The following is a 57,671-nucleotide window of genomic DNA, read 5'->3' as shown; positions in this document are numbered from 1 at the left end:
TGTGCCGAACGATCAATTGAAATAGGGCTCTTATCAATCGCCGTTTGTAACTGCTCAAGCACTGTTTTCAAGCAGCCAACAACCGGGATGTGCGCTTTAATTGTTTTAGAAATAGAGGTTGGGTCAACATCAACATGAACAATCGTGGCATTAGGGCAGAATTTTTTAACGTTATTCGTTACCCGATCATCGAATCGAGCGCCTAAAGCCAAAATAACATCTGCATTTGCCATGGCTTTATTTGCCTCAAGGCTGCCATGCATACCTAACATACCAATAAAGTTAGGGTGAGTACCGCTGATACCACCTAGGCCCATTAAGGTGTTAGTGATTGGCGCATTTAATGATTCAACCAAGTGAGTTAGTTGCTCAGAGGTATTTGATAGAATAATGCCGCCACCTGAGTAAATAACCAGTTTTTTAGCTTCTAAAATTGCGCTAACTGCTTTGCGAATTTGTTTTGAGTGGCCTTTAGTGTTCGGGTTATAAGTTCGAAGCTCAGTTGTTTTTGGAAATTCGAATGGAAACTTTAGCTCAGGGTTAAGCATATCTTTAGGTAATTCAACCACAACCGGGCCAGGGCGGCCTGTGCTGGCTAAGTAGAATGCTTTAGCTAAGATTGTTGGAATATCTTTTGCGCTACGACAGTTATAGCTGTGTTTTACGATAGGGCGAGAACAACCAACAATATCAGTTTCTTGGAATGCATCATCACCAATTAAACCAGTAGGAACTTGGCCAGATAACACCACCATTGGGATAGAATCCATGTATGCTGTTGCGATACCTGTTACACAGTTTGTAGCGCCAGGGCCAGAAGTTGCTAGCACCACACCGACTTCCCCGGTAGCACGGGCATAACCATCAGCCATATGAGTAGCGGCTTGTTCGTGACGTACTAAGATATGTTCAATATCTTCTTGTTGAAATAACGCGTCATATAAATCAAGAACAGACCCGCCAGGGTAGCCAAAAATATATTTAACATTCAATTCTTTAAGTGCCCGAACAACTAGTTCGGATCCATTATATTCAGTTGTACTCATCCTCATTCCTCTGTGTGTGCAAGCATAAATGCATAAAAAAACCCCCGCATATGGCGGGGGTTTTTTAAAAAGCGTGCTTTCACCTTTTAATAGCCTCCCGCTGGGCTTGTAACTAAGACCAGTACGAGAACGTTGACGACTAAAAGGTGACGGCGAATATTCATTATTTTTTAATTTTCTTCTAAAAAATGCACAGCCGACTAGATGGCTGCTGTTTAAAAAATGTTAGGAGTATTTTTAAGCGTTTTGGAAACTGATGTCAACCGCAAATGTAGCTTTTTGCATTAATTTTTCTGTATTTAAGTTTTTTGATATTTTTGTTGCACCTACATGCTTAATTGTTATTGTTTTGGGTGTAACTATGCATTGAATTGTTCGTGTGGCAAATTGCTAACTATACCAATAGATAATGCATTTACGTTACTGCCTTGCATAACTTAGCTACTATCAGAATAGGTTTCTTTTTATAATTAGACACCCATCTTAACACCTCGCTACAATAAGGTTTGGTTAATTTTTAAAAAGACAGCCAACTTAAATATTTAACCAGACACCCAACTTATTTTTAATAAGAATCAGCTAAAGATAGATGTGAATTATTCAGAACAAGTTGAATTGCTATAAAAATAGTGATTTTTCATTGTCATTAATTAAATTTCAGTCTTATGTGCTGAGTTATTTTTTTAGTTTTACACACTGGTCAGTGCTAGTTGCAATAGTTGTTATGCTTCTAGAATTAAAAGGATTGGATTTGTAAAATTGATTTCTAGTGTCGAATGTGTAACTAAGTAAATAAGGCTAAGCTATTAGCTATAGAGCTTCTTCGTTTTCGCTTCATGTGATTTGTATAAGCTGTGATTGCTTGTTCTTTACCTGCAGTATTTTTAAATGAGCGAGTAAAGGAAGTAGTAAGTGTGAGCCAGTTTTCTGCACAAATGTTTAATCTTTCAAGTATTGGTAACGTATTATCTGGGATTTTCCCAGGCTTATTTTCTCGTATTGAGCGGCCTGTCCAATCAACAAGTTGCAGGTATGTTTTGAGCTCAAATGGTAGTCCCTTAGGCATATGTTTACGAGGTCTACCTGCAAAGCGCATAAGCGGTTTTGGTTGCTTATTATTTTGAGCTGCATTAATTCTAGATTTAATACTGGTGTAGTCAGATTGCTTAGGTAAATCAGCCGCTTTTGCTCTAACAGGATTTAAATCTACATAAGCAAGGCATGCAGCAAGTGCAGCTTCATCAAGTAAAGCTTGTGATTTAAAGCGACCTTCCCAAAACCGTCCTTTGCACTCATCTTCTTGATTCGCTTTTCGTGCAATACCCTCGTTAAGGACTCGCATAAACCAACTAATACTGCTGAGCCTCTCACGATATAAATTTACCCTGGTATTAACCGCAGAAAGCTCTGCTTGTGTTAGTAATTCGCTATTTAAGAACCGTTGGCAAAGGAATGTACTTTTGAATAATTTGTGCCATCTAATAAGAATCGCTTTATTATTTAGACGCTTAGCTTTTGCTATATCAATGTGAAGAACCAGATGAGTGTGATTACTCATTACAGCATAGGCGCAAATATCAATACAAAATATCCTGCCAAGTTGAAGTAGTTTCTTTTCAACCCAACCCCGCCTATGTTCATATGAACGACCCGTAAGTGGGTCTTGTCCACACAAATAAGCGCGACGAACGCAGCGTGAAATGCAGTGATAGTAAGGTGTGTTTGAAATGTTAATTAAGTTTCTACGCGGGGTTGCCATGCTCTTCTCCTCCTTGAGTTGAACAATACAAGTTTAGCCATAATTTTGAGAAGTGAGAAATTTTAAGTTGGATGTCTAGTTAGTCTTGTGGAAGTGTAGTGGTTAAAGTGGGTGTCTAGTTTTATGTTGAGGTTTTACTAAAAAGATAAAAGTGGATGTCCAAATAAGCTCTTAGCTTTTGCTATATCAATGTGAAGAACCAGATGAGTGTGATTACTCATTACAGCATAGGCGCAAATATCAATACAAAATATCCTGCCAAGTTGAAGTAGTTTCTTTTCAACCCAACCCCGCCTATGTTCATATGAACGACCCGTAAGTGGGTCTTGTCCACACAAATAAGCGCGACGAACGCAGCGTGAAATGCAGTGATAGTAAGGTGTGTTTGAAACGCTAATTAAGTTTCTACGCGGGGTTGCCATGCTCTTCTCCTCCTTGAGTTGAACAATACAAGTTTAGCCATAATTTTGAGAAGTGAGAAATTTTAAGTTGGATGTCTAGTTAGTCTTGTGGAAGTGTAGTGGTTAAAGTGGGTGTCTAGTTTTATGTTGAGGTTTTACTAAAAAGATAAAAGTGGATGTCCAAATAAGCTAAAAAATAAAAGTGGATGTCCATTTAAGTATTCAATTAAGTAGAGAGAATAAAAAAGCCAGTCGTAGACTGGCTTTTGGTAAGGAGGTGTTTAAGGGTTATTAGCTTGTCATAAGCCTTAAACAAATGTTTTTTATAGACGCTCAATTACAGCTTGAGTGAAGTCTGTAGTACCGTGGCTGCCGCCTAGGTCGCGAGTTGTACGGTCGCCTGATTTGATAACATCAGCAACTGCGCTGCGGATGCGCTCTGCAGTGTCGCCCATACCTAGGTGCTCTAGCATTTGGATAGATGCTAAGATCACTGACGTTGGGTTTGCAAGGTTTTTACCAGCGATGTCTGGTGCGCTACCGTGTACAGCTTCGAAGATTGCTGCATCTTCACTGATGTTTGCGCCAGGAGCCATACCTAAACCACCAACAAGACCAGCACATAGGTCAGATAGGATGTCACCGAATAAGTTTGTAGTAACGATTACATCAAACTCATCAGGAGTCATAACTAGTTTCATACAAGTTGCATCAACAATCATTTCTGTTGATTCGATTTGTGGGTAACGCTCAGCTACTTCACGTGCAACTTTTAAGAATAAACCAGATGTTGATTTAAGGATGTTAGCTTTGTGTACAGCAGTTACTTTTTTACGGCCTTCACGTACCGCTAGTTCGTATGCAAAAGTAACGATTTTTTCTGCACCTTCACGGGTGATTTTTGACATTGCTTCTGCTTCGTTACCATCTTCAGAAACCACTTGGCCAAGACCTGAGTACATACCTTGAGTGTTTTCACGAATAGTGATGATATCGATGTCGTCGTAACGAGCTTGTGTACCTGCGAATGATTTAACAGGACGAACGTTAGCGTAAAGGCCAAACTTTTTACGTAAAGTTACGTTGATTGAAGTGAAACCTTCACCAACCGGAGTCGTTAATGGACCTTTTAAAGTGATCTTGTTACGCGCGATTGTGTCGATTGTTTCTTGCGGAAGTAACTCACCAGTTTTTTCTAGGGCAGCAAGGCCAGCATCAACGAATTCATAATCAAAATCGCAACCTGCAGCTTTAAGGATCTCAAGTGCTGAATCAATAATGCTAGGACCAATGCCGTCGCCTTTGATCACTGTGATGGTTTGTTTAGCCATTTACTTTTCCTATTTATGAGTAGATAAACACGTAAACTTATCGCGAAATAGCATGCGATTTACTTGTTAGAGGGTTTACGTGGATGTGTTTGAAAATTTAAGCGGCTTTTATAGCAATTTATTCAGCTTTTTGCCAGTTTATCCTGTGAATACTGACTATAAACAGACTAAAGTTCATATTTATTTAACGTTTTCGCACTTTTTAACATCACATTCTAAAAATTGTCTGCAAATTCACAGTTTTTCAGATATGCATAAAAATCTGCTTTTGATTGCCAACCAGCAGCCGATAAGCTGTCGAAAATAATCTGTTCTTGCCAACTACTAAATAACGCTTTGGGTTGAAAAACATAATAAGTAAATAGCTTAATTGCGACCCAATGTTTTTCATTGATATCGAGAGTTTGTTTTTTATGTTGCTCACTACCAAGTAAATACTGTGTCCAACTGTTATCGCCAATCAGTTGATTTAAATACGCCGTTAGTGGCTCTTGGTTTAAGTGACTAACGCCAAACAAACAGGCAAGTGGTGGGCTTATTACCTGTTCTTCGGCCTGCTCAAATACAGTTTTACGAGAAATACTGGTTGCTTGATGTTCGCAAAGGTATAAAACATAGGCATATAAGGGCAAAGTAACTTGCTCAAATTGAATAGAATCGGTGTGCTTAAATAGCGCCTGAATAATGCGTACCATATTCTCAAGGCGCTTAGAGATATGCTGAAAAAGCGGGTGAGAGGTGGTTGCAACCAAGCGTTGAAATAATACTTTTTGGATAATCGCAGGGGCGTTATCGTACCCGACCATAGATAAACAATGGCGCAAGTCTTTAGCTCTTTGCTGCTCTTTATTATAGGGTTTAGAGGCAACAGTAAGCTGGGTTATCAATTCAGGGTAGGGACTTAAAAGTTTATTTAAGCCACGGTAGCTATATTCTTGCGATACTTTTAAAGAACTAATTAGCTCTAAATAGTGCTGCCTTCGCTGCTGATTTATTGGCTGTGACTCAGCAAAGTTAATGTTTTCACTAAACCAAACTGTGTACAGCAAACGAGTGTCTTTACAATGTCTTTGTTTGTCAAAAATAGTTAAGCTCGCTTTAAAGCGATGCCAACGAATTTTTTCAGGGCGGCTGGCATCAACCAATATATGGCGGCCGTGTTCATCTGTGGCTAAATAAATAAGTATTTGTTCGGCATACTTTACTTCACTGGCCGGAATGTAAGGGCCAATATGCGCAATCAGTGCTTTTATAGCATTTTGGGCAAATTCATTAGGGGTGCGTAAATATATATCAGCTAAGGCTTTGTGCACACTAATGTGACCACCCGACTCGCGGTAAGTCGTATTCATGGCAATAATATTAGCCAAAGCAACTAAGGTTGTTGCGCCATCGTAAATCATTATTTTCGGCGCGCTTAATAGGGCTTGTTTATATTTATTTAAACGCGCTAATAAATGCTGAATAGAAAGCGTATGTGGGCCTGAGTCTTTTAGTAACTTTGCTGCTAATTGGTGGCGACACTGCCAAAGCTTCTTATCTTGAGCCGTCAGGGTCTGTCCTGCCGCTAACTTATTACTTTGTGATTGCACGCAGAGGTAATTGGCTAAACAGCAGCTAATAATTTGTTCGCTAATGGCTTGGTTGTAGTTTAGGCTGCGGCACAAAATGCAGGCTACAACACATTGGTTTACAACTAAGTTTGTGGTGTAACCATGGTTCGGTACATACAAGCTTAGTTGTGCTTGCATACCTTTTGGGCAGGCTTGATACAGCAGGTAATAACGCTCAGCTAGGTTACTTAATAAAGGGAAAATTTGTGACCATTTTTGCTTTTGATGATAAAGCTTAAGTAGCTGGTGTGTACTATCAAATAAGCGTGCCAATTCCCGTGGCGTCACGTTTTCCATCATAAGCGGTTAGGTTTCTTGTTGATAGCTTTCATAGGCACTTGGCCCCCATAATACCAGCTGACCATTTTTAAATAGTAGGCCTGTGCATTCATCGATGGTGGTTATGCCATCAGATTTAACATGCTGAGTGCGGTAAAAAATAATCTGCCAAACATTGTCTTCGACTCGTTTTGCATAGGTTAGATCGGGGCTACCTAAATAATCAAGCACCGCATTCAGGTTTTCAGGCTTATCAATCGATAGTTTTGCGATATAGCGTTTATTAAAAGCTTCACGGTCTTGCCAGATCATGGCTTGCGGATCATCTTTATAAAAAGTGATCACTAGGGTTGCTATCAGTGCATAAACACCTAACCCAAGTACCAGATATTGGAAAACCTTTTTAAACATGTGTAACTCTATAAAACTAACGCGAATTTTCAGTATACGCTCAGTTGGCAAACTGTGCTACGAGATTGCGACTAATTGAGCCTTAACTGCTTTAAACTAAAGCCTAAGTTAATATCGGTACGCAGCATAACAAGGTTTTTTGATATTACGAACATGTCCATTTCTGAACTCAGCTTACGTTTAAGAGTCGGGTTTAGCTCATCATCGTTCATGGCCGCTTCTATCGACTCATAATTGTTTATTAATTGCTGCGCCGACTTATTACCTATCCCTTTAACGCCCGGAATATCATTGGTTTTATCACCAGCTAAAGCCCAAAAATCAGCAAGCCGATGCTTTGGTACATCAAAGCGCTGTTTGATATCTTCAAGCTCAATATACTGTTTTTTGAAGTAATCAAATATTGCAATTTGCTCAGATAAAAACGGCAAAAACCCTTTATCTGTCGAAACGATGGTAGAAGGCACATTATTAGTTGCGGCCTTGTAAGCAAGAGTAGCAATTATATCGTCGGCTTCATCATTATCAGGTGAAAACACCACAATGCCAGTGTCTTCAATTGCTTGTTTAAAGCGTGATAAGTTTTGCTTGAGGGTGTCAGGCATTGGTGAACGAGTGCTTTTGTAGGCCTCAAAGTAGTGATAACGCCAACTTCTTTCACCATCAAACACGGCAATCGCGTGAGTTGCATTCGTTTGCTGGCGTAACTTTTTGCAAGCATGTGCCACTCGGGCACAGCTTGCTTTTATCATATGCTCTTCACTGTGATGACTCTGATTACTATCAACAGCATAGATGCGCCTAATAAGATTTAGCGCATCTATTAAAAGTAATTGGGTTGTCACATAGGCTCCTGTTAGGCTTTTATCTCATAGCAAGGAATGTACTTACTGCCAGGCAATTTCATTCGGCCTTGCTCAACAAATGCAGCCAGTAGTTTGTCCATATCAGCCATAAGCGCAGGTTCACCACTTAGCACAAATCGGCCATGTTGTTTGATGGCTTGTAAGCCTTCGTCTTTAACATTACCAGCCACAATGCCTGAAAACGCTCGGCGTAAATTAGCTGCGAGTTGCTGAGTTGGTTGATCTAAATGTAAATCTAAGCTCGACATATTAGCATGAGTTGGTGCAAACGGCTGTTGGAAATCATGATCGATTTTTAGCGTCCAATTAAAGTAGTAAGCATCGCCTTGGCTTTTACGGTATTCGCGTACTTCAGCCATCTTTGCTTTAAGCGTTTTACCAACTCGCTCTGGATCATCGATGATCACTTCAAACTTATCTAGCGCAGCTTTACCGAGAGTTTTCTCAACGAATTTACACAGCTCAATAAAGTAGTTTTCACTTTCTTTAGGGCCAGTAAGGATCACTGGTAAACATTGTTTTTCGTTATCTGGGTGTAGCAAAATACCTAAAAGGTATAACAGCTCTTCTGCGGTACCCGCCCCACCTGGGAAGATAATAATGCCATGGGCTGTGCGAATAAAAGCCTCTAAACGCTTTTCGATATCAGGCAAAATCACCAACTCATTTACAATTGGGTTAGGTGGCTCAGCGGCTATAATGCTTGGTTCGGTTAAACCTAAGTAACGATTATTAGTAATACGTTGCTTGGCATGGCCAATGGTTGCGCCTTTCATCGGACCTTTCATTGCACCAGGGCCACAGCCGGTACAAATGTTTAAGCCACGAAGGCCAAGCTCATAGCCAACTTGTTTGGTGTATTTGTATTCCACTTCGTTAATAGAGTGGCCGCCCCAACAAACTATCATGCTCGGGTCACTATTCACTCTCAGTGCGCCTGCGTTTCGCAGCATATCGAATACCATATGAGTAATGGCTTTTTGCTCTGTTAAGTCTTTTTCGTACTTTTGACAAATAAACAGAATATCGCGAATAACCGAAAAGATATGTTCATGAATACCGGTAATAATTTCGCCATCAACAAAGGCAGATTCGGGTGGATTTTCAAGTTCGATCTTAATCCCGCGTTCGCGGCTTAATAAGCGAATATCAAAGTCTTCGTATTTATTATAAATTTCTAAGCTTGAATCGGTGTGGCTGCCCACATTGAGAACAGCGAGCACACAGTTCCTAAATAATTTATAGCGCTCGCTGGTGGATGATTGTTCGAGTAGATCAACTTCTAGTTGCGATAGTAAATCCAGTACACCTGTAGGATTCAGTTGTTTTAACATAAGCACTCTCCCGGCTCGTCTATGAGCCTTTATCATTGTGTGTCAAAGACCTCACATACTAGATGAGGCCTTTATTTGCTAATGCAAACTCTATTTCGTCCCTCGTTCTTGGCTTTGTATAGTGCTTCATCTGCACGGTCAAAGGCAATCAGCGGGGTATCACCTTTTTTCAACTGGGTTGCACCAAGAGAAATGGTGATTTCTACTTGCTTATTTTTAAATTTAAACGGAATGCCTTGAATTGTTTTGCGCAATTTTTCAAGTGGCACAGCGGCATTTTCAATCGACATTCCACTCATTAGTAACACAAACTCTTCGCCGCCGTAACGGGCTATAAAGTCTGATTTACGAATTGATTTTTGTAATGCTTTAGCAATTACTTGCAGTGTTTTATCACCGGCACTGTGGCCATATTGGTCATTGATTGATTTAAAGTGGTCTACATCAATCACTACAAAGGTAATGTCTGATTCTTGGACATTAAATAAGTTAAATTCATGATTAAAGCGTTCATCAAACGCTGCACGGTTTGGCAACTTAGTTAGGCCATCGAGTAAGCTTTTAAAGCGCTGCTCATTTAGGCGCTGCTTATAGGTCGAAAGCTTGGTTTCTAAATGACTAATGCGGCTATTAATATCGTTAAAGCTAGCGAGTAAGCTTTCGCGTTCTGTTTGTTCTAGCTTTTCTTTTGCGATTAAATCATCACTTAATGATTTTAATTCTTCTTCTACAAGCTCTTTAAGCGAAGAAATAGATGTCGCTTGCTGTGTTTGCGTATGCAGGTTTTTAATTTTGCTTTCGATTTGCTTGTTAAGCGTGTCGTATTCAGCGCTCAGAGATTCTGAATGCTTGCTGGTAGAAACAATGGAATGATGTAAATCTTCGATTGTTTGATTTAATGAGATCAAAAAGCTTTGCGCTGATTGGCGCTCTTTGCTCATATTGCGCGTAACGATGCTGATAATATTCAGTGCAGAATCAAGCAGATCGTCAACACTATCATTATGGGTTATTTTACTTTTGATAGTCTTAATTTGCTCGGCACTTTCATCTTCGAGCACTAAGTCATTGGCAAGAGAAAGCAGCTGTGTGGCAAGCTCTGGTCTTATTGGCGCCTCAGCTGTATTTGTTGTTGCAAGCTTGGCTTGTAAGGCTTGATGATAAATTAAAATCAGCTTTGAAAGTAGTGGCACAAAGTCATGATTAGACTGAATATTATTTAATTCGTGGTCAAGTAAGTAACGTAGCGAGCGACGAGCATCTTCAGGCAAGCCTCGTACTTTTTGCAGCTGCTTGCCAGCGTCAGTGACGCTTTCATTTAGCTCACGTTGCAGTGCCATTTGCTTAGTTTCTTGTTGTTTTAACAGGCCAAGCACATCATCGATAAAGGGGGTGAGTAATTCGAATTTAACCCCTTTTTTAAGGGCATTTCTAAATTTCGCTAAACGATTGTCTAGTTCAATGTCTAGTCCTTTACAGCTTAGCGATAATTTCGCTGCAAACTGAGAAAGAACTTCAACTTGATGTTTGCGCGCATCTTCGACCACAGTTCGAGCGTCGATCGCTTGCTTTAACTTTTTATTAAGAACATCATGCTGTTGCTGCACCTAGTAATACCGCCATCAAAAATTCAAATTTCTATTAGCTAAGTTTACAACAAATTAATACGAAATGTAGGTTCCAAGTCAAAAACTTAGCTATTTTGTCTATCAAACTTGTTGCAATGGCTGTTTATCGGTTTTTAATTCACATTTTTTCTCGCAATTGTTAGGCTATTTCGCAATTTTGATAGTAATAAAAAGAGTTGTTATGAAAAAGTTTTTGGCAATGTCTATTCTGGCGGCCTGTTCTAGTGGTGCGTTCGCAGATGTGAACTACTCACTGTCTATCACTCAGCCTGAGCACCATTTAGGTAATGTTAGTGTTGAGTTTCCGCAAACTGCACAAGCACATTTAGATATTAAACTTCCAGCTTGGCGTACTGGCCGTTACGAAATTTTAAATCTTGCCAATGGCGTGCGCTTTTTCGAAGCAAAAGATGATGATGGTAAGGCTTTAAAGTGGGAAAAAATTGACCACAGCACCTGGCGTGTTCACCTAAACGAACCTACTCAAGTCAATGTAGATTACCAAGTTTACGCTAACGAGCTAGGTAAACGTGCTCGTCATATAGATGACAGTCATGCCTTCATTGATGCTTCTGGCTTTTTCATGTTCAGCGAATCATTCCGCCAAGACCCAGTTAAAGTTGAGCTAAATGTACCAAAAGAATGGCGCTCAGTATCGGGTATGGAAAATGCGGGTTCTAAACACAGCTTTAAGGCCGCTGATTACGATATTTTAGTTGATTCACCAATCGAAACGGGTATCAATGAGCTACACAAGTTCACTGTTGATGGCCGTGAATATGAGCTCGTTATTTGGGGTGAAGGCAACTACGATGTAGATCAAATGCTAACTGACCTTAAAAAGCTAGTGACAACGGGCAACGTAATTTGGGATAACTACCCGTATGAGCGTTATGTGTTTATGGTACATGCTACGTCAGGTGCAGGCGGTGCAACAGAGCATTTAAACTCAACAATTATCCAGCGCCCACGTGACCGTTTTGGTTCTCGTAAAGATTACCTTGCGTTTATCAGCACCGCAGCTCACGAATTTATTCATACTTGGAACGTAAAAGCATACCGCCCTAAAGGTATTGCGCCGTATGACTACACCAATATTAACTACGCGAAAACATTATGGATTGCAGAGGGCTCAACCAGCTACTTTGAAGATCACTTAATGGTGCGCGCTGGCATTGAAACAACCGATGAGTTCTTCGGTACGCTAACTAAAACTGTTAATCGTCACTTACAAACACCGGGTCGCGAAGTACAAAGCGCAACTGAAACAAGCTTTGATAAGTGGATCAACCAAGGCGGCGATCATGCACGCAACTACAGCACCAATATCTATTTAGAAGGTGCATTGATTTCAATGGCGCTTGATATTGATTTGCTTGAAAAAAGCGATGGCAAAATCAGTTACCGCGACGTTCACCGCGCGCTTTATAACAAGCATCGTTTACCAGATGGTTTTACGCCAGATGATGTTAAAGCAATTTTAAAAGAGCTTACGGGTCGTGATTATAGCGCTTGGTGGCAAGCGAATGTGGATGAGCCAGCTGCTATCGACTTTGATGAGCTACTTGCAAAAGTAGGCTTAGGTTTAATTCGCCCTGAAGGCGCAAAATCAGTACCTAGTATTGATTCGTTTGCAAAAAACAGCGGTGAGTTATTAACCCTAACTCATGTTCGCCGTGGTGGCGCTGCATGGCAAGCGGGCTTAACGACTGATGACAAAATTGTTGCGTTTAACAAAAAGCATGTCGGTAAAGACCTAACAGCCAGCCTCGAAACGTTTAAAGCAGGCGACACAGTGACTGTTGATTTCATTCGACGCGATGCATTACAAAGCACAACGCTAACACTTAGCGAAGACTTTGATAAAGAGAAAAAGGTCAAAGCATTAAAAGATGCAACACCAGCTCAAATGGCATTGTTTAAAGCGTGGATAGGGGTTGACCACCCAAACCAGGCAAAATAATAGGCAAGCTAAATAAATCGTTAATGATTTTTTATTGGTAAGAGAGGAGCTGCGGCTCCTTTCTTTTTGTTCGGTACTAGCTGCGCTTTTACAAACTGCTTTGTGTACTTTGTGTTTAGTAGTGCACTATGAAGTTGCTGTTTTTTACGTCGCCAAAACGACTTTTTAACTTTGGTTGATCTATCCCGAATATCGCTTTGTGAATTATCGGGTTGTGACACTGGGAAGGGCAGCAAAGAGTATCCATAAACACCGGTTTCCCACACATGTTGTAAATCGCAGTCAACGGGGCGGCCAAATGTGGCTGTGGCTTTTAACAGCGCTTTTGCACCTTCAAAACTAACAGCAGTTGCACAGCAGCCAGACATAAGCTTTTTATGAATGACTAAGTGTTGCTCATCAGCAAGGTGTTTTGTAAAGGCAATTTCCCGACTTCGGTCTTTATAAGCGGCCAATTTTATTAGCTGCCAAGGCTGTTTTAATGTACTAATGTTTTCAATTGCACTGTGAATAGAGCGGTCGAGAACAAAGTCATCTTCTAAAATAATGGCGAAATCTAATTGCCTATCGACAATGGTTTGCCATGCTTTTCTGTGACTCAGGTAACAGCCAATTTCACCTTTACTCAAGGGCTTATGATATTTTTTTAGGTTTAAATCAGCACTATAGTGCTTGGCAATCGCTGTATCATACAGTTCTCTACCATCAATTGCATCAAGGCGTTCAAATGCCAAATTTTGTGCATTTAGCTCATGGCTAACACGGTTTAATCGTTCAGTAGAGCTTGCTAAGTTAATTACAAAAATAGCGGTCATTATCGTTACCTGATGGTCAGTTTGAATCAGGCTAACAAGCTTTAATGACGCTTGGGTGTCAGAACTATTTCGCTTTTATGTCAGGGCGAGGAGTATTTAAAATCGCTTGCTTTTCTTGTTCGGATAAAATGATCCAATCAAAAATTTCATCATTACTGCGACCACAGCCAGTGCAATAGCCATTTAGGCGATGACATTGACCGATGCAATCTGTTTTAAATTGACTGGTTGGTTTTTTTGATTTTGTCATAGTGATGTGAAGGCTAATGTAGCCTTCATGAGTGTATTACTTACCTTCAATTGGCTTACCAATTTCAAGAGTGGTAGACCAAGGCTGTTTACGCGATAGGGTTTTACCCGAATGGATTGAGATAACAGGGTTGTTTTCGTCAAGCACAAACGTGGTGCGTAACGATTCAGCTGACTCTTTTTGTGTTTGATGCCAATTATTACCCGCTAAACAAGCTTGGGTAAAATTAACCGCACGGGTGTGATCAGTGACAGCTTGTTGCTGTTGCTCGTAGTTGCCTACACAGCGGTAGGTAACATTGTCTTTATCAAGCGCCGTGATTTGACAGTTATCGGCAATAAGGTTGTATTTCGCTGTCCATGTTTCCATGTATTTAGTATTTACACGGCTACGTTTTAAGCCTTCAAAGCGGTTGTCGTAAGCACCTAATAGGGCGTTAATTTTCTCGCAAGGGGTTAAGTTATCAATGGCCGTTTGTTGTTCAGTTGTTAGTCCTGTACAACCTGTTAAAACAAGGCCAGTTAGTAAGGCGGCGAGTGGCTTTTTCATATCAGGCTATCCTTTTAAATAGCAGTTCCTTAAACGTTTCCTAAAGGATACCTAAGCCCTTGTAAAAATGCTAATAAAGATTGGTAATTACAATTTAAAATGCCTTCGCAAAGGAAGGCATTTTAGTTGCTAAAAACTATAAAAGCGTGAGCTTACATCTTGGTTTTGCCTGCAATGTTGGTTACTTTTACTGAGCCAGAGCCATCACTTAGTAACTCAAAGTTTGCTGCAGTATCAACGCGAATGCTGCCTGAGCCATCTGAAACGACAACATCACCCGAAATATCATTTAAGTCGATACCACCAGAGCCATCGTGTACTTCAATATTACCCTGTGCGTTGGCAACATCAATATTACCTGAGCCGTCATGAATTTTAATATCACGGCTTATATTACGTGCCTCTATGCTACCCGAACCATCATTGATTTCTAATGTGCCTGTAATGTCATTTGCGGTAATTGAACCTGAACCATCGTTGATCACAGTATTCGCAACTTTGCTAATGATAATTTCACCAGAGCCATCGTGCACATTTACATTAAATGAGCGAGGGATAGCGACGGTTAAATCAATGCGAGTTTGCTTATTGGTGTGGTAATCGCACTGGCCTGCACTAAGTGCTGCGTTATTGCCTTTGGCTTCAAGGTTTAAGCAGTATTCATCATGAGGCTTTTCTTGATAAATCTCGGCTTTAACGGTTACTTCATCACTGTCACTACCGGTAATGTGTAAAAAGCCAGAACCCGCTTCTACTTTTAAAGCGCTTAATGAGGCTGCATCTAGCGTTAAGTTTTTAGTTTCTTGTAGTGGCATATCACCCCAAGCAAATGTTTGTGCTGATAATAAGCCTGCGGCAATAAGTGAGAGTGTTTTTACTGTACTTAACATGGTTCTTCCCTTTCATATATGTGGTGTTATTAGCTTAGTCGCAGGTGCTGATAAAAAAGGTTTAAAGGCTTTAAAAACTTTTTTTACACAAATAGGCAAGAAAGCGCGAGCTTCAGGCATTTATGGTTTTTCGCGATGCTTTAGACTGAAATAGTAGACCAAAACCTAAGCAACCCAAGGAGAAACATATGAGTGATTCAGCGCAAACAAGCGATATGCAAGTAATTAAGTCAGGTTCTCAAGATCCAATCGCAGGGCCAGCAGAATGTTTCACAGGTAAAGTGCAAATCAGTACTTTATTTAATGCACCAGCACCTGCTCGCGTTGGTGTTGCTGTGGTGGAGTTTTCAAAAGGAGCTCGTACAAATTGGCATTCTCATCCACTCGGCCAAGTTTTATTAGTTACAGAAGGTCGAGGTTGGACACAGTGCGAGGGTGGTGAGAAAACAGTCATCAATCCAGGTGATTTAATTTGGTGTAACTGCGGAAAGCGTCACTGGCATGGTGCGACTGCTGATAGTGCAATGAAGCATGTAGCAGTTCAAGAAGCACTCGATGGTAAACCTGTTGACTGGTTCGAAGCTGTGTCAGATGAAGATTATTTAGCATAAGGTACATTGAGATGTGTGACAAACATGAAACGCAAGACTTATCACGTCGTAATTTTATTAAAACGAGTTCAGCTTTGGGTGCAGGCCTGTTATTAGGTGGCTTTGCGGCGCCTTCATTTGCAGCATCATCTGAGCAGCTTGCAAATGGCAATATAAAATCTCGTGGCTATGCGGCTTTTGATAATTCAGGCTTACTAAAACCATGGGAATTCGAAAGACGCCCAGTAGGCGATAACGATATTTTAATCGAAATTAAATTCGCCAGTATTTGCCACTCAGATATTCATCAGATGAAAGGGCATTGGGGCGCACAGCAATACCCTCAAGTACCAGGTCATGAAATTGCAGGTATCGTAACAGCAGTCGGTAAGAATGTGACTAAGTTTAAAGTGGGCGACCGTGCTGGTGTAGGCTGTATGGTTGATAGCTGTCTTGACTGTAATAGCTGTAAAGATCAAGGCGAGCAATATTGCCCAGAAACAAAATTCACTTATGGCTACCCTGATGAGCGCTCACCGACAGGTATCACACAAGGTGGTTACTCGAATAACATTGTTGTTCGCGATCATTTTGCAGTGCATATTCCTGAAAACATTAGTTTAGAGCATGCTGCTCCTTTATTATGTGCCGGCATTACAACGTATTCTCCGTTGCTTAAATTTAACTTGAAAAAAGGCGATAAAGTAGGTGTTGTTGGTATTGGTGGGCTTGGGCACTTAGCTGTTAAATTGGCTGTGTCACAAGGTGCTGATGTCTATGCGTTCACTAGCTCTAAAGATAAAGTAGCCGATATTAAAGCCTTTGGCGCTAAAGTGGTTGTTGTTGACGGTGAAGACGCTTACAACGAGCATAAGTCGCAGCTTGATTATTTAATTAATACCTTGCCAGTGAAATATGATATTGCTAAATATGCTTCATTAGTAAAACCATTCGGCACGTATACCCAAGTGGGTATGCCAGAAGAGTTTTCATTAAACATGAATGCATTAGCATTGGCTGCAAGCCGCGTAAACTTTAATGCTTCGTTAATTGGTGATATGCAAGAAACGCAAGAAGTTGTTGATTACTGCGCTAAGAATAATATTCTGCCAGCAACCCAGTTAATCAAAGCCTCTGAAATCAATAATGCATGGCAAAGTGTGGTGGAGAAAAAAGCGCGCTATCGTTATGTAATTGATGCCTCAACATTTTAAATAATTTTTAGATTGAGTAAGCCAAACGCCATACCCAGTATGGCGTTTTTTGTTGTTCCTTTTTTATTCGGTGATTTATCGCTTAAAGAGCGAATACTGCCGTAAAAACATATCATTATTTTTTTCTTTTGCTAACTTAAACTCTTTGGCCCCCAAGGAGTAATAATGAAAAAAATAACCTTCCTAAGTACGTTGTTGTGCTCCAGCTTTTTCGTTTGTAGCGAAGAAACAGATACAACCTTGAACGCTTATGCCGCTGGGTACGTCGCCAACTTTACCTGTAGTGCCACGTTTAACGCTGGCAAAAGCAAAGATCAAATCGATACTGATGAACTTACCGGTATTTACCCTTTAATCGCAGACACTGTAAAAACACTGAAAGCGAACATTGATACTGAGCACAAGAGAGTCATTGTTGATTACGATAAAGATAAGCAACGTATATCGGTGTGGCGGCCTCGTTTAGGCTGTGTTGATTTACCCGTAGGGGCAAGCCTTAAAGCTGCAACACTCGTGCAAGCACCGTTTAAAGAAAACTTAGCCTACCAAAAGGATGATGGTAAGCCTTGGCAAACGCTAAATGGTGTCAATAAAGCGACGGGCAATAAGGCGCTTGATGAGGTTATTGCACAGGCTTTTACCCGTCATTATGGTGAAGGCGCACGAACTTCGGCAATTTTAATAGCAAGCCCTGAGGCGATTCTAGCAGAGCAATATAAAGCAGGTTTTACACCTGAAACTGCCCAGCGTACTTGGTCTGTTGCAAAAAGTATTGGCGCGAGCATCATTGGTGTGGCGGTAGCGCAAAAGCGACTTGATGTTACAAAGCCTGCGGGGCTTGAAAGCTGGTCTCACCCGCTTGACCCTCGTGGCGAAATTACCCTTGAAAACTTGCTTCATATGGCATCGGGCTTAGACAGTAATAAAGCGGGCAATCGTACGGATCGTGTCTATATGGGCGGCGGTTTAGTGTCTGATACTGCAACGCATACTGCGTTAGAAGTAAAGCCTGGTAGCCGTTGGAAATACGCCAATAACGACACCATGTTAGCGTTACGTACCTTACGAGAAACGTTTAACGATGAGGCGAGCTACTTGCGTTACCCATATGACAACTTACTCGATAAAATCGGCATGCAGCACACGTTTTTAGAGTCAGATTGGCAAAGTGACTTTATTTTGTCATCGCAAGTGTGGACTACTTCTCGTGATCTTGCTCGCTTAGGGTTATTACACCTGAATAATGGCCGCTGGCAAGGTGAGCAAATATTACCAAAAGACTGGTTAAGTTATATTAGTAAACCTGCCCCTGCTCAACCCCCTGTAACGGCACCAGGATACGGCGCACAGTGGTGGCTTTATAACGAACGTTTTCCTGAGTTACCAAACGATACCATTGCAGCGCGAGGCAACCGTGGTCAATTTTTAGTGATTATTCCAAGCGAGCAGTTAGTTATTGTAAGGCGAGGGTACGACCTTGCAGGGCTTAAAGGCTTTAGTGAGCATGATTTTGCTCGTGATGTTTTAAAAGCACTGGGCAGATAAAGTCAGGCAATAAAAAAGCTGCTTTGTGGCGTACAGAAGCAGCTTTGCTAACTGGAGAGTTAGTATCTACTACAAGGGCTCAATAGTGACATCCGCTTGGCCTAAACTTTTAAAAAACTGACTATCGCCCGTTATTTTGCCAAGTTTTATCAGACCATTTGCATAACTTTGCTGCTTATAAAAGAGCGCAAGGTTACCCCAAGGTGCGTAATAAGTGATGTCTCCTGCGATAGCATCGGTGCCAGCAGGTAAGCCTTGTAGATTTAATTTCTCAGGTAAAGTGGCAATTTTCTCAGCATTGGCGAAGTCTTCTACTTTTAAAGTCAATGGTAGAAGTTGATAAAAATGCTTAGCGGCATTATTACTTTCTAGAGTCGCTTGCATAGTTTTGCCGTTACTGGTGAACTTTATTTGCATTTCACTTACCATCTTTACTGCTTTTTTAAATATTGCTTATCTGTTACTGGCTCTAACCAATCAACCACTTTGCCGTTTTTTGATTCTTGAATAGCCAAATGCATCATGGCTGTTTTATCCGTAGCGCCATGCCAATGTTTTACATTTGCAGGAATATGGACAACGTCACCTGGTTTTATAACCTGAGGTTGTCCGTGCCACTGATTAACCCAGCCCATACCTGATGTAACAATTAAGGTTTGGCCGACAGGGTGAGTGTGCCAGTTTGTTCGAGCGCCGGGCTCAAAGGTTACCATGGCACCAGCGGCTTTCGCTTCGCCATGAGCTTGGAAACTAGGCTCGACGCGTACTTTGCCCGTGAAATACTTGTCGAGCCCAGTCATTGGGTACTGAGTGCCATTTTTTTGCACTGTGATTTGCGGTAATTCTAAACGTTGTGAAGAGGCGTTTTCTGCATGACTAAATGCACTCATCGTTAAGATAAGGGTACCGATAATATACTTCATACTTTTCTCCATGTGTTTGTAACCTGATGAGAAATCATTTTGGCTAAAAATTGTGCCTTTAAAAAGTACAATGCACGCAAGTTATTGCCTATTAGTCCGAGGGTTTAATTTTTTAACTAGCCAACTTTATGAAATCGAGCGTATAGTTAAGTATCTTGAATTTAATTGGGTTGGTTATGCATTCAGATTATGATGCTATTGCTAAAATGAGCGCTGCTTTAGCAGATAAGATTGCGCCGCTTATAGGTCAGCAAGAAACCGCTGATAGCGTGATTGAGGATTTGTTTTTTTATCGACAAACACAGGCCGCCACCTCTTGTTCAATGTGTGTGGTTGAACCAAGTATTGCACTGGTGCTACAAGGGGCAAAAAGCATGACCTTGGGCGAAGATGTGTTCAAGTATGACCCACACAAGTATTTGATTACCTCAATTGATTTGCCTGCAAAAATGCAAGTTCTTGAAGCAAAAGACGACACACCTTATTTAGGCTTAGTTTTAAAGCTTGATTTGGCTATGTTAGGTGAACTGATTTCGCAAATACCGCTCGACAAATTAAACAAGCAATCACTCAATAAGGGAATGACCTTAGGTGAGATGACAGAGCCGCTACTTAACGCATTTACACGATTAATTGAGCTGGTTGATGATCCTGAGTCAATGCCTGTGCTTGCGCCATTAATTAAACGCGAAATTTTTTGGCGTGTACTTAATAGTGAGCATGGGGCAGAGCTTCGTCATATAGTGTCAACAGGTAGCCAAGGGCTTAGAATTGCACGTAGTGTTAAATGGTTAAAAGAAAACTATGATCAACCCTTGAGTGTAGAGGATTTAGCGGGTCTTGCGAAAATGAGTAAATCGACTTTTCACCATCATTTTAGAGATCTAACTTCAATGAGTCCGTTGCAATATCAAAAGCGTTTAAGGTTAATGGAAGCAAGAAGGTTGATGGTTGGCGAGAGTATGGATGCGTCAGGTGCTGCTTTTAAGGTTGGCTACGAAAGCCCCTCACAATTTTCTCGCGAGTATTCTCGGTTTTTTGGTTTATCACCAAAACGAGATGTTGAGGCGTTTTTAGCAACCGCTAAATAGCCGGCTACTTATAATACCAATCCGCAATAATAATTAATTAAGCGAATTGGTATAAAAAACGAATGGGCATATCCCTATGTCCCATTCGTTACCATGACACGTTTTAGTTAAAGACTTGCTGTGAAAAATTCAGCAATTTTAGTGAATGGAATTAAACCCACATCATCATATAAATCAACATGACCTGCATTTGGTACAACCAATAATTGTTTAGGTTCAGCAGCTAAATCATAGGCTTGTTGGCTAAACTCAAATGAGTGAGCGTGTTCACCAGCAACAAACAGTAATGGACGTGGTGAAATAGTCTCAATATCGTTAAATGGATAAAAGTTCATAAAACGCACATTGCTGCTTAATGTTGGGTGTGTTGTTAAATCTGCTGATGAGCGCTCTGGTGTATATTCGCCACGCTCAGTGCGGTAAAAGTCATAAAACTCTTTTGCAATTGGGTGTGAGCTTTCATCAATGTGATGCGGGCAGCCGCCTGTGTACTGCACTTCGCCACCAAGGTACTCAACATTACGTTGCTCTGCAGCTTCATCAAGCATACCTTTACGCATATCAAGGTCAATAGAGTTGCCTAAACCATTGCGCGTTGCGCCACCCATGTCATACATACTAACTGTTGCCACAGCTTTGATACGTGGGTCAATTTTTGCGGCACTAATGATGAAACCACCACTACCACATACACCTAAACCACCAATGCTTTCTTTGTTGACGTATGAACGGCTAGCAAGGTAATCGACACCGGCACTGAATGACTCTGCGTATAAATCAGGTAGTACAGTATTACGTGGTTCGCCGTCACTTTCGCCCCAGAAGCTAAGATCAACTGCCAAAGTTACAAATCCTAGCTCTGCAAGTTTAGTTGCATATAAAGTAGCACTTTGCTCTTTTACCGCACCCATAGGGTGACCTATTACAAGTGCCGGAAGGTTCGCACCTTTCTCTGCATTTTTAGGTGTAAAAAGATTACCGACTACATTCATTTGTAATTGGTTTTTGAAAATTACTTTTTCAAAGTTAACAGCATCGCTTTGGTAAAAATTATCAGTTGAGGTTGTCATAACACTCTCCTATTTTTTGATTAACAGGGACTGCAATTTGTTTTCACAATGCAGCTTTGATGAGGTTATTGTCGGTTATTTGTGCAGTTTGGCGTTATATTAGAACAGTCGATTTATTGCCTAAAAGTGTCGAATGTATCTTTAGGTGCTTAAAATGAACATTAGGTAGCCCAAGTATGAGCCACCTAATGATTTTTTAGGGTGTTTTTATAGTGAAATAGCTGGCAATGGCTGCAAAAAATAAGATAGCTGCGCTAACAAAGAAGGTAATAGGGTAGTCATAAACATCGAATAATATGCCGCCGAATGTTGAGCCTAGCGCTATCGAAAATTGAATAATTGCTACCATCAATCCTCCTGCAACTTCAGCATCTTTTGGTAAAGCACGAGCTACCCAGCTCCACCAAGCAACAGGCGCTGCAGTTGCAATTAACCCCCATAATCCAAGTAATACGATGTTGATGTTAAAAAGAGATATTTGATTAGCTAAACAAAATGCTATTAAAGCCATAACCGTAGGAGCAGCTATTAATGCAAACGCTAAACTGAGTTTTATGACCTTACTGATCAATAAGGTGCCAATAAAGCCTGCAAAACCAATAACAAATAACACCATAGAGACTTGTTGGCTGGTGGCTTGAAACGCTGACTCTAAAAAGGGCCTTACATAGGTAAATAAAGTAAATTGCCCCATAAATAGCAGCGCGACAGCTAGCATACCAAAACGGACGAGTGGCTTTTTAAATAACTTAAATGCAGAAAAAGGTCCTTTTGATTGCTGCTGAGCTGGCATGCTAGGCAAAGCCTGCCATTGCCAAAATACAGCAATAGCAATAAATGGCACTAAACACATAAACGCGCCTCGCCAGCCAAGAACACTGCCTAAATAACTGCCAAGTGGTGCTGCAATTATCATGGCAAGACCATTACCACCATTAAATACTGCCAGTGCTTTAGGCACTTTTTCCTCGGGAACTAAGCGCATTGCAGAAGCAGTTGAAAGTGACCAATAGCCACCAATGACTAAGCCGATTAACGCACGACCAAGCATATAAACAGCGTAACTATCAGCTATAGAGATTGTTAAAGTTGACAGTAGCATTATCAAGGTCAGAGCGACTAGTAAGGTCTTTCGATCACTTTTAGCAAATAAAGGACTCATGAATAGACTTGTGATCACCGCAAAAAAGCCCGATATTGCTAACCCCTGACCAACCATGCCTTTACTAATTGATAAATCTTCAGCCATAGGTGTTAATAAGCTTACAGGCATAAACTCGCAGGCTATTAAGGCGAAAATACATAATGTCATCGCAAAAACCCCACTCCAATTAGCTTGCTGCTCGATAGGATGATCATCTTGATAGGTTGAGTAATTTGTCATGCTAGTCCATACAGTTAAATGTGATGGAGTATTTTTTCAAACATAGGTTGAATAGACTAGCTAATGAATACTAATATGCTTTATTAGTAATACTTATTAATAGGCAGGTGGATGATCAAACAAAACCTCAATGAATTGAACTATTTTGTCATTGTGGCAAGAACTGGCAGTTTTACACGTGCTGCTGCTCAGTTAGGCGTAACTCAGTCTGCCTTGAGTCAGGCTATTCGTTCACTAGAAGCAAACTTAGATATTCGTTTGTTAACCAGAACAACTCGAAGCGTATCGCCGACTCTCGCCGGGGAGCGTTTACTCAATGCAATAGGGCATCGTTTTGATGATATCGAAAATGAGTTAGAAGCGTTAACTGAACTCAGAGACAAACCTGCGGGCACGGTAAAAATTACTTGTGGTGATTTTATCATTCAGAGCACATTACTACCAAAGCTGGCCAATGTATTAAAGCAATACCCAGATATTAATATTGAGTTCAATGTTAACTATGGCTACACAGACATTGTTGCTCAGCGTATCGACGCTGGTGTTCGCCTTGGCGAAACCATAGATAAAGATATGATTGCAGTGCCTATCGGTAAAGAGCTCAATATGGCAGCGGTTGCAAGCCCTGAGTATTTTACTAAGCATCAAAAGCCTAACACGCCAAAGGATCTTACTGCACATAATTGTATCAACATTCGCTTTCCTACCCATGGCGGTTTATATGCGTGGGAGTTTGAAAAAGAGGGTGAAGAACTTAATGTGAATGTACGCGGTCAATTAATCTTTAATACCTCTCATCATATTGTTGAGGCGGCGTTACAGGGGTTAGGTATTGCGTTTCTACCTGAAGAGGAGTTTGGTGAGCATATAAAAAATGGTAATTTAATTAAAGTGTTAGCTGATTGGTGCCCCGCATTTCCCGGTTATTATTTGTATTACCCGAGCCGAAGGCAACCGTCTCCGGCATTTAAAATTGTGTTAGAAGCGTTAAAACAGCAATAGAGTGCGGTATTTAGATACCACACTCTATGATTATTACTTATGGCGGCCTTGTAAACAGCTCACCACATCAGCCAGCGATAAGCCTTGGCGCTGCAATAACACAGTTAAGTGATACAGTAAGTCTGCTGATTCATTGGTTAATTCATCGTTATCATGTTTCATGGCTGCAAGGGCAACTTCAACGCCTTCTTCACCCACTTTTTGGCAACTACGGCTTAAGTCTTTTGCAAACAAAGACGCAGTGTAGCTTTTGCTTGGATCATCGTCTTTACGTGAAACAATCACTTGTTCAAGTTCAGCTAAAAACGACAAGCTAGGTTTAGCATCATCGCCGAAGCAGCTTTGTGTACCAAGGTGGCATGTTGGCCCAAGTGGGTTTGCCAGTACTAATAGTGAGTCGTAATCGCAGTCGGTGTGTACTGAGACTACTTCAAGGTAGTTTTCTGATGTTTCGCCTTTGGTCCATAAACGCTCTTTAGAGCGCGAGTAAAAGGTTACTTTTTGTTTGTCGAAAGTGGCAGCTAATGCATCTTGATTCATAAAGCCTTGCATTAAAATCACCCCAGAGCGTGCGTCTTGCACGATAGCTGGGATCAATTCGCTTTTGGCAAAATCGATTTGAGAAAGAGTGTCTTTGGTTAATTGCATAGTCTTGCCGCTACATTATTATCAGTTAAAAATTGTTTTAGTTCGCCAATATCAATGACGTTCTTGTGAAATACGCTGGCAGCGAGCGCGCCATCAACTTGGCTTTGTTGAAACACATCAACAAAGTCTTGCATCGTACCTGCGCCGCCCGATGCAATTAGTGGAATATCGCACAGTGCACGCATTTTTGATAGCTGAACATTGTCGTAGCCTTTACGCACGCCATCTTGGTTCATGCAATTGAGTACGATTTCACCAGCACCTAGGTCTTGCACGCGTTTAACCCATTCTTCGGTTTTATAGCGAGTACGGCTTGATGCATTAGGATCGCCAGTTAGCTGGTACACTAAATATTCGCCAGTGGTTTCATCATAAAAGCTATCAATACCCACAACCACGCATTGTTTACCAAACTCATCGTGTAATTCTTTGATAAGCTCAGGGCGAGCAATTGCAGGGCTGTTAATACTGATTTTATCTGCGCCACGTTCTAAAACACGTGCTGCATCGGCAACAGATTTAATGCCGCCCGCCACACAAAATGGAATATCAATGTGGCGTGCAATGTTCTCTACCCAATTGACATCAAGTAGGCGTTTTTCGACGCTGGCACTGATTTCATAAAACACCAGTTCATCCGCACCGGCATCGCTGTAAGCTTTGGCAAGCGTTAAAATATCACCAACCACTTCATGGCCTTTAAATTTAACACCTTTAACGACTTGGCCGTCTTTTACATCTAAACAAGGGATTATGCGTTTTGATAACATGCTAACGCCTCCTCAACATTAAAGGCACCATCGAGCAATGATTTACCTAAGATAACACCGCCAACACCCAGCTTTTTCAGCTTTGCAATATCATCCAGTGAGCTTACACCGCCTGATGCTTGAACTTTAATCTCGCTGTTGTGGTTGGTTAAATCTTCATAAAGTGCAAACGAAGGGCCGGTCATGGTGCCGTCTTTACTGATGTCAGTACACAGAAAATCAACCACACCAAGTGCCACGTAAAAATCAACAAGTTCGAACAAGCCAAACTCAGATTCACTTAACCAACCATGTGTTGCTGGTGCCCAGCCGTTGTCAGTTTTATTAACATCTAGTGCGATAACAAAGTGTTCACTGCCAAACTTTTCAATCCAGGCCTGTACTTGCTCACGTTTTTCAACGGCCATTGAGCCAATCACGACTTGGTTAGCTCCGGCTTCAAGCCAGTCAGCAACATCTTGCTCAGAGCGAATACCACCGCCCACTTGATAAGGCACATTTAGCGCTTTGGTTGCAGCTTGAATATGCTGCCACTGTTTTTTATTTGGATCGCGTGCGCCTTCTAAATCAACTAAGTGCAGTTTGCCTGCGCCGCTATTTGCGTACTCTTGTAAGCGTGCGCCAAGTTCGTAAGGGTAAAATTGTGCGGTATCATACTTACCTTGGTATAAGCGCACAATTTGGTTTTGTAATACATCGAGTGCTGGAATAATCACGTTTATTTCTCTTATTTTTTTGCTGCGCTTACAGCTGCCAATCTAAAAAGTTTTGTAAAAGTCGGGTGCCTACTTTGGCGCTTCGCTCTGGGTGGAACTGCATGCCCGCGTAGTTATCTTTGGCAACAATTGCTGAAAAAGCTTGCCCGTATTCACCGCTAACTAGGGTGGCATCGTTCACTGTGTGAGCAAAGCTATGCACAAAGTATACTTGATCTTGCGCTGATAACCCTTTGGTGAGGGCATGCTCTTTTAATACGCTTAGGTCGTTCCAGCCCATGTGCGGTGAAGTTAATTCACCTACATCTAAGTGCTTAACAATACCTGGAATTTTGCCTAGGCAATCAACATTGCCTTCTTCTGTGCTGTCGCAAAGTAATTGCATGCCTAAACAAATGCCCATCAACGGGCGCTGATATTCATCAATTGCTTGCTGCCAACCACCGTCTTTTAAGCGTTTCATGGCAACAGAAGCATGACCTACGCCGGGTAAAATGGCACGTTCAAAGCCTTTTAGTTGCTCAGGTGAGGTGATAACCTCAGGATTATTACCTAAGCGTTCGAAGGCAAAACGAACAGAGTTAATGTTGGCACAACCGGTATTAATTATGGCAATCATAAACACCCCTTAGAGCTTGCTGTTTGTTGTGAAGCATCTTTTGCAATCGCAGCGCGAAGCGCTCTTGCAAACGCTTTAAATAGACCTTCAACTTGGTGATGACAATTACCATCGCTAACCGACAAAATAAGGCTCATGGCGGCATTATCACTTAAGCTTTTAAAGAAGTGCTCAACCATTTGTACGTCTAAGTCGCCGACTTTTTCACGGCTAAAATCAGCATTTAATACAAACGAGGCACGGCCCGATAAGTCAATTTGCGCTTCAGCTTTGCATTCATCCATAGGGAGTGCAAAACCATAGCGACCAATTTGCGTTTTTGTACCTAGCGCTTGTTTAAGGGCAAGGCCAAGTGCAATGCCGATATCTTCAACTAGGTGGTGCTCATCAATGTGTAAGTCGCCAGTGGCTTGAATATTAAGTCCGATATTGGCGTGTGTGCGAATTTGGTCAAGCATGTGATCGAAAAAGCCAAGGCCAGTGCTAATTTCGCCATTTTTTGTTTGGTCTAAATTAACTTGCACATCGATTTGTGTTTCTTTGGTGTTGCGAGTGACACGGCCTTCACGGTTCGCCGTTGTCAGCTTAGTGACAATGGCATCCCAGCTGCCGTCATACAAAATGCCTTCACAACATAAGTTATTGGCAAGTCCAATATCAGTTTGGCGGTCACCAATCACAAATGAGCGTGCTAAATCGACTTTACCCGAGCGCATAAGCTCAGTAAGTAAGCCTGTTTTTGGTTTACGGCATTCACAATTTTGTTCATCAAAGTGAGGGCAGATCAGAACTTCATCAAATTTAATCCCTTGGCTGTTTAAGATATCCATCATCTTGTCTTGAGCAATATCAAAATCGGCCGTCGGGAAGCTATCAGTGCCTAAACCATCTTGATTAGATACCATAACAAGGCGGTAACCTGCCGCTTGAAGTTGTAATAGAGCAGGGATCACATTTGGCAAAAACACTAATTTTTCTAGGCTATCAACCTGTTTGTCGGTGATAGGCTCTTCGATAATCGTGCCATCGCGGTCAATAAATAAATACGGATTGCTCATGATAATTCCTGTTCTACTGTTTTACTGGTCAGTGATAAGCCATCTAACCAAACTTTTACTTGTTCTAGTTCTTGCCCGTTACCGATAGAAATTCGTAACCAATCATCTTCGCTATATAAGGTGAAGGCACGCATTACGAGTCCTTGCTCAAGTGCGATATTAAATGATTGTTTGTCTTTTAATTTTAAGGTGACAAAATTACCTTCACCGCTCAGTACTTTGATAACGGCAGGTGATTGCTCGAGCCAACTTTTTAGTTTGCTTTTTAAGCTATTTAGAATTGTCACCTGACGGCGCATTGAAGCGATGTTGTCACTACTTAATGCGTCTGCTGCAATGCTCGCCACCACCGTTGATACAGGGTATGGCGCAATCACTTTACGAATAGGCGCCAGTAGCTCGCTGTTGGCTAATGTGAAGCCTGTTCTTAAACCCGCAAGTGCAAATGCTTTTGATAAGGTTCTTAGTACCACAAGGTTACTAAACTCGTTGATCAGGCTTGCCGCTGTTTGTTCTGGGCAAAATTCTATATAAGCTTCATCAACCACTACAATCGCTTTACCCGCAAGTTGTTGGGTGATTTTTCTGATTTTGTCTAAGCTTGTCATGCTGCCGGTAGGGTTATTTGGATTACAAATAAACACCAGCTTTGAATCAGCAACTGCAGTGACAATCTCATCAACCGTGCCTTTTAATAACAGCTCTTGAGTTAAACCGTTAATCGCAATGTTGTGGGTATCTGCAGTGACTTTGTACATGCCGTAAGTTGGCAAAAATAGTGCGATGCTATCTGTAGCTGGGCTACAAAAAGTACGTACTAATAGCTCAATACCTTCGTCAGCGCCGCGAGTCATCAGTACTTGCTCTGGCTCTAAATTAGCATAGCAAGCGTAACGATTGATCACTTGCTGAGGCTGCGGATCTGGGTAGCGATTTAAATCAGCTAAATTGATATTTGGCGTACGTGAATAAGGGCTTTCATTGGCATTTAACCACGTTGTGCCGGTTAGCTTTTCACTTTTAGCCGAACTGTAGGCTGTAAGCGCTGCAATGTTATCTGGCAACAGCGTTGTTATTTTTGAATTATCGCTCATTGTTCATAGCCTCAAGACGAATCGAAACAGCATTGGCGTGAGCATCAAGCCCCTCTGCTGCAGCCAAAGGTAAAATTGCTTTAGATAATTCACGTAAGCCATTTTTACTGATGGTTTGCACTGTGTAAGTTCTAAAGAAGTCCAGTAAGTTTAAGCTCGAATAGGTCGCGCTGTAACCATACGTTGGTAGTACGTGGTTAGTACCCGATGCATAGTCACCGGCAGACTCCGGGGTGTAATCACCTACAAATACTGAACCGGCATTTTTCACTAAGCTTAAATAAGGCTGCGCATCAGCAAGTTGTAAAATAAGGTGCTCAGGACCATATTCAGCAGACACCGAAAAGGCTTGCTCAACCGAGTCCACTAAAATTAAGCTTGAGTTAGCAAGGGCTTGCTCGGCAGTGTCTTTACGACTCAACTTTGCTAGCTGCTCTGTTAAGGCTTGCTGTGTTTTTTCAATGATGCGTTCGCTGTTACATAGTAAAATAACTTGCGAATCAGCGCCGTGCTCTGCTTGCGACAATAAATCTGCCGCAATAAATTCAGGGTTTGCACGCTCATCAGCAATCACTAGCACTTCAGAAGGGCCAGCCGGCATATCAATCGCCATGCCCGGTATAGTTTGCGCAACAAGTTGTTTTGCCATGGTGACAAAGCTATTTCCTGGGCCAAAAATCTTGTTCACTTTAGGCACTGATTCTGTGCCGTATGCCATCGCTGCAATGGCACCTGCGCCGCCACTTTCTACAATGGTTTTAATACCACATAGTTTTGCTGCATATAAAATGGCAGGGTTGATGGTTTCGTCGGCTTTTACAGGTGTAGTTAGCACAACGGTTTGTGCACCACTTAACTGTGCAAGCACCCCTTGCATAATTACTGAAGATGGCAGTGGAGCACTGCCACCTGGCACGTAAATACCTACCGCTTCAATGGCTTGATATTTAAGTTCACACAATACGCCAGGTTGAGTTGTTAACTTAATGTCTTTTGGTAATTGTGCTTGGTGAAAACGTTTTACATTGGCATAGGCCGTTTCTATGGCGGCTTTTAATTCGTTTGATAATAACTGCTCAGCTTGGTTTATTTCTTCAACTGGCACTAATAAGCGAGGTGTTTCGCGCTTATCAAACTCTTTTGCCATTTTTAATAACGCTGCGTCACCCTCAGTTTTAACTGCATTTAAGATATCGATGCAAATAGCTTCAACCTCTTTACTTGCAGTAACAGCAGGGCGGGTAAGTACCGCCTGCTGTGCTTGTTGATTTTCCTCATTCCAGCGAAACATGGATAATTACTCCATCATTTTTTCAATTGGCATAACAAGAATTGAGTTGGCACCCAGTGCTTTTAACTGTTCCATTGTTTCCCAGAAAAGGGTTTCGCTGCTAACCATGTGTAGTGCAACATAATCGTCGCTACCAGCAAGCGATAGTAAAGTTGGTTGGCCAGTACCCGGTAGTAAGTCGCACACTTCATCAAGCTTTGCTTTTGGTGCGTGTAGCATGATGTATTTACTTTCTTTTGCTTGGCGTACACCACGTAGACGCGGCATTAACGTGTTGATTAAATCAAGTTTGCTTTGATCAGTAAGGTCTTTGTTTTGAATTAAACATGCATTTGATTCTAAGATGGTGTCGCCTTGCATTAAGCCGTTTGCTTCTAACGTTGCACCAGTAGACACTAGGTCACAAATTGCATCAGCCAAACCAGCACGCGGTGCGACTTCAACAGAGCCCGTTAACATGACTGTGCTTGCGTTAATGCTTTCGCGTTTTAGGTATTGGCTTAAGATTTCTGGGTAAGTAGTGGCAATGCGTTTACCTTCAAACCAGCTTTTATCTTGTGGACCAAGTTCTTGTGGCCATGCAAGTGCAAGGCGGCAGTAACCAAAATCAAGCTTAGAAAGTTTATTTACCTCGAATGCCACGCCTTGGCGTTCGCGTTCGGCTTGAACTTCAACAAGTACGTTTTCACCAACGATACCTAGGTCACACACACCGTCCATTACTAGGCCCGGAATATCGTCATCGCGTACACGAAGTACATCAATTGGCATGTTGGTAGAGTGTGCGATTAAACGTTGTTCACGAAGATTTAATTTAACACCAAGTTGTTTTAGTAACTCTTGGCAGTCTTTTGATAAGCGGCCGCCTTTTTGGATGGCGATTCGTAAACGATTGGTATTGCTCATTATTCATTTTCCTTTAATTCAAAAACTAAAAACCCCGAGGGAACCTCAGGGCGAAAATAAATAATTTGGTTGATTGCTCGCCAGAGGTTCCTTTTAGGAATAACCTCTCAGCGAAAAACCTGACAGGCTATTCCGGTGAATGATGGTGATGATGGATAGTTGTCAGATTGAAGCGCATAATTTTTCCTGTATTGCACTCGTTTGTGTAAAGCAGTGCGTATATCTGTTTAAATAAGTTACGTATATAGATAAACATGCTTTGCTAATCTTTGGCAAGCATTTTTTTGCGAAATTAAAGTATATCTTATAACTGCCGATATATAACGGTTAGATAGTAGGTACAGCAGGAGGTGCAAATGGATATCATGATCCCCTTTTTAGGTCGAATTACGCGCTTACAGTTGGAAAGTAAAGGTGCGTTTCATATTGCGGGCGTAAAAGATGCGAACGTGCAGCGAATTGAGCTTGAAAAGCGCCAAAAACGTGAAATAGAACGCCGCAAAAAAGCCGCTAAAAAAGAAGATAAAGGCAACAAAAGTGCCATAGAAGAAGATGAAGAGGGTAATAAACACCTAGATACATGGGCTTAATACTCAATATAAAATTTGTTTTTATGCAACTGTGCGGTTTTTTCTGCTAACGTTAAGAAACACTTGTGTTGTAACTTACAAGGCAATTCAATGGAACGACCCTCAGTGCCATTAAATGAGCAAGCTAGGCTTGAAGAGCTTCGCTCATTAGATGTTTTAGACTCTCAAAGTGAACCCGCCTTTGACCGAATCACTCGCCTTGCCCAGCAATTTTTCTCTGTACCAATTTGTGTTATCAGTTTAATTGACGAGCACAGGCAATGGTTTAAGTCATGTGTGGGGCTCGATGTAACAGAGACCGCAAGAGACGTTTCTTTATGCGCCCATGCAATTTTATACAAAGACCCGCTTGTGGTTGAAAATACCTTAAACGATAAGCGTTTTGCTGATAACCCACTGGTAATGGGTGACCCAAATATTCGCTTTTATGCGGGCTGCCCAATTACACTTAAATCAGGAAATAGAATTGGCACTTTGTGCCTTATCGATCATCAACCGCGCAGTTTTAACAAACAAGAAATTAAAGCCTTACAAGACTTTGCAGCAATCGTCGAGCGAGAGTTTGCAATCATGCAGTTAGCAACTACCGATGAGCTTACTTTATTGCCTAATCGTCGCGGTTTCATTAGCACCGCAGAGCATTATCTTGATTTATGTATTCGCCAGCATTTAAAAGCAAAATTAGTGTTTATTGATTTAGATAATTTTAAAGCAATTAACGATAAATTTGGTCATGCTGCTGGCGATAGAGTACTGAGAGATTTTGCAGGATTACTAGAGAACTGTTGTCGCAAGGCTGATTTATATGCACGTTTGAGCGGTGATGAGTTTGTGATTTTATTTACAGATTTAAATACCAGCGAATGCGACACCATAATGCATCGCTTGTTGTTGTCATTCAGTGACTTACCTAATAGCTTTAATAACCAAGTTGAGCTTGGCTTTTCTTATGGCATTGCTGATTTTTCTGGTCAGCAACCTTGCTCACTAACTAAATTGCTGTCTGCTGCTGACGCGCGAATGTATGCCGATAAAGCACAAAAAAAGGCCCGATAAACGAGCCTTTAGAGCAAAAAGCTGTGCTTAATTTTTTGCTTCTGCTGATTGAATACTACTTTGGATCAACGGCGAAATTGTTAAACCTTGTACGATAATCGAGAAAATCACTACCACGTAGGTGACAATAACAATTAGGTTATGAAGGTCTGAGCCTGCAATCATTACTTGATCGCGTGGGATGGCAGCTGCCATTGCCAGCGCTAGACCACCCCGTAAGCCACCCCAAGTGAGTATTTTCACCGAGTGCTTATCGTATTGGCGATACTTTTTAAAGAATACAAATGGCGCACCTACACTTATGAATCGCGCTAGCAACACCACGGGTACCATCAGTAAACCTAAGCCAATTTCTTCAAGAGTAATCGGCATAGTGACGATGAGCATACCGATAATCAAAAACAGCAAGGCGTTTAAAAAGCTATCGGTGGCATGCCAAAAGTCTTTCACGTAGCGAGTATCTTCAGGCCCCGTACGCTCTGTTGCTTTTGAACGAGTAATATTGCCAAGTAAAATACCACTGGTGACCATAGCAAGTGCACCTGAGATTTCCCAAATATTCGCTGCTGCAAAGCCGGCTGTTGGAATGGTCAGGGTTAGTAGCAAACGAATGTTAACATCGCGGCTATTAATAATTAAAAAATGCCCGACTAACGCAATCACTAGACCAAACACTATACCGCCAATTGCATCAACTAAGAACAATTCAGCAACGTCAGTAAAGGTGGCTTCGGTGCCATAAAAGGCCACTGAAAATATCGTTGTGAAAATCACCAAACCAATACCATCATTAAACAAAGACTCACCTTCAACTTGCACAGAAATACCTTCTGGGGCTCGCATTTGTTTAATAATGGCTAACACTGCAATCGGGTCGGTTGGGCTGATTAAAGCACCAAACAACAAGCAGTAAATAAACGGTACAGGCCAGCCTACAAAAGCAAACAAATAATAGCTTAAGTAACCAACAATGACCGTTGAGGTTATGGTTGAAAATAACACTAATGCGGTAATTTCCCACCGTTGTTTACGAAGGGCTGCTAAGTTGATTTCCAGCGCACCCGCGAACAGTAAAAACCCGAGCATGCCTTTTAGTAGCAACTGATTAAAGTTGATACTTGAGACAATTTGAGTCATTTCGAGGGCCGTGCTATCACCGAGCATTTTAACGGCAAGTATAAGAAGTAAAGAAATAACAACAGAGCCTGTTGTTATAGCAATCGTGGTTTGCATTTTGAGGATGTATTGGTTAGCAAAAGCAATAAAAATAGCTAATGCTGAAAGAAAACAAATGAGGTACCAAGCATTCATTGTTTGACCTTAAATATTTGTATAACAAGACGCAGAAAGCTGTCACTTTCTGGCCGCATATAGTACGCCTCTAATATAGGTATGTCACAGTGTTTATGCGATTTTTATGACATTTTAGAGTAAAAATTCAAGGTGCTGATTGCATATGTATAATCGCTGTTAATAATGTCTCAAAAGAGACAAAATAAACCTGATAAAAGCGCAATAGTGATAAGTTCAGTTAGGTCAATCAGCCTGTTTAAACTGGGCTGATTCTTGGCTGGTATTAATAGCTCTGATTGGGTAAGGAATAACAATTCCTTCTTCTGCGTAACGTTGGTGTAATGCTTTAATAAAAGCTGATTTTACCCAAAAGCGGTTAAAGTACTCTTTTGCTCTTAACATCACCGTAAAATTGATGCTTGATTGATCAAATGTATGAAAGACCACAAAGGTTTCGTAATCATCAACGCCCCATTCATGACTTTTTAATATCTGCCTTGCTACATCCAACGTAACCTGCTCAACTTTTTCAAGGTCGGAGCCATAATGAACACCCACTTCGACGGGGACGCTGAGCTCTTTTTCTGGGTAAAAATAGTTAATGATGCGTGATTTAGACAGCTGACTATTGGGGATGACTATCATGTTATTTGGCAACATTTTTACCCAGGTTGAGCGCCAACCAATTTTCTCAACAAAGCCTTGATCGCCACTTTCAAGCTCTATAAAGTCGCCGACCCGAATAGGTTTATCAATCACCAACTGAACGCCAGAGAAGAAGTTTTCGAGTGTCGGTTGTAAAGCCAAAGCGACGGCAAGAGAGGTAATGCCCAAAGAGGCAATAATCGGAGTGATTGATATACCCAACGTGCCTAATAACACCAATAAGCCAACACACACAATTGCGCAGCGGATCAAGCCTTTAATGATGCTATGACTATTCGAAACCACTACAGAGCGGGCGCTGTAATAATCAACGGTGCCAAATAAGAAATGGTCTAAAAATAACACTAAGGCAAAAATACAAATGGCTTTAGCGGTGGCCGCAATAGGTAAGGGGTGCTCAGCCATAAAGCCGGTGGTGTTTAATAACTGACCAAAAATGATCACAAGCACCATCATTGTGCATAAGGTTAATGGTGTAGACAGTGAGTCAACCAGTAATGAGTCGAAAACAAAGTCGGTTCGTTGGGTCCATTTCTTTAAGCAATAGATGATTACAAACTTTAATAAAAACAAAGCTGTGGCGGCTAATACAGTACCACCAATGACGACCAGCCATGGCTCATTTAGCCATTCGTTTTGTATCAGATCAGTAATCATGCTTAGTCCTTAAACCCTAGGTACTTAGCATTGTTGCAAGTTATGTACCCAGACATTTTTATGGATATCTAAGCCTTTTGGCTGTGAATCACAAATAATGAGGTGAGCAAAATAAAAACAAATAAAAGGTACAAATGTTTAATAAATGTTATTATTTTGTATCAATAATTTTACACTTTAAATGTATTTATTAACATTTTATAAACCTTTAAATTCCTATCCTGCTGTTAATTATGGCTTTTTAATTTAGAGCTAATACTTTATTTGTAAATTTTTTGTTTCATTTTCAATTTCGCTCTATTCAATCTAGGCTGGTCACTAATCGGGAACAGTGCAGTCCGGTTACTAGGAAAATATTAAATACATAACAATCTAACGGAGCGTAAACGTGAATTTATCTAAAATCACATTAGCAACTCTTGCTGCTTTTGCTTTGACTCAAGCAACAAGTGCAGTAGCTGCGAACAAGAAATACCTAAACGAACAAACAGGGATTAACCAAGCTTTGCAAACCAATGCATCATCTGTATTGAGTGCAAATCCAAATCAGTTAGTTGGTTTAGGTGCAGGGAATGATTTAGTTGTATTAAAAGAAATCAAAACCAGTAACGGCAACACCACGCGTCGTTATCAGCAGATGTATCAAGGTCTACCTGTTATCGGCGATACGGTTAGCCTTACATTTGATGGAAATGGCCAATTAAAGCGCGCACATGGTGCAGCGGTGTATGACATTGCCGCCGACATCGACTCAGTGTCTCCGGCACTAAACAAGAAAAAAGCAATGGCAAAAGGCCTTGCTAACTCACCTGCTGCAATTAAATCAGTTGGGTTAAAAAAGCATAATGAACAATCACGTTTAGCTATTTGGCTAGATGAGGACAGTGTTGCACACCTAGTGTATGAAGTAACTTATGTGACGTATGGCGACAACCCATCTCGTCCGTATCAAATTATTGATGCTAACAGCGGTGAAGTTTTATTTAGCTTCGATAACTTACAACATGCTAGTGCAACAGGCCCCGGTGGTAACTTAAAAACCGGTAAATACATCTACGGTACTGACTTTGATAGTCTAGATGTTACTCAGTCTGGCAGCACCTGTACGATGAATAATGCAAATGTAAGAACCATTAACTTAAATGGTGGTACAAGTGGTTCAACAGCGTATTCGTTTACATGCCCAGAAAATACCTTTAAAGAAATTAACGGTGCGTACTCGCCTTTAAATGATGCGCATTATTTCGGTAACGTCATTTTTAATATGTATAACGATTGGGTCGGCACTGCGCCATTAACTTTCCAATTAAAAATGCGTGTTCATTACGGCAATAACTATGAAAATGCGTTTTGGGATGGCAGTGCCATGACCTTTGGTGATGGTCAAAATACCTTCTATCCACTGGTAAGTCTTGATGTATCGGCGCATGAAGTAAGCCATGGTTTTACCGAACAAAACTCAGGGCTTGTTTATTCTGGTAAATCAGGTGGTTTGAACGAAGCGTTCTCTGATATGGCAGGTGAAGCGGCTGAGTTTTACATGAAAGGCTCAAACGACTGGTTAGTGGGTCAGGAAATCTTTAAAGGTAACGGTGCACTACGTTACATGAATAACCCAACCCAAGATGGAAGCTCAATTGACCATCAAAACAATTACTACTCTGGTATGGATGTTCACTACAGCTCAGGTGTATTCAACAAGGCATTTTATAACCTTGCAACCACACCAGGTTGGGATACGCAAAAGGCGTTTGTTGTGATGGCACGCGCTAACCAACTTTACTGGACAGCCAGCACAAACTGGGATTTAGCAGGTAACGGCGTGATGGATGCGGCCTGTGATTTAAGCTATGACCCAGCAGATGTTCAAGCTGCACTTGCGGCGGTTGGTGTGACTTCAAGCTTAAGTGCGGGTAGTAGCTGTGGTACAACTGAGCCACCTACGGGCGGTGATGAAGAGCTAACTAATGGCGTTGCACGCACAGGGATCAGTGGCGCTGCTAAAGATCAAATGTTCTTTACTCTTGAGGTGCCAGCAGACGCAACGAATTTACAATTCAATACAACTGGTGGAAGTGGTGATGCAGATCTTTACGTTATGTACGGCGCAAAACCAACACTGAGCAACTTTGATTGTAAAAGCACTTCATCTACTAGCACAGAAAGCTGCGCTATAAGTAATGTACAAGCGGGTACTTACTACGTAATGGTAGAAGCGTGGAATCAAATTTCAGGTGTATCACTTACAGGTAGCTTTGATTCGGGCAGCGGTGGTGGTGTAACACCGATAAACCGTACTGAGTCTAACTTAAGTGTTGGCACAAATAGCTGGACTCGCTTCACGCAAGACCTAGATGCGGGTTATTCGTCACTTAATGTGACTATTTCTGGTGGCTCTGGTGATGCTGACTTGTATGTGAACTTTGGTTCACAATCGACAACATCTAGTTATGACTGCCGTCCTTATAAAAACGGCAATAGCGAAACCTGTACATTTACAAACCCACAAGCGGGTACTTGGTATATCGACCTTCGCGGCTATCGCGCTGCAAGTGGTGTAACACTCACCATTTCGGCTAACTAGCCACCCTTTTAGGGAGCTTCGGCTCCCTTTTTTTATTTTCATTAAAATGCAAATCATAAAAGGATTGATTATGACAACCCGTCTAACACAGTGCTTAATGGGCTTTGCCACACTGTCACTGAGCCAACTAAGTTATGCAGCGCAAGACGAAACAATTTGGGTCACCATTGATGCCCTTGCTGCAGAGCACTTTCAACAAGATACACTGAGTAAACGTAAACAAAACAGCAATTTTGCGATGCAAAAATCGGCTTTGAATCAAGTTAATTTTATGCGCGTTAACAAGCAGGATATCGCTGGATTAAGTGAGTTTATGCACGATAACTATCATCGCTGCGGTGGTTTTGTAGCCCATGACTCATTAGCAGATGCCGAGCTCTATACTCAGCAATTAAATGCTGTAGCTCAGACAGCTATGAATGCGAGCCTAGTAAACTACAGTATTGATAATGCCACGACAGTTAACGCACTAATATCATCGATTGATAGTAGCGAACTGAGCGATACGGTTAATAGCATGATGAACTTTCATAACCGATATTATTCAGTGCAAAGTGGTGTTGATGCAGCCGATTGGTTAAAGAGGCATTGGCAGCAAATAGCCAGTAGCCGCAGTGATATAAGCGTTGAGTATTTTAACCATAGTTTTTCGCAATCATCAGTTATTGTGACCATTCCTGGTGCAGAAAAAGCAGATGAAATCGTCGTTATTGGTGGTCATTTAGACTCAATCAATCAGTCTAATCCAAGTAATGGTCGTGCTCCTGGTGCAGATGATAATGCCTCTGGTATTGCAGTGCTCACACAAACCCTTAAAGCAATTGTGGAAAATAACTACCAACCTCAGCGAACCATACAAATTATGGGGTTTGCCGCTGAAGAAGTGGGTCTTAGGGGCTCAAAAGATATTGCTCAGAGTTATAAAACTCAGAGTAAGAATGTTGTAGGTATGGTGCAGTTTGATATGACTGGCAATAACGGCAGCAACACAGATATTGTGATGATGACCGATTACACAAACTCATCGCAAAATCAGTATTTATCGCAGTTGCTCGATGCTTACCAGCCCACAGTGAGCTATGGCTTTGATCAATGTGGTTATGGCTGCTCAGATCATGCCTCTTGGTATCAACAAGGGTTTGCCGCCTCAATGCCATTTGAATCAACAATGAGTGATATTAACCCATTGATCCACACATCAAATGATGCCCAATTTGATGCGGCTCACGCGAGTAAATTTGCAAAATTGGCAGTGAGCTATGTTGCTGAAATGGCAAAGAACGCTGGTGATGTGGTAACTGAGCCGACTAATCAGCTTGAAAATGGCGTAGCTAAAACAGGTTTGTCGGGCGCAGCAAAAGATCAGTTATTCTTTACACTTGATGTACCCGCAATGAGCAGTAACCTTGAGTTTGTAACCGAGGGCGGCTCGGGCGATGCTGATTTATACGTTAAATTTGGCGCTAAGCCGACCTTACAGGATTTTGATTGTAAAAGCACAACCTCTACAAGTAATGAAAGCTGTGTGATGTCGTCAGTTCAAACTGGCACGTATCATGTCATGGTTGAAGCGTGGAATGAGATTTCGAATGTGTCACTCACGGGAAGTTATAGCACCTCAGGTGGCGGTGAAAACGTTGACCGAACTGAGACAAACGTGAGTGTGGCTACCGGAAGTTGGCTGCGCTTTACTCAACAAATACCCGCAGGCCTAAGTAACTTAACGGTGACTATTTCTGGCGGTAGTGGCGATGCAGATTTGTATGTTAACTATGGCTCAGCGTCAACAAGTTCAAATTATCTATGTCGGCCGTACAAAAATGGTAACGAAGAAAGTTGTCAATTTGATAACCCACAAGCTGGCACTTGGTACATAGATTTACAAGGTTACCGAGCTGCATCGGGCGTTACATTAACGATTCAAGGACAATGATTTAAACCCAATCATACTTTTAACCATGAGGAAGCCTTGCTTCCTCATTTAGTCTTGCCCTTGGCAAGTCAGTTACGTAAAATCTGCCCATCACTTTTAATCTATTGGCGAAGTTTATCAAACAACTTTTCAGTGTCACTGGCCCCCTTGCACTTTCTCTTGATGGATATACTCCTCGGCAGCCACAAATTGACATGGCTGTTGCAGTTGATGATGCCTTAAAAAAACGTCACCAATTAGTGGTTGAGGCGGGCACAGGCACGGGTAAAACCTACGCTTACTTAGCGCCTGCGTTAAAATCAAAAGGCAAAACCATCATCTCTACGGGTTCAAAAGCACTACAAGAGCAGTTGTTTCATCGGGATTTACCCAACTTAGTCAAAGCACTAAGCGCCACTAAAAAAGTTGCCCTTTTAAAAGGCCGTGCGAATTATTTGTGTACCTATCGCTTAAGTCAGCATGTTGCGCATGTACCAACAGATGATCCTGATGTAATGCATCAACTCGCGATGGTGGCAAAGTTTGCAAGTGAAACCCGTTCAGGCGATTTAGCAGATTGTATTGGCATAGAAGAAGACGCCAAAGTACTGCCTTATGTTAGCTCAACCGCAGATAACTGTTTGGGTAAAGAGTGCCCCGATTTTCAAGATTGCTATATTCGTAAAGCCCGCTTAAATGCCATGGAAGCCGATGTGGTGGTGATCAACCATCATTTATTCTTTGCTGATATGGCCGTGAAAGACACAGGTTTTGCTGAACTTATGCCTACGGCAGACGCCTATATTTTTGATGAGGCGCATCAGCTCAGTGAAATTGCCAGTGACTATTTTGGTGAAAGTGTTAGCACTAAAAAGCTGGTGGATTTAATTAATGACTTACGTGCAATTTACCGTGCCGATATCCCTGACATGCTGCAATTAGGCAAAACTCTCAACAAGTTAGAAACTAGCGTGGCAGATTTACGCTTGCAGTTTGGGGTTGATGGTAGCCGTGGTGATTGGCGTGAAAAGCTGGCTGATAAAGATATTTGTGCAGCACTGCACCGGGTCATTAGCGACCTCGACTTTTTATACCAAGTATTAAAGTTATGCTTGGATCGTAGCGAAAAAATAGAGCATCCGTTTGAGCGTACGCTGGCCTTTAAAGGTCAGTTAGAGCGGGTATTTGATACAGCCCAAACGGGCTATAGTTATTGGTACGAAACCACTCGCCGATACCTAACGGTAAACATTACACCACTCAATGTATCGGCTAAATTCGCACAAATGATGAAAGACACAGGAGCAGGCTTTGTGTTTACATCGGCGACTCTATCGGTCGATAACGAATTAGAACACTTTAACGCTAGCCTTGGTTTAAAACCAACGCAAAGCATGATTGTTGAAAGTCCGTTTGATTACCAACAACAAGCGCTACTTTGCTTACCGCGCTACTTACCTGAGTCTCATGCGAATAATATGCCCCATGCAATTATCAAGCTGACCCTTGAGTTGATTAAATCAGCAAAAGGTCGCTGCTTCGTGCTCTTTACTAGCTATCGTATGATGCACTTAGTGGCTGAAGGTTTAACCACACAAATGGATTATCCGGTTTATATGCAAGGACAAATGTCTAAACGCATTATCCTTGAGAAGTTTACCCGTCATGGTAATGCTGTTTTACTCGGCACAGCCTCATTTTGGGAAGGCGTAGATGTTAGAGGCAGCACATTAAGTTGTGTTATCATTGATAAATTGCCGTTTGCCGCACCTGATGACCCATTATTGCAAGCAAAAATGCAAGATTGCCAGTTACAAGGCAAAGACCCATTTGCCCATATTCAATTACCCCAAGCGGTCATTGCATTAAAGCAAGGGGTAGGGCGACTTATTCGCGATAGTAAAGATAAAGGTGTGTTGGTTATTTGTGATAACCGCTTAGTAACACGCCATTACGGCCAAGTATTTTTAAAAAGTTTGCCACCCATGCGCCGCACACGCGATTTAGCAATGGCAAACGCGTTTTTAGAACAGATCAATTAGAGTAACTTAGATGATTAAACACAATATTCTTGCCTTAGATGCATCAACTGAAGCTTTATCGCTGGTGCTACATTATCAAGGGCAAACATTTCATCATTTTGAAGAGTGCCCTCAGCAGCACAGTCAAAAGATTTTGCCTTTAATTGATGAGTTACTCGCAAAGGCACAATGTAAACTAGCCGACTTAGATGTGATTGGCTTTGGTCAAGGACCGGGTAGCTTTACTGGCGTGCGTATTAGTGTTGCGATTGCTCAAGGTTTAGCGTATGCCGCACGCTTACCTTTGGTTGGCGTATCAACATTGCAGATGATGGCACAACAAGCGTTTGAGCAAGACCAAGCTAACGATGTGTTTTCTGCGATTGATGCACGTATGGGTGAGATTTATTACGCTCATTATAAAGCTGATGATAATGGCTTAATGACGCTAGTTGATGAAGAGCAAGTCATTAAACCTGAGTTGCTAACGTTACCTGGAACAACAGCGGCAGCGGTGGGTACGGGTTGGCAGACCTATCCTGCACTTGTTACAGGTTTGGCAAATGTAAGCTTAAATGAAAACATTTTATTGCCTGATGCAAAGTACATGCTGGCCTCGGTTGCCACTGCATTCGCTAGCGGTGAAACGGTGACTGCAGCCAATGCACAGCCTAAATATGTTCGTGATACAGTGACTTGGAAAAAGCTACCGGGCCGAGAGTAACTGAAAGAATAACGGGACTTGCGTGCCCGTTAGTTATGGCACATAATTTAGTCATGTTTGATGTGGAATTACGAGTTTGACTTTACCTATTGGCTCAGGCTTTTATACCGGTGACATTCCCGGTCAATATAGCCGTAAAAATACCGTTACTGATAAGCCCAAAGCTATATCAGAGCAAACGGCTGAGCAAAAATCGTCAACAGAGTATGTTAAATCAAGCCCTCAAGCTGTTGCTATTGCTGATGAATTTACAGCTGAGTCGCAAAACTATCAGCAAACAATTTATGACAAACCAAGCAACCCAAAAACCAGTCGTGCTATTTCAACCTATACAGAATTTGCTAACTTAGAGCGCCGCGCCGAAGTGCAAAGCCTTATTGGCGTTGATGTATATGCTTAGCTAATTGGTAAAACTGAATTCACAAAAAAGCCTAAACAAATTGTTTAGGCTTTTTTTATGATTGGACAGTATTCAATATAACTTACTGTTTTATATAATCAATCAGTTTGTCGGCAATCGCAGTATTGTTTTGCGAACCGTAGAAATCTTCTGCACGTTTACCATAGGCAAATACTTGTACATCAATAGCGGTGTGGCCGCCAGTCGTCCAACCTGTGAAGCTGGCATGATTGATAATATCTTTTACTGCAAGTAGTAACGCTTTCTCGCCCATTTTCTTAGCTTGGCTAAGCTTAATGCTGTTTGCATCAGTAAACTCGATATCAGAATACTTTTGCCATACTGCTTTTAAGTCATCGCTTTCAAGTAGATCTTTTGTGATAGTGCCTGCTGTTGCTTTAACACCTTTAACAACGTCTGTTTCCCACTTATATTGACCATGAGCACCAAGTGTTAATCCACCTGTTGAGTGGTCGGCGGTGATAACAAGCAGGGTATCAGGGTTTTTATCTACATACGCTTTTGCTTGTTCAATCGATTTAGCAAAGTCGTCCATTTCGCCCATTGCGCATGCGATGTCGTTTGCATGACCACACCAGTCAATTTGGCTGCCTTCGATCATCACAAAGAAACCTTTGTCGTTTTGACCATCAAGTAAATCAAGCGCTTTAGTTGTCATTTGCGTAAGGCGCGTTGGATTTTCGTCAAGCGCAAACGGTAAACCGACTTCAGCAAATAAACCAAGCGCTGGAACTTGCTTTAAGTCATTCATTGCTGCGAAGTCATCGCTGTACTGATAGCCAGCCGCTTTAAACTCTTCCACTAGATTACGGTCTTTACGAACATAATATTTCGTGCCGCCACCTAGCATTAAATCAACCGGTAATTTACCTGCGATTTTGTTATCGATATAGTCGTTAGCAATCTCGTCGTAGTTACGGCGTGATTCGTTGTGTGAAGCAAAGCTTGCTGGTGTAGCGTGATTGATTTGCGAAGTAGCTACGAGTGCTGTTGTCATGCCACGCTCTTTAGCAACCTCAAGCATGGTTTTTACTGGTTTTTTATCAGTATCAACGGCAATTGCGCCATTATAACTCTTATGACCACTGCTCAGTGCTGTTGCACCTGCTGCGCTGTCTGTTACATAGGTATGATCGTCAGGGTAGGTATGTGCCATACCACGCAAAATAGTATCGAAAACAGTTGGGTCAACAACTTTAGTATTTGGATCATCTTTAAAGTAACGATATGCAGTTGTGTACGCCGGGCCCATACCATCACCAATCATATAAATGATGTTTTTTGGTGCTGATTCAGCCATTACTGAGCCTGCTGAGCATAATAATGCTAAAAGACTTAATTTTAATTTCATTGATGTAACCTTATTATTGTGCCCTTATTTATACTGCGAGGATTATTGTATACTAGCCAGACGATAAATAAACGCCTTTAAGTTGAAACGCTTAATAAATAGGAGCAATTGTGCAACCTTTTTCTTTTCAAACTGGCACTCAGGCAATGCATGGCCTAACCTTTGGTCATGGCGAAGAGGTTGTGGTTGCCTTACATGGTTGGCTTGATAACGCACATAGTTACATACCTATGTTACAAAACGCGCAGTTAAACCAGCGTTGGTATTGCCTTGATTTTCCTGGCCATGGTTTGTCTGATTGGCGAAGCAGTGACGCCCATTATTACTTTATTGATTATGTTGATGACGTCTATCGGTTTATTGAGTCACTTGATGTAACGAAAGTGCATTTAGTTGGCCATTCTATGGGCGCTATGGTCGCTGGCGTTTTTGCGAGCTGCTTTCCTGAAAAGGTGGCATCGGTAAACTTTATTGAGGGAATTGGCTGCGTTACAACCAACAGCAATGAAGTGAGCGGCCAACTTCGTAAAGCGATATTAAATAGAGCGCGGGTAAACAGCAAAAGCCCTCGTGCATTTGACTCAATAGCGCACATTATTAGTGCAAGGCTTGCAAGTGGCGACCTTGAATACCCACAAGCAGAACTATTAATGACACGAAATAGTTACGAAAAAGCAGGTAAGTGGTATTTAACAACCGATCCTAAGCTTAAAAATCACTCAGGATTTCGCTTTGATGAGGCGCAATGTATTGCAACCATCAAACAAATTACCACACCATGTCAGCTTATCCTAGGGGATAAGGGTTATCCTTTTGTTAGAGATAACCTAGAGGCATATGGTAAATATTACAAGGAGTTAAAAATTCATGAGATACCTGGAGGTCACCATTGCCATATGCAAAGTCCTGCATTAACCTTAGAGCACATTCATGCATTTATTGGGCAGTATAAAGCAAGTTAATTGTATAATTGCACCAAATGTGGGATTATCTGCACCATTAGAGTATTTACTCCATTGAGAAACGGCCTTAGTTAGATTAAGGTTATTAAAAAATATAATTATAAACAGGAGCTAAGAGTGGAAAAAATCTGGCTTAAACGCTACCCAGAAGGTATGCCTGAAACAATCGACCCTGAGCATTATCACTCGCTACTCGACTTGTTTGAAAAAAGTTTTGCTGACTATAGTGACCTTCCAGCCTTTACCAACATGGGTAAAGTGTTGACCTATAGTGAGTTAGACAGTGCTACAAAACGTGTTGCGTCGTACATTCAAAATGATCTTGGTCTGAAAAAAGGCGATAAAGTAGCGGTGATGATGCCGAATCTACTACAAACGCCTGTGACTATTTTAGGCATTCTTCGTGCAGGCTGTGTAGTGGTAAACGTAAACCCACTTTACACCGTGCGTGAATTAGAGCATCAGTTAAATGACTCTGAGTCATCAGCAATTTTCATTCTTGCTAACTTTGCCGATACCCTAGAAAAAGCATTACCTAAAACCAACGTTAAGCACATCGTGGTTACTCAAGTGGGTGATATGGTGGGAGGCCTTAAAAAGCACATCGTTAACTTTGTGGTTAAGCACGTTAAGAAAATGGTGCCTAGCTACACATTGCCAAATGCAATCAAATTTGCAGATGCGCTTGCTGGTAACGAAGCGAGCTACAAAAAGCCAGAAGTTGATTTAAATGACTTAGCATTCTTGCAATACACAGGTGGTACAACGGGTGTATCTAAAGGTGCAATGCTATCGCATGGCAACATGGTTGGTAACCTTGAACAAGTATCAGGTTGTTTAGACAAAGTATTAGAGCGCGGAAAAGAAGTGGTTATTACGGCACTGCCGCTTTATCACATCTTTGCTCTGACAGCGAACTGCCTAACCTTTATGAAATACGGTGGTTTAAACGTACTTATTACAAACCCTCGTGATATGCCGGGCTTTGTAAAAGAGTTAGCACAACACAAATTTACTGCTGTAACTGGTGTAAATACGCTATTTAACGGTTTACTAAATACCCCAGGTTTTGCTGAACTTGATTTCTCAAGCTTAAAAATGTCACTTGGCGGTGGTATGGCGGTACAGCGTCCAGTTGCTGAAAAATGGCAAGCTGTAACAAAAACCAAATTAATGGAAGGTTATGGCCTAACTGAGTGTGCACCACTTGTAACAGTCAGCCCTTACGACCTTGAAGGTTATAACGGCTCAATTGGTTTACCTGCTCCTAGCACTGATATTAAGCTTATGCTTGAAAATGGTGAAGAAGCAGCGAAAGGTGAGCCAGGCGAGCTTTGGGTTAAAGGCCCACAAGTTATGCAAGGTTACTATAATCGCCCAGATGCAACAGCCGAATGCTTAAAAGACGGTTGGTTTGCAACAGGTGATATTGCAACTTACGACGATGAAGGCTTCTTCTACATTGTTGATCGTAAGAAAGACATGATTATCGTATCTGGTTTCAACGTGTTCCCAAATGAGATCGAAGAAGTTGTTGCTATGCACGATGGCGTGCTTGAAGTAGCAGCTATTGGTATTCCTCATGAGGTCAGTGGTGAACAAGTTAAAGTTTTTGTCGTGAAAAAAGATCAATCTTTAACTGAAAAAGATATAATAAAGCACTGTCGTGATAATTTAACGAACTATAAGGTGCCTAAACTCGTTGAGTTTAGAGATGAACTACCAAAAACAAACGTTGGTAAGATTCTAAGAAGAGCCTTAAAGGACGAACAAAAATAATTAAAGCCGGCATTAGCCGGCTTTTTTATGGTAATGAAAGGGGTATAAGTGCAATATCAACTGATCGAAACGCAAAATCAATTAAATGATTTTGTAGAAAAAATAACAGGAAAACCGGTACTGGCAATTGATACCGAGTTTATGCGTCGTCGTACGCTTTACCCTGAAGTTGCACTTATTCAAGTATACGATGGTGAGCATTTAGCGTTAATCGACCCACTGGCTGAGTTGTCGCTTTTTGATTTTTGGCAAGTACTTAAAAACCCAGAGGTGTTGAAAGTATTGCATTCACCGTCAGAAGATATTGAAGTGTTTCAAAAATACGCTGGCTTTGTACCAACACCACTGTTTGATACTCAATTTGCACTGCAAGTATTAGGTCATGGTAACTGTATGGGCTTTGCCCACATGGTTAAAGAGTTGCTTGATATCGAAATTGATAAAAGCGAATCACGCACTAACTGGCTACAGCGCCCGCTAACAGAAAAGCAGTTAGATTACGCCGCTGCCGATACGTATCATTTACTGCCTTGTTTTGAAATTATTAAAAAACAAATTGATGAAGCTGGCTTTTTTGACATCGTTATCAGCGAAAGCGAGTTAGTTGCGCAAAAACGTGCTTACCAACCACCTGCAGAGCAGCTTTACAAAGACATTAAAAATGCTTGGCAACTAAGACCGCACGACTTAGCTGTATTACGCGAACTCGCCGCATGGCGCCGTGAAAAGGCAGAGCGCAAAAACCTCGCGCTTAATTTTGTGGTAAAAGAGCATAACATGGTTGAAATTGCTAAGCGCAAGCCTGCAAGTTTAAATGCGTTACGCAGAGTGCCAGGTGTTGAACCAATGGAAGTGAACCGTTCGGGCGTTGAAATTTTAAAATGTATTGAGCGTGGTAAAGCCGTTCCTGTAAGCGAACAACCTGCACAATTAAAACGTTTAATTGATTTTCCGGCTTACAAAAAAGCCGCTAAAGATATTAAACAAAAAATTACCAGAGCTGCAAAAGAGCAGGGTATTCCTGAAGATGTATTGGCCTCTAAAAAACAGATTAACCAACTGATCAGCTGGAATTGGAAGCTCGATGCAGATGAGCGTAAAGCTGCATCAAAGCCAGATCTATTCAACTCATGGCGCTATGAGTATGTGAAAGACGTACTTAAAGAGTGGCAAAATTAAGTAACTATTTCAAAGGGCTTTTTATACTTTGACTTGCATTAAAAGCCCTGAAACTTACTGCGTTTACGCGTAACCTCTAACCAATGCAGCAAGTTATTATCATATCGTTTAAGTCGTTGTTTTTGTTTCGACGTTAAATAATAAAATGGCGCGAATATAAAATAGCCATGACCAATGATTACCACACAATTAAAATTATATTTAGAATATTGTTTAATTAGTTTAGTCTTTTTTGGCTCAATATGAACATTTCCAAACGCAGAGCTATAAAATATACCGTGACGACATATAGTCAGCTCATTTTTACTGCTCAAAACCAAAAAAGTAATGACTAACGATATCAGCATAAAAGCCAGCAAAAGTAGCTCATAAAGCGGGTGCTTTTGGGATGTCGCTTTTAGAATAGACAATGTTAAAACAGCTAAAGTCACGAGGATCGCAAGTGTGCTTTTCTCTGAACTCTTCCTTAAATTCAATACGTTCATTCTCAGTCCTTGAGAGGCTTTTTTAATATAGTACTTCGCTACTTAGATAATACAACCTGCCGAACAAATGAAAGTAAACGCTGTTTTTAATGTTTTATTATTAATTTTTAATGCTGTGTTTTATTTAGCTTGTTGAAATTAAATAAGATGTTGAACGATGAGAGATATAATAATAAATGTAAAATAGGTTGGTAGAATAAGCGACGTTATATATTTTCATTAAGGATAATGATCCATTGAAAACTGCCAAGCTGTTCTTTGCGCATATTTTTATTAAAATGATCGACGCGAGTATATTAATGTATTCAACTTTACATAAAATATTTTAAAAAAACCTGAGATAGCAATACCTTAAGTAATTTGTTAAAACTATATCAAAGGGGGAAGCCACATAACAAACCGCTGTAGATCTGGGAGGAACATGCTGGGATTAAAGAATGTGAATCGTCCTCGCTTGTTAATATAGCTCACGCTTTTTGTCCCTATGCGAGATGGGTGGTACGTTTAAGGATATTCCCGCAATTAATTTTGGCGTTGGTATTTTTAAAATATAAACAGATGTATTGAACGGAAATTTAGGAGCGCTTTTGTGAAAGGGACTGCATTCATTCTTCTCATTGTAGCCGTTTTCGGTATTCTAAAACTCATTGCTCCGAAGATTGTGGAGTTTTTGCCTGAGTGGGTAAATGGACTTATTTTTCTCATTGTATTTTTAGTTTTGTGTTTTCAATTTGGGCGAATTATCTTTAAACACCTAAGAAAGGACGATTAGCTGTTTGTTTTAAAGTGTATAACAAACAATTTAAGCCGTCGTTCGGTCGTTTTCACAGTATATTTTTTGACATCAATAGGATTAAGGTATGGAAAACTATTCACTAGCAGGCTTGGGGTTGCTAATAGTGTTCAATATTTTGATTAATTTAGTAATTTATAAAAGAAATGATTTTGAAACTTTTCAAAAAGTAGCACAAATAGTTCTGGTTTGGTTACTCCCCGTCATAGGTGGAACTGGAATCTTAATATTCTATAAAAGTATAGACAAACCAATCAGGAAACCAGAAAGCTTTGCAAAACGTTCTGAAGGTAGTAGCTCTTGGCAAGATGAACCCTAATATAGAGCTATTAGGTAGCGACTATTAAAATCCAAGCCATGAGCTCACTTGTTTAAAGCGAGCTCATTTCTAAAATAACCCTACAAACCAAGTAAAATTTTATCTAAATTTTGTTTTGATTTAGCAACGCTTTGTAGTGGGGTTAATCCAGTTGGGTATTCTTCTTGCTCAAGCACTAACCACTTGGTGTTGCCGTGCGACTCTAAAGTATCGATGATGGCAGGCCAATCAATGTTGTTTTCACCGATAATCGGGCTCATGTTGCTACCCTCAATCGTACGAACTTTAATGTGCGTAGCAAGAGTGCGGTTAGGGTACTTTTTAATAAAGTAGATTGGATCTTTAGCAGCATAATTGACCCAGCCAATATCTAACTGCAATGGCATGGTCTTGGGTGTATTACTGGCAATATAATCCCAAAACGTTGCGTTATTAAATGCATTAAACTCTTTATTATGATTGTGAAAACCGATCTTCATATCAAAGCGGGTTGCATAATCACTGACTTTAGTAAGCTCTTTAACCAGAGATTTAACTCCCTCAGGGTGCCATGCTCTTTCATCCCAAGGTACATAAAGTGTGGTAACGCCGAGGGTTTTGTAAAACAGCAGGGTGCTATCAATGGTGTTTTCACTGAGTGCATCAAGGCCTATATGGGCACTACTGGCAACTAAGCCAAACTCACTGAGCTTTGCTTTTAAGGCTGCTGGCTTATTTGAGTATGGGCCAAAGTCTCCGGCAAACTCCACGCCGTCAAACCCCATTTCGGCAAGAGACTTAAGCGTACCATGAAAGTCATTTTTTAAGGTGTCTTTGACTGACCACAGTTGCACACTCACGGGCAGTTTTGCGAATAATTGACCACTAAATACAAGGCTAATAATAAGCAATAAAATGCGGGTTTTAAACATACTTAAATCCTAAAAAAGCAGGGGAGTGACCCCCTGCACTGTGTTACAAATAACACAAGGGGGAAAGTTAATCAGTATAGGCGTACTCACTTAAACCAAGCTCAGCTAAAACTTGATCTAAATGGGCTTTTGCTTCATCAGAAGGGCCTGGGTAATCGCCTGCAATAGGCACATTACCAAGGTAACCTATGTCTTTACAGCCCTCAGGTGTACAGAAAAAGGCAGCAAGCACTAACTCTTTAAAGCGTAAAAAGGCTTTACCAATGCGCTGAAATTGCAGAGGTGTTTGCTCGTTTAAAAACGCAATATCGTCTAAAATCGCGCGATGTTGCTTTTCGTTAAGTGCAACAAATTGCTTTTTAAAACGAAGCTGTGCTTCATCGTTAAGCCACGCTAATGAGTTTAAAATTTTAATTCTATCGCGTTGTTGGCCTTCATAAGGTGCGCTTACCCACTCATTAATAACCGCCGGTACTTGTAGCTCACTGGCTGAAGGAATAGCACCTTCGCGTGGCACAATGTAGTCAGCTAATAGTGCTACTAACGTGAGTTCGTCTGCTGTTAAGGTCAGCGGCCAAGGTGATTCTGGTGGCATCACTAAATTTGGATCTTGACCATAGCCTTTAGCGGTTACAGGCTTGATATCTAAATCAGGCCAATGCTCTTTTGCAGAGGCTGCAACGTCATCTTCAAGTGCTTTTGTGCAGCCAGCAGTTAAACTAACCGCCGAGCCCGCAGCTAATAGACCAAGCCATTTTAAAGACTCACGGCGGCTCATGTTAGAAACATAGTTATATGAGTCGTGTTCGTTACGATGATGCATAATTAAAGTACCCCGTTATCAATTTGTTGAGCAAGCCAAGTTGAATTACGCATTGCCAGTGTCATGATGGTGAGCGTACAGTTTTTATGAGGGTTAGAAGCAAATACACCCGCATCCATTACAAATAGGTTATTACAATCCCATGTTTGACCCCATTGATTGGTGACTGAGTCTTTCTTTGAGCTGCCCATTCGTGTGGTACCCACTTCGTGAATGATTTCGCCACCTTTTGAAATCGCTTTTTCAGCAGGTGGGAGTTCGCCAACGGTCGCACCCATGTTTTCTAGAATTTGCTTCGCAGTTTTTAAACCATGTTCGATTTGCTTTAATTCTCTGTCAGACCACTTAAAGTGGAACTTTGATACCGGAATACCCCATTTGTCTTTAACGTTTTCGTCAATTTCCATGTAGGTATCTTTGTTCGGTAACATCTCGCCACGTAGGGCAAAGCCAACGTAAGAGCCATATGCATCACGAATTTGCTGTTTAAGGGCAGCTCCATAGCCTTGTTTATCACCCGACACACCCGAGCCAGGTTGTCTAAAGCCACCGCCAATTTCAAAGTGATAACCACGTGGGAAATCTAATTCATTGTTAGCTTGTGCTTGATGACCCCACCAAGGAATAAATAAGTGATTAGCGGTATGTCCATCTTCGTTATAACGTGGGCGACCTTTAAGTGCTGGAATTTGCGCACCTAACCATGCACCCGTTGAATCCATTAAGTTTCGACCTACTTGGCCACTTGAGTTAGCAAGGCCTTTAGGGTGCTTTTGATTCTTTGAATTTAATAAAATACGCGCTGATTCACAGGCGCTGGCGGCTAAGATAACCACATCGGCATCAATAGCATGTTCGCTAACCGTGTGTTTATCAACATAGGTGACGCCAGTGACTTTACCTTGCTCATCAACTTTGACTGATTTAACCATGGCATCAGTAATAACTTTTAAGTTGCCGGTGGCTTTTGCCATAGGTAATAGCGATGTCGTAGTTTGAAAGGCAGCACCAATTGAACAACCAGAGCCACAAGGCGTTGCATAAAAACAAGCCATGCGATCATCTTTAGGGCGAGTTAATACCGCACGGTGCATAGGCACTGCTTGAATACCCATTTTCTTTGCAGAAGCGGCAATTAAAAGCTCAGGAACACGCGGCTTTGGTGGCGGCTGTAAAATACCTGGTGACGAGTCTGGCATATCTTCATGGCCAGTATTGGTGCCACATACACCCACAAGTTCTTCGGTTTTATCGTACCAAGGTGCTAAATCAGCGTATTCAAATGGCCAGTCGGCACCGTGACCATCACGGCTTTTGCCTTTAAAATCGTGCTCACTAAAGCGTAATGAATAGCGGCCCCAGTGGTTAGTTCGACCACCTAACATACGTGCGCGCCACCAATAAAAGTCACTCCCTTTAGCACTTGTGTATGGCTCATCAGGTACTTGCCAGCCGCCATCAACGGTTGCATCGTAAAAGCCAAAGTTTTTGTCTTTGTTACCTGCACCCATAAGTGGGGCTTCGTTGTTTCGACGAAACATCGGGCTTTCTGTTTTCGGGTCATAATTACGACCTGCTTCAAGTAATAACACTTTGTGGCCAAGTTTGGTTAGCGTATAAGCGGCCATTGCACCTCCAGCACCAGAGCCAACAACTAATACCTTATGTTTAAAATCAGACATCTTATAGCTCCTTGATTTTTATATTTTTAAACCACACTTTGTCACCATGGTCTTGAAGCCCGATATGGCCTTGTTCAGCCGTTGCAAAGTTTTTCCAGGTTGCAAACTTACTGCCTTTAACAAGGGTGTTCCATGTTGTACTGCCAATCACAATGCTGGTGGTGCTAATACCGTTTTGCCAAACTTGTAAGTGGTTGTCTTGCATTTTAATGCGCACATGGTTCCAGCTATTTGCTGGTTTGTGCGCCGCAACTGGCGCTGCAAATAAATCGTAAATTGACCCAGCTAAGTGCGAGTCAATTTCGGTATCTGGGTGTTCTTCGTTATCGATGATTTGAATTTCAGGCGCATGAGAGTAAATCATCTGTCCCGTTTCATCAGCTAACACAAAAATACCGCTATTGCCTTTGGTAGAGATTTTCCAATCAATCTGTAATTCAAAGTTTTGATACTGCTTTTTAGTAAGCAGGTCGCCACCACCTTTAGTTAATGTCATAGCGCCATCTTCAACGACCCATGCAGGATTTAAAGATTCGCTTTTAAAATTACGCCACTGCGACATATCTTTGCCGTCAAACAACAACTGCCAGCCAGCTTGCTTTTCTTGTTGTGTAAGCTGATTGTCAGCCGCATTTGCGAGTGCACAGCTACTAACGGTGAGCATTAAAGTCAGTGCTTTAAGAGATTTAAACATTGTGTGTTCCTCGACGATTTACTTGCTTAAGACGCACATTTTTCGGTGCGTTTGTTGTTATTAATTACTAAATGCAACCCAATGAATGCGACGATTAAAATAATTGGGAAGATCAGTAGGTTTTGTAATACAGCCTGTCCGGCTAAAATTTCAATTTGTTCTGCGCTTGCGCCACTTGCTTCTGCTGATGAGCGTGCCGTATCTATCCAGCTACCAATTACAGGGTTCCAGATGCTCATAGCAAACATGCCTGCACCGCCCATTAACGACATACCCAGCGCCCCTGACTTTGGAATGTATTCTGCAACGCAGCCAAGCATGGTTGGCCAAAAGTAGGTAACGCCAAGTGCAAATAATATGGCCGCTATATAAATCATGCTGCCCTCGGCTTGGCTCATCATAAAAATACCTAAGCTTGCACAAATGGCAGAGCCAAGTAATACACCGGTAGGGTTGAGCTTATGCACAATTGGGCCTGCAAAGAAGCGACCAACCGCCATTAGGCCAGTGATCAAGGCTAATACCACCATAGGAGAGGCACCCGATGAACCTAAAATACGCTCAATCCATTGTTGTGTGCCGAATTCAGTAGTTGCGGTAAACGTCATGCAGGCAATTAAAAAGATGTATAACGGCGTAAATAAGTGGCGAATATTGCTGCTGGTAGAGTGAGTACGCGTATCAAAGCGTGGAAATTGTGCTTTGATCAGCATAGCGCCATAGATAACCGTAGGAATTAAAATTAACGCTACTTGCCATTGCCAGTTTAAACCTGCTCCCGACATAAAATTCGACGCAAGTGCCCCAATCACGATGCCACCTGGGAACCAAACATGAAAACGGTTTAGCATAGTGGTGGTGTTTTTAGGGTACATTTCTGCAATTAGTGGGTTACAGCCAGCTTCAACAGCGCCGTTGGCAAAACCAATTAAAAAGGTAGAAACCAGTAAGCCCCAAAAACCATCAGCTGTTATGGTCAAAACAAGGCCAAGTAAATGACAGATAAAGGCTAACGCCACTAATTTTTTCGCGCCAATGGCATTATAAATAATACCGCCGACCATAGTCGCAACCGGAAAGCCTAAAAATGCCATGGCATTAACCCAACCTAGTTCGGTGTCGGTTAAGCCAAACTCACTGCCAAGTTGACCCAAAATACCAGCACGGATGGCAAAGGTCATAGAGGTCACAATCAGTGCTATACAGCAAAGCCGAAAGACAATGCGGTTATAATTATTGTTGTCCATATTGTGTGTCCTGTGTGTTCTATTGTTGTCGGTTTATAAACCTAAAATTCGATTATTACGCTCAGTGTTTGTTGCGCCACTGGCAAAATCGTCAAAGGCTTTGTCGGTTGGGTTTATTAAGTGTGTTTTAATAAACTCAGCGCCTTCTCTTGCCCCATCTTCTGGGTGCTTTAAGCAACATTCCCATTCAAGTACAGCCCAACCATCAAAACCATATTGAGTTAACTTGCTAAAAATTTGCTTAAAATCTACTTGGCCATCTCCTAAAGAACGAAAACGCCCCGGTCGGTCTTGCCAGTTCTGAAACCCGCCATAAACACCTGAGCGGCCATTTGCGATAAATTCGGCATCTTTGACATGAAACGCCTTAATGCGCGAATGATAAATATCGATAAACGCTAAATAGTCGAGCTGTTGCAATACAAAATGGCTCGGATCATAAAGAATATTAACGCGTGGGTGATTATTGGTAGCTGCTAAAAATCGCTCAAATGTCACACCATCATGTAGGTCTTCACCCGGATGCAATTCATAACATACGTCCACACCATGCTCGTCAAAGCAATCTAAAATAGGCAACCAGCGCTTAGCTAGCTCACTAAAGCCTTGTTCAACAAGTCCTTGTGGACGCTGTGGCCACGGGTAAAAGGTATGCCATAAAAAAGAACCCGAGAACGTCGCATGGGTTGTTAAACCAAGGTTTTTACTTGCTTTAGCAGCCATCATCAGTTGTTCTGTTGCCCATTTTGTTCGCGCTGCAGGGTTGCCTTTTACATGCTCTGCGGCAAAGTTATCAAACATTTCATCGTACGCAGGGTGCACAGCAATTAACTGGCCTTGCAAATGTGTTGATAGTTCTGAAATTGTAAGTCCATACTCTGTAGCAATACCAGTGACTTCATCGCAGTAATGCTGGCTTTGAGCTGCTTTTTCTAAATCGAAAATTTCAGGGTTTGAGGTTGGCACTTGAATCGCTTTGTAACCTAAACCGCTTGCCCATTCACATAAACCACGAAAGCTATTGAACGGGGCTTGATCTGAAATAAACTGCGCCAAAAATATAGCTGGCCCTTTGATTTTATTCATTCTTTATTATCCAATCTGTAATTTGTGCCATTTAGTATCTTGTTTAGCTGAAGCAACAACATGTTCAATAAATGCCATACCCCGCACAGCCTCATTGATGCCTGGCACATCAAATGCTGAATTTGTTGCGTTGTCGCCTTGCTTGAGTGCATGAATTTGCGCTGCAAAATTGCTGTAAATGTTGGCAAATGCTTCAAGGTAGCCTTCTGGGTGACCGGCAGGGGCGCGCAGGGCATTTTGCGTGTCAGGGTGTAATTCACCTACGCCCGCTCTAAGTAATGTTGCGGCTTGATTGTGGCCTCGTAGCCATAAGCTATTTGGCTCAAGTTGCGACCATTCAAGACTGGCTTTATCGCCATAAATTCGCAGACGTAAGTTGTTTTCATCGCCAACAGCAATTTGGCTTGCCAGTAAAACGCCTTTACAACCATTATTGAATCTAAGTAGCACAGTGCCATCATCATCAAGGGCTCGGCCTTCAACTACATGGTTTAAATCGGCGCAAAGCTCGGTGATTTCGAGATCAGAGACATACTCGGCTAAGTTAGCTGCATGCACGCCAATATCGCCCATACAACAACTAATGCCAGCCTTACTGGTGTCTAAACGCCAGCTTGCTTGTTTTGAACCTTCGTCTTCACTTTGAGATAACCAGCCTTGGGTGTACTCAACAATGACTTTACGTATGGTGCCGAGCTCGCCTGCTTTTACGCGATGCTTGGCTTCTTTGACCATAGGGTAACCGGTGTAAGTGTGGGTTAAGCCATATAAAACCTGCTGTTTTGCAATAATGCTTTGTAATTGCTCTGCTTCTGCAAGTGTGAGCGTTGCTGGTTTATCTGATAACACATGAAAACCATGTTCAAGCGCCATTTGCGCGACCGGAAAATGTAAGTGGTTTGGGGTGACAATAGCCACAAAATCAATACGCTGATCAGCAGGTAATTTTGCTTCTTCGGCAAAAAGCGTTTGGTAACTGTCGTAGCAACGGCTGCTATCAAGCCCAAGTAGTTCGCCAGTTGCTTTACATTTGTTTGCGTCTGAACTGAATGCGCCTGCAACAAGCTCTATCATTCCGTCTAATCGCGCTGCAATTCGATGTATAGCGCCAATGAAAGCACCATCGCCACCGCCTACCATTGCCATGCGGATCTTAGCTTTGCTCATCTTAAGCGCTCCTAATTTAAATAGCGTTTGCTACTGTTAATATCATGTTATTGATAATAGGAAAGCTTAACCAATAAGCGCTAATAAAAATTCGGTTGACAATGCAACAAAATCGGCGTTTAAAATATATAGTGCTATTCTTTATAGAGACAAATTTAAGCGATGGATATTCAAGAAATAATAAAAAAAGCAGGCGTAAATCAGCTAATTGCT

Annotated in this window: 53 protein-coding genes and 1 pseudogene (2 of these 54 cut by a window edge); 18 read left to right on the top strand and 36 right to left on the bottom strand. The window is 41.5% G+C overall.

Going from position 1 to position 57,671, the window contains the following annotated elements; genetic code table 11:
- The 9 genes and pseudogenes from AADY36_RS19850 to AADY36_RS19810 form a co-directional block, all read right to left on the bottom strand.
- Window positions 1–1,046, bottom strand: the 5' portion of a protein-coding gene (locus AADY36_RS19850; protein WP_054562352.1) for an acetolactate synthase 3 large subunit. It extends 679 nt beyond the left edge of the window; 1,046 of the gene's 1,725 nt are visible here — the first part of the coding sequence; the start codon lies at window positions 1,044–1,046; the stop codon falls past the left edge of the window.
- 784 nt (window positions 1,047–1,830) lie between these two features.
- Window positions 1,831–2,805, bottom strand: coding sequence for a transposase (locus AADY36_RS19845; RefSeq protein ID WP_342409566.1), 975 nt, complete (start codon window positions 2,803–2,805; stop codon window positions 1,831–1,833).
- Window positions 2,806–2,969: 164 nt separating this feature from the next.
- Window positions 2,970–3,227, bottom strand: a pseudogene (locus AADY36_RS19840) (transposase); the annotation flags it as partial.
- Between the two features lie 302 nt (window positions 3,228–3,529).
- Window positions 3,530–4,537, bottom strand: a complete 1,008-nt coding sequence (locus AADY36_RS19835; protein WP_054563906.1) for an isocitrate dehydrogenase — start codon at window positions 4,535–4,537, stop codon at window positions 3,530–3,532.
- Between the two features lie 215 nt (window positions 4,538–4,752).
- A complete protein-coding gene (locus AADY36_RS19830; protein WP_342409565.1) occupies window positions 4,753–6,450 on the bottom strand; it encodes a hypothetical protein in 1,698 nt (565 codons plus the stop codon).
- Between the two features lie 6 nt (window positions 6,451–6,456).
- The gene (locus AADY36_RS19825; protein ID WP_054563904.1) at window positions 6,457–6,840 is read right to left on the bottom strand and encodes a DUF3192 domain-containing protein; all 384 of its coding nucleotides are present in this window, start codon (window positions 6,838–6,840) and stop codon (window positions 6,457–6,459) included.
- 71 nt (window positions 6,841–6,911) lie between these two features.
- Complete coding sequence (xni, locus tag AADY36_RS19820) at window positions 6,912–7,685, bottom strand: flap endonuclease Xni (RefSeq protein WP_342409564.1); 774 nt, start codon at window positions 7,683–7,685, stop codon at window positions 6,912–6,914.
- Window positions 7,686–7,696: 11 nt separating this feature from the next.
- On the bottom strand, window positions 7,697–9,040 hold the full coding sequence (gene ppnN / locus AADY36_RS19815) for a nucleotide 5'-monophosphate nucleosidase PpnN (protein WP_058584155.1): 1,344 nt from the start codon (window positions 9,038–9,040) through the stop codon (window positions 7,697–7,699).
- A gap of 71 nt (window positions 9,041–9,111) precedes the next feature.
- The gene (locus AADY36_RS19810) at window positions 9,112–10,647 is read right to left on the bottom strand and encodes a diguanylate cyclase (RefSeq protein ID WP_342409563.1); all 1,536 of its coding nucleotides are present in this window, start codon (window positions 10,645–10,647) and stop codon (window positions 9,112–9,114) included.
- A 202-nt stretch (window positions 10,648–10,849) separates the two neighbouring features.
- Between AADY36_RS19810 and AADY36_RS19805 the strand changes: the two genes are divergently transcribed.
- On the top strand, window positions 10,850–12,631 hold the full coding sequence (locus AADY36_RS19805) for a M61 family metallopeptidase (RefSeq protein WP_342409562.1): 1,782 nt from the start codon (window positions 10,850–10,852) through the stop codon (window positions 12,629–12,631).
- Window positions 12,632–12,651: 20 nt separating this feature from the next.
- Here AADY36_RS19805 and AADY36_RS19800 read toward each other — a convergent pair whose 3' ends face one another.
- The 4 genes from AADY36_RS19800 to AADY36_RS19785 all read right to left on the bottom strand — a co-directional run bounded on the left by AADY36_RS19800 (window position 12,652) and on the right by AADY36_RS19785 (window position 15,135).
- Window positions 12,652–13,446: a glycosyltransferase family 25 protein gene (locus AADY36_RS19800; RefSeq protein ID WP_342409561.1), complete on the bottom strand. Its 795-nt coding sequence runs from the start codon at window positions 13,444–13,446 to the stop codon at window positions 12,652–12,654.
- Between the two features lie 64 nt (window positions 13,447–13,510).
- Window positions 13,511–13,696: a DUF1289 domain-containing protein gene (locus tag AADY36_RS19795; RefSeq protein ID WP_138600737.1), complete on the bottom strand. Its 186-nt coding sequence runs from the start codon at window positions 13,694–13,696 to the stop codon at window positions 13,511–13,513.
- Between the two features lie 36 nt (window positions 13,697–13,732).
- Complete coding sequence (locus AADY36_RS19790) at window positions 13,733–14,245, bottom strand: hypothetical protein (RefSeq protein WP_342409560.1); 513 nt, start codon at window positions 14,243–14,245, stop codon at window positions 13,733–13,735.
- Window positions 14,246–14,397: 152 nt separating this feature from the next.
- The gene (locus AADY36_RS19785; protein ID WP_175080653.1) at window positions 14,398–15,135 is read right to left on the bottom strand and encodes a hypothetical protein; all 738 of its coding nucleotides are present in this window, start codon (window positions 15,133–15,135) and stop codon (window positions 14,398–14,400) included.
- Between the two features lie 188 nt (window positions 15,136–15,323).
- Here AADY36_RS19785 and AADY36_RS19780 point away from each other — a divergent pair, with 188 nt between their 5' ends.
- The 3 genes from AADY36_RS19780 (at window position 15,324) to AADY36_RS19770 (ending at window position 18,484) form a co-directional block, all read left to right on the top strand.
- Entirely contained in the window at window positions 15,324–15,746 is a 423-nt protein-coding gene (locus tag AADY36_RS19780) for a (R)-mandelonitrile lyase (RefSeq protein ID WP_239962749.1), read from the top strand.
- Window positions 15,747–15,757: 11 nt separating this feature from the next.
- A complete protein-coding gene (locus AADY36_RS19775; protein ID WP_054563894.1) occupies window positions 15,758–16,939 on the top strand; it encodes an NAD(P)-dependent alcohol dehydrogenase in 1,182 nt (393 codons plus the stop codon).
- A 165-nt stretch (window positions 16,940–17,104) separates the two neighbouring features.
- Entirely contained in the window at window positions 17,105–18,484 is a 1,380-nt protein-coding gene (locus tag AADY36_RS19770) for a serine hydrolase domain-containing protein (protein ID WP_342409559.1), read from the top strand.
- 69 nt (window positions 18,485–18,553) lie between these two features.
- Here AADY36_RS19770 and AADY36_RS19765 read toward each other — a convergent pair whose 3' ends face one another.
- Window positions 18,554–18,901 (bottom strand): cyclophilin-like fold protein, encoded by a 348-nt coding sequence (locus tag AADY36_RS19765; protein ID WP_055199032.1) that lies wholly within the window; start codon window positions 18,899–18,901, stop codon window positions 18,554–18,556.
- A gap of 14 nt (window positions 18,902–18,915) precedes the next feature.
- Window positions 18,916–19,407: a (R)-mandelonitrile lyase gene (locus AADY36_RS19760; RefSeq protein ID WP_095209775.1), complete on the bottom strand. Its 492-nt coding sequence runs from the start codon at window positions 19,405–19,407 to the stop codon at window positions 18,916–18,918.
- A gap of 176 nt (window positions 19,408–19,583) precedes the next feature.
- Here AADY36_RS19760 and AADY36_RS19755 point away from each other — a divergent pair, with 176 nt between their 5' ends.
- On the top strand, window positions 19,584–20,498 hold the full coding sequence (locus AADY36_RS19755) for an AraC family transcriptional regulator (protein WP_055199024.1): 915 nt from the start codon (window positions 19,584–19,586) through the stop codon (window positions 20,496–20,498).
- 107 nt (window positions 20,499–20,605) lie between these two features.
- On the opposite strand, the gene AADY36_RS19750 is transcribed toward AADY36_RS19755, so the two are convergent.
- Both AADY36_RS19750 and AADY36_RS19745 read right to left on the bottom strand, forming a co-directional pair.
- A complete protein-coding gene (locus tag AADY36_RS19750) occupies window positions 20,606–21,568 on the bottom strand; it encodes an alpha/beta hydrolase (RefSeq protein ID WP_285220915.1) in 963 nt (320 codons plus the stop codon).
- A gap of 196 nt (window positions 21,569–21,764) precedes the next feature.
- Window positions 21,765–22,952: an MFS transporter gene (locus tag AADY36_RS19745; RefSeq protein ID WP_342409558.1), complete on the bottom strand. Its 1,188-nt coding sequence runs from the start codon at window positions 22,950–22,952 to the stop codon at window positions 21,765–21,767.
- Between the two features lie 111 nt (window positions 22,953–23,063).
- Between AADY36_RS19745 and AADY36_RS19740 the strand changes: the two genes are divergently transcribed.
- Window positions 23,064–23,954, top strand: coding sequence for a LysR family transcriptional regulator (locus AADY36_RS19740; RefSeq protein WP_188729960.1), 891 nt, complete (start codon window positions 23,064–23,066; stop codon window positions 23,952–23,954).
- Window positions 23,955–23,987: 33 nt separating this feature from the next.
- Here the strand turns inward: AADY36_RS19740 and hisIE are convergent, their stop codons facing one another.
- From hisIE to hisG, 8 genes are read right to left on the bottom strand one after another with little or no spacing between them, the layout of a single operon-like run.
- Window positions 23,988–24,602, bottom strand: coding sequence for a bifunctional phosphoribosyl-AMP cyclohydrolase/phosphoribosyl-ATP diphosphatase HisIE (gene hisIE / locus AADY36_RS19735; RefSeq protein ID WP_342409557.1), 615 nt, complete (start codon window positions 24,600–24,602; stop codon window positions 23,988–23,990).
- Window positions 24,593–25,372 (bottom strand): imidazole glycerol phosphate synthase subunit HisF, encoded by a 780-nt coding sequence (gene hisF / locus AADY36_RS19730; protein WP_054563887.1) that lies wholly within the window; start codon window positions 25,370–25,372, stop codon window positions 24,593–24,595. Before hisF ends, hisIE begins: the two co-directional genes overlap by 10 nt.
- Window positions 25,354–26,088, bottom strand: a complete 735-nt coding sequence (locus tag AADY36_RS19725) for a 1-(5-phosphoribosyl)-5-[(5-phosphoribosylamino)methylideneamino] imidazole-4-carboxamide isomerase (protein ID WP_054563886.1) — start codon at window positions 26,086–26,088, stop codon at window positions 25,354–25,356. Before AADY36_RS19725 ends, hisF begins: the two co-directional genes overlap by 19 nt.
- 28 nt (window positions 26,089–26,116) lie before the next feature.
- Window positions 26,117–26,707 (bottom strand): imidazole glycerol phosphate synthase subunit HisH, encoded by a 591-nt coding sequence (gene hisH / locus AADY36_RS19720; protein WP_342409556.1) that lies wholly within the window; start codon window positions 26,705–26,707, stop codon window positions 26,117–26,119.
- Window positions 26,704–27,765: a bifunctional histidinol-phosphatase/imidazoleglycerol-phosphate dehydratase HisB gene (gene hisB, locus AADY36_RS19715; protein ID WP_281546774.1), complete on the bottom strand. Its 1,062-nt coding sequence runs from the start codon at window positions 27,763–27,765 to the stop codon at window positions 26,704–26,706. The genes hisH and hisB overlap by 4 nt, the downstream gene beginning before the upstream one ends.
- Complete coding sequence (hisC, locus tag AADY36_RS19710) at window positions 27,762–28,859, bottom strand: histidinol-phosphate transaminase (RefSeq protein ID WP_342409555.1); 1,098 nt, start codon at window positions 28,857–28,859, stop codon at window positions 27,762–27,764. The genes hisB and hisC overlap by 4 nt, the downstream gene beginning before the upstream one ends.
- Entirely contained in the window at window positions 28,849–30,150 is a 1,302-nt protein-coding gene (gene hisD / locus AADY36_RS19705; RefSeq protein ID WP_055199018.1) for a histidinol dehydrogenase, read from the bottom strand. Before hisD ends, hisC begins: the two co-directional genes overlap by 11 nt.
- A gap of 6 nt (window positions 30,151–30,156) precedes the next feature.
- Window positions 30,157–31,056, bottom strand: coding sequence for an ATP phosphoribosyltransferase (gene hisG / locus AADY36_RS19700; RefSeq protein ID WP_342409554.1), 900 nt, complete (start codon window positions 31,054–31,056; stop codon window positions 30,157–30,159).
- Between the two features lie 356 nt (window positions 31,057–31,412).
- On the opposite strand from hisG, the gene AADY36_RS19695 reads away from it, so the two are divergent.
- Both AADY36_RS19695 and AADY36_RS19690 read left to right on the top strand, forming a co-directional pair.
- Window positions 31,413–31,646 (top strand): hypothetical protein, encoded by a 234-nt coding sequence (locus AADY36_RS19695; protein WP_054563880.1) that lies wholly within the window; start codon window positions 31,413–31,415, stop codon window positions 31,644–31,646.
- A gap of 90 nt (window positions 31,647–31,736) precedes the next feature.
- Complete coding sequence (locus AADY36_RS19690) at window positions 31,737–32,702, top strand: sensor domain-containing diguanylate cyclase (protein ID WP_342409553.1); 966 nt, start codon at window positions 31,737–31,739, stop codon at window positions 32,700–32,702.
- Window positions 32,703–32,729: 27 nt separating this feature from the next.
- On the opposite strand, the gene AADY36_RS19685 is transcribed toward AADY36_RS19690, so the two are convergent.
- Together AADY36_RS19685 and AADY36_RS19680 are read right to left on the bottom strand one after the other, a co-directional pair.
- Entirely contained in the window at window positions 32,730–34,013 is a 1,284-nt protein-coding gene (locus tag AADY36_RS19685; RefSeq protein ID WP_054563878.1) for a cation:proton antiporter, read from the bottom strand.
- A gap of 225 nt (window positions 34,014–34,238) precedes the next feature.
- Window positions 34,239–35,318, bottom strand: a complete 1,080-nt coding sequence (locus AADY36_RS19680) for a mechanosensitive ion channel family protein (protein WP_269407143.1) — start codon at window positions 35,316–35,318, stop codon at window positions 34,239–34,241.
- Between the two features lie 388 nt (window positions 35,319–35,706).
- On the opposite strand from AADY36_RS19680, the gene AADY36_RS19675 reads away from it, so the two are divergent.
- The 5 genes from AADY36_RS19675 (at window position 35,707) to AADY36_RS19655 (ending at window position 42,959) form a co-directional block, all read left to right on the top strand.
- On the top strand, window positions 35,707–37,902 hold the full coding sequence (locus AADY36_RS19675; protein WP_342409552.1) for a M4 family metallopeptidase: 2,196 nt from the start codon (window positions 35,707–35,709) through the stop codon (window positions 37,900–37,902).
- 70 nt (window positions 37,903–37,972) lie between these two features.
- On the top strand, window positions 37,973–39,835 hold the full coding sequence (locus tag AADY36_RS19670) for a M28 family metallopeptidase (protein ID WP_446728747.1): 1,863 nt from the start codon (window positions 37,973–37,975) through the stop codon (window positions 39,833–39,835).
- A 104-nt stretch (window positions 39,836–39,939) separates the two neighbouring features.
- Complete coding sequence (locus AADY36_RS19665; RefSeq protein WP_342409551.1) at window positions 39,940–41,856, top strand: ATP-dependent DNA helicase; 1,917 nt, start codon at window positions 39,940–39,942, stop codon at window positions 41,854–41,856.
- 10 nt (window positions 41,857–41,866) lie between these two features.
- Window positions 41,867–42,559 carry a tRNA (adenosine(37)-N6)-threonylcarbamoyltransferase complex dimerization subunit type 1 TsaB gene (gene tsaB / locus AADY36_RS19660; RefSeq protein WP_054563875.1) on the top strand — a complete coding sequence of 231 codons (693 nt, stop codon included), beginning with the start codon at window positions 41,867–41,869 and terminating at the stop codon, window positions 42,557–42,559.
- A 76-nt stretch (window positions 42,560–42,635) separates the two neighbouring features.
- The gene (locus AADY36_RS19655) at window positions 42,636–42,959 is read left to right on the top strand and encodes a hypothetical protein (RefSeq protein ID WP_342409550.1); all 324 of its coding nucleotides are present in this window, start codon (window positions 42,636–42,638) and stop codon (window positions 42,957–42,959) included.
- A gap of 82 nt (window positions 42,960–43,041) precedes the next feature.
- On the opposite strand, the gene AADY36_RS19650 is transcribed toward AADY36_RS19655, so the two are convergent.
- Window positions 43,042–44,331: an alkaline phosphatase gene (locus tag AADY36_RS19650; protein ID WP_239964658.1), complete on the bottom strand. Its 1,290-nt coding sequence runs from the start codon at window positions 44,329–44,331 to the stop codon at window positions 43,042–43,044.
- Window positions 44,332–44,441: 110 nt separating this feature from the next.
- On the opposite strand from AADY36_RS19650, the gene AADY36_RS19645 reads away from it, so the two are divergent.
- The 3 genes from AADY36_RS19645 (at window position 44,442) to rnd (ending at window position 48,251) form a co-directional block, all read left to right on the top strand.
- Complete coding sequence (locus AADY36_RS19645; protein WP_285220909.1) at window positions 44,442–45,293, top strand: alpha/beta fold hydrolase; 852 nt, start codon at window positions 44,442–44,444, stop codon at window positions 45,291–45,293.
- A 117-nt stretch (window positions 45,294–45,410) separates the two neighbouring features.
- Window positions 45,411–47,072, top strand: a complete 1,662-nt coding sequence (gene fadD / locus AADY36_RS19640; protein ID WP_285220908.1) for a long-chain-fatty-acid--CoA ligase FadD — start codon at window positions 45,411–45,413, stop codon at window positions 47,070–47,072.
- 48 nt (window positions 47,073–47,120) lie between these two features.
- A complete protein-coding gene (gene rnd / locus AADY36_RS19635) occupies window positions 47,121–48,251 on the top strand; it encodes a ribonuclease D (protein WP_342409549.1) in 1,131 nt (376 codons plus the stop codon).
- 38 nt (window positions 48,252–48,289) lie between these two features.
- Here the strand turns inward: rnd and AADY36_RS19630 are convergent, their stop codons facing one another.
- Window positions 48,290–48,736, bottom strand: a complete 447-nt coding sequence (locus AADY36_RS19630) for a hypothetical protein (RefSeq protein ID WP_342409548.1) — start codon at window positions 48,734–48,736, stop codon at window positions 48,290–48,292.
- 860 nt (window positions 48,737–49,596) lie between these two features.
- On the opposite strand from AADY36_RS19630, the gene AADY36_RS19625 reads away from it, so the two are divergent.
- Window positions 49,597–49,848, top strand: a complete 252-nt coding sequence (locus AADY36_RS19625; RefSeq protein WP_055021680.1) for a hypothetical protein — start codon at window positions 49,597–49,599, stop codon at window positions 49,846–49,848.
- Window positions 49,849–49,928: 80 nt separating this feature from the next.
- On the opposite strand, the gene AADY36_RS19620 is transcribed toward AADY36_RS19625, so the two are convergent.
- The 7 genes from AADY36_RS19620 to AADY36_RS19590 form a co-directional block, all read right to left on the bottom strand.
- Window positions 49,929–50,759, bottom strand: coding sequence for a sugar phosphate isomerase/epimerase family protein (locus tag AADY36_RS19620; RefSeq protein WP_342409547.1), 831 nt, complete (start codon window positions 50,757–50,759; stop codon window positions 49,929–49,931).
- A gap of 67 nt (window positions 50,760–50,826) precedes the next feature.
- Window positions 50,827–51,582: a gluconate 2-dehydrogenase subunit 3 family protein gene (locus AADY36_RS19615; protein WP_342409546.1), complete on the bottom strand. Its 756-nt coding sequence runs from the start codon at window positions 51,580–51,582 to the stop codon at window positions 50,827–50,829.
- Window positions 51,583–51,584: 2 nt separating this feature from the next.
- Window positions 51,585–53,264: a GMC family oxidoreductase gene (locus AADY36_RS19610; RefSeq protein WP_342409545.1), complete on the bottom strand. Its 1,680-nt coding sequence runs from the start codon at window positions 53,262–53,264 to the stop codon at window positions 51,585–51,587.
- Window position 53,265: 1 nt separating this feature from the next.
- Window positions 53,266–53,958, bottom strand: coding sequence for a 3-keto-disaccharide hydrolase (locus AADY36_RS19605; RefSeq protein ID WP_054552038.1), 693 nt, complete (start codon window positions 53,956–53,958; stop codon window positions 53,266–53,268).
- Window positions 53,959–53,984: 26 nt separating this feature from the next.
- Window positions 53,985–55,205 carry an MFS transporter gene (locus tag AADY36_RS19600; RefSeq protein WP_342409544.1) on the bottom strand — a complete coding sequence of 407 codons (1,221 nt, stop codon included), beginning with the start codon at window positions 55,203–55,205 and terminating at the stop codon, window positions 53,985–53,987.
- 33 nt (window positions 55,206–55,238) lie between these two features.
- A complete protein-coding gene (locus AADY36_RS19595; RefSeq protein ID WP_055021675.1) occupies window positions 55,239–56,291 on the bottom strand; it encodes a sugar phosphate isomerase/epimerase family protein in 1,053 nt (350 codons plus the stop codon).
- A gap of 6 nt (window positions 56,292–56,297) precedes the next feature.
- The gene (locus AADY36_RS19590) at window positions 56,298–57,458 is read right to left on the bottom strand and encodes a Gfo/Idh/MocA family protein (RefSeq protein WP_342409543.1); all 1,161 of its coding nucleotides are present in this window, start codon (window positions 57,456–57,458) and stop codon (window positions 56,298–56,300) included.
- A gap of 162 nt (window positions 57,459–57,620) precedes the next feature.
- Here AADY36_RS19590 and AADY36_RS19585 point away from each other — a divergent pair, with 162 nt between their 5' ends.
- Window positions 57,621–57,671 carry the 5' end (the start) of an AraC family transcriptional regulator gene (locus AADY36_RS19585; RefSeq protein WP_054552042.1) on the top strand. Its footprint extends 675 nt past the window's final position, so only the first 51 of its 726 coding nucleotides appear in the window; its start codon is at window positions 57,621–57,623; its stop codon lies beyond the right edge, outside the window.

The sequence above is a fragment of the Pseudoalteromonas sp. D15MCD-2 genome (assembly GCF_038562745.1).
Classification (GTDB): Bacteria; Pseudomonadota; Gammaproteobacteria; order Enterobacterales; family Alteromonadaceae; genus Pseudoalteromonas.
The sequence above is the reverse complement of the archived record's forward strand: the minus strand, read 5'-3'. Positions and strand labels throughout refer to the sequence as shown.

What these genes read in the sequence shown, in the direction of transcription:
- AADY36_RS19845 (WP_342409566.1), bottom strand. Translation starts at nt 2,805, where the DNA reads ATGGCAACCCCGCGTAGAAACTTAATTAACATTTCAAACACACCTTAC.
- AADY36_RS19835 (WP_054563906.1), bottom strand. Translation starts at nt 4,537, where the DNA reads ATGGCTAAACAAACCATCACAGTGATCAAAGGCGACGGCATTGGTCCT.
- AADY36_RS19830 (WP_342409565.1), bottom strand. Translation starts at nt 6,450, where the DNA reads ATGATGGAAAACGTGACGCCACGGGAATTGGCACGCTTATTTGATAGT.
- AADY36_RS19825 (WP_054563904.1), bottom strand. Translation starts at nt 6,840, where the DNA reads ATGTTTAAAAAGGTTTTCCAATATCTGGTACTTGGGTTAGGTGTTTAT.
- ppnN (WP_058584155.1), bottom strand. Translation starts at nt 9,040, where the DNA reads ATGTTAAAACAACTGAATCCTACAGGTGTACTGGATTTACTATCGCAA.
- AADY36_RS19805 (WP_342409562.1), top strand. Translation starts at nt 10,850, where the DNA reads ATGAAAAAGTTTTTGGCAATGTCTATTCTGGCGGCCTGTTCTAGTGGT.
- AADY36_RS19800 (WP_342409561.1), bottom strand. Translation starts at nt 13,446, where the DNA reads ATGACCGCTATTTTTGTAATTAACTTAGCAAGCTCTACTGAACGATTA.
- AADY36_RS19795 (WP_138600737.1), bottom strand. Translation starts at nt 13,696, where the DNA reads ATGACAAAATCAAAAAAACCAACCAGTCAATTTAAAACAGATTGCATC.
- AADY36_RS19790 (WP_342409560.1), bottom strand. Translation starts at nt 14,245, where the DNA reads ATGAAAAAGCCACTCGCCGCCTTACTAACTGGCCTTGTTTTAACAGGT.
- AADY36_RS19785 (WP_175080653.1), bottom strand. Translation starts at nt 15,135, where the DNA reads ATGTTAAGTACAGTAAAAACACTCTCACTTATTGCCGCAGGCTTATTA.
- AADY36_RS19780 (WP_239962749.1), top strand. Translation starts at nt 15,324, where the DNA reads ATGAGTGATTCAGCGCAAACAAGCGATATGCAAGTAATTAAGTCAGGT.
- AADY36_RS19775 (WP_054563894.1), top strand. Translation starts at nt 15,758, where the DNA reads ATGTGTGACAAACATGAAACGCAAGACTTATCACGTCGTAATTTTATT.
- AADY36_RS19770 (WP_342409559.1), top strand. Translation starts at nt 17,105, where the DNA reads ATGAAAAAAATAACCTTCCTAAGTACGTTGTTGTGCTCCAGCTTTTTC.
- AADY36_RS19765 (WP_055199032.1), bottom strand. Translation starts at nt 18,901, where the DNA reads ATGCAAATAAAGTTCACCAGTAACGGCAAAACTATGCAAGCGACTCTA.
- AADY36_RS19760 (WP_095209775.1), bottom strand. Translation starts at nt 19,407, where the DNA reads ATGAAGTATATTATCGGTACCCTTATCTTAACGATGAGTGCATTTAGT.
- AADY36_RS19755 (WP_055199024.1), top strand. Translation starts at nt 19,584, where the DNA reads ATGCATTCAGATTATGATGCTATTGCTAAAATGAGCGCTGCTTTAGCA.
- AADY36_RS19750 (WP_285220915.1), bottom strand. Translation starts at nt 21,568, where the DNA reads ATGACAACCTCAACTGATAATTTTTACCAAAGCGATGCTGTTAACTTT.
- AADY36_RS19745 (WP_342409558.1), bottom strand. Translation starts at nt 22,952, where the DNA reads ATGACAAATTACTCAACCTATCAAGATGATCATCCTATCGAGCAGCAA.
- AADY36_RS19740 (WP_188729960.1), top strand. Translation starts at nt 23,064, where the DNA reads ATGATCAAACAAAACCTCAATGAATTGAACTATTTTGTCATTGTGGCA.
- hisIE (WP_342409557.1), bottom strand. Translation starts at nt 24,602, where the DNA reads ATGCAATTAACCAAAGACACTCTTTCTCAAATCGATTTTGCCAAAAGC.
- hisF (WP_054563887.1), bottom strand. Translation starts at nt 25,372, where the DNA reads ATGTTATCAAAACGCATAATCCCTTGTTTAGATGTAAAAGACGGCCAA.
- hisH (WP_342409556.1), bottom strand. Translation starts at nt 26,707, where the DNA reads ATGATTGCCATAATTAATACCGGTTGTGCCAACATTAACTCTGTTCGT.
- hisB (WP_281546774.1), bottom strand. Translation starts at nt 27,765, where the DNA reads ATGAGCAATCCGTATTTATTTATTGACCGCGATGGCACGATTATCGAA.
- hisC (WP_342409555.1), bottom strand. Translation starts at nt 28,859, where the DNA reads ATGAGCGATAATTCAAAAATAACAACGCTGTTGCCAGATAACATTGCA.
- hisD (WP_055199018.1), bottom strand. Translation starts at nt 30,150, where the DNA reads ATGTTTCGCTGGAATGAGGAAAATCAACAAGCACAGCAGGCGGTACTT.
- hisG (WP_342409554.1), bottom strand. Translation starts at nt 31,056, where the DNA reads ATGAGCAATACCAATCGTTTACGAATCGCCATCCAAAAAGGCGGCCGC.
- AADY36_RS19695 (WP_054563880.1), top strand. Translation starts at nt 31,413, where the DNA reads ATGGATATCATGATCCCCTTTTTAGGTCGAATTACGCGCTTACAGTTG.
- AADY36_RS19690 (WP_342409553.1), top strand. Translation starts at nt 31,737, where the DNA reads ATGGAACGACCCTCAGTGCCATTAAATGAGCAAGCTAGGCTTGAAGAG.
- AADY36_RS19685 (WP_054563878.1), bottom strand. Translation starts at nt 34,013, where the DNA reads ATGAATGCTTGGTACCTCATTTGTTTTCTTTCAGCATTAGCTATTTTT.
- AADY36_RS19680 (WP_269407143.1), bottom strand. Translation starts at nt 35,318, where the DNA reads ATGATTACTGATCTGATACAAAACGAATGGCTAAATGAGCCATGGCTG.
- AADY36_RS19670 (WP_446728747.1), top strand. Translation starts at nt 37,973, where the DNA reads ATGACAACCCGTCTAACACAGTGCTTAATGGGCTTTGCCACACTGTCA.
- tsaB (WP_054563875.1), top strand. Translation starts at nt 41,867, where the DNA reads ATGATTAAACACAATATTCTTGCCTTAGATGCATCAACTGAAGCTTTA.
- AADY36_RS19650 (WP_239964658.1), bottom strand. Translation starts at nt 44,331, where the DNA reads ATGAAATTAAAATTAAGTCTTTTAGCATTATTATGCTCAGCAGGCTCA.
- AADY36_RS19630 (WP_342409548.1), bottom strand. Translation starts at nt 48,736, where the DNA reads ATGAACGTATTGAATTTAAGGAAGAGTTCAGAGAAAAGCACACTTGCG.
- AADY36_RS19625 (WP_055021680.1), top strand. Translation starts at nt 49,597, where the DNA reads ATGGAAAACTATTCACTAGCAGGCTTGGGGTTGCTAATAGTGTTCAAT.
- AADY36_RS19620 (WP_342409547.1), bottom strand. Translation starts at nt 50,759, where the DNA reads ATGTTTAAAACCCGCATTTTATTGCTTATTATTAGCCTTGTATTTAGT.
- AADY36_RS19615 (WP_342409546.1), bottom strand. Translation starts at nt 51,582, where the DNA reads ATGCATCATCGTAACGAACACGACTCATATAACTATGTTTCTAACATG.
- AADY36_RS19610 (WP_342409545.1), bottom strand. Translation starts at nt 53,264, where the DNA reads ATGTCTGATTTTAAACATAAGGTATTAGTTGTTGGCTCTGGTGCTGGA.
- AADY36_RS19605 (WP_054552038.1), bottom strand. Translation starts at nt 53,958, where the DNA reads ATGTTTAAATCTCTTAAAGCACTGACTTTAATGCTCACCGTTAGTAGC.
- AADY36_RS19600 (WP_342409544.1), bottom strand. Translation starts at nt 55,205, where the DNA reads ATGGACAACAATAATTATAACCGCATTGTCTTTCGGCTTTGCTGTATA.
- AADY36_RS19595 (WP_055021675.1), bottom strand. Translation starts at nt 56,291, where the DNA reads ATGAATAAAATCAAAGGGCCAGCTATATTTTTGGCGCAGTTTATTTCA.
- AADY36_RS19590 (WP_342409543.1), bottom strand. Translation starts at nt 57,458, where the DNA reads ATGAGCAAAGCTAAGATCCGCATGGCAATGGTAGGCGGTGGCGATGGT.